The sequence below is a fragment of the Rhodobacter capsulatus genome (genome assembly GCF_005144475.1).
In the GTDB taxonomy this organism is placed as follows: Bacteria; Pseudomonadota; Alphaproteobacteria; order Rhodobacterales; family Rhodobacteraceae; genus Rhodobacter; species Rhodobacter capsulatus_C.
In genome coordinates, this window is sequence record NZ_SWJZ01000008.1 from 1 (window position 1) to 54,743 (window position 54,743).

Genomic DNA, 54,743 nt, shown 5'->3' on the forward strand with positions numbered 1-54,743 from the left:
ACCACCGTCGCTTCGGTGAGGGGTCTTCTACGGATACTCGCATACCTCCGCAACCCCCTTTTTCAAAAATATACAAACTTTCTGCCGCCAGCACGCAAAACACCAGGAAATGCTCGGCCGGGACGCTGGCAGATCGCGCCGGAAACTCCGGGTCCGCCCCGCACCTTCCGCTTGTCGCGGCGCAAATCCCCCAACCGAGGGCCGAATCCCGCGTGGAGGCCCGAATCCCGCACAAGGGACGGCACGGTGACGGGCGTGTTGCGCAGGATTGGCACGCGCGCGGGAATCTCTATGCTTGAAATCGGAGGCAGGGTCAGTCGGACCCGCCCCAAGGGAGATAGAAGATGATGAGACGCGGTTTGCGCGGCCTGATGGTGGCTGCCCTGTGCATGGTGCCTGCGGCCGGGATGGCGCAGGATCTGGTGACGGTCGGAACGGTGGGCGTCTGGGATGTGCTGGTCGATCCGACCATCGGCAACGGCTGCCTGATCAATGCCGAATTCGAGGATGGCTCGGATGTGCGGATCGGCTTCGACCCGGAAAAGGGCAATGGCTATCTGATGGCGATGAACGCCGACTGGGGCGATATCGAGGATGACAAGATCTATCCGATCTCCTTCGATGTCGATGGTCAGGTCTATCAGGGCGAAGGCAAGGGCCTGCATCTGGACGGGCTGCCCGGGCTCGACATCGGGTTCGACAGCGCCGACTTCCTGATGGACATCGCACAAAGACAGACGCTGAGCCTGTCGAACGCGGAAGGCGAGGTGATGTCGATCGACCTGACCGACAGCTATGCCGCGCTGGAAGCCGCCGTCGCCTGTCAGCAGAATCAGTGACCGACCCGGGGCAGCGCCTGCGCTGCCCCAAGCGCATTCGGCAGGGCGGCGCGCTGGCGCCGCCCCAAGCCGCACTGGACAGGCCGCCCGCCCTCGCCTATCTCAGGACGATCATGGCGCAGAAATCCGACCCCAATTCCAAGCTTATCGCCGAGAACCGGCAGGCCCGGTTCCATTATGCCATCGAGAGCGATCTCGAGGCCGGGATCATGCTGCTCGGCTCCGAGGTGAAATCGCTGCGCACCGGCCAGTCGAACATCGCCGAGAGCTATGCCAGCATCGAGAATGGCGAGCTGTGGCTGATCAACTCCTATATCGCCGCCTATCAGCAGGCGAGCGTCTTCGGCCATGAGGAGCGGCGGCACCGCAAGCTTCTGGTCTCGAAGAAGGAGCTGGCGCGGCTTTGGACCGCGGTCGGCCGCGAGGGGATGACCCTGGTGCCGCTGGCGCTTTATTTCAATGATCGCGGCAAGGTGAAGTTGAAGCTGGGCGTCGCCAAGGGCAAGAAACTGGCCGACAAACGCGAAACCGAGGCCAAGCGCGACTGGAACCGGCAAAAACAGCGCCTTTTGAAGCAGAACGCATAAGCCCTCTGCCCTTGCCCCGCTGCGCGCCTGAGTCTAAGCACGAAGCGATGACGGGAGGGTGCGCAATGGCTTTGGACGATCCGAAAACACTGGTTTCCACCGACTGGCTCGAGGCGCATCTGCGCGACCCCGATTTGCGGGTGCTCGATGCCTCGTGGTTCCTGCCTTCGATGGAGCGCGATGCGAAGGCGGGCTATGCGAGCGCCCATATTCCGGGGGCGCGGTTCTTCGATATCGACGAGATTTCCGACACAAGGTCCGAGCTGCCGCACATGGCGCCGCCGGTCGAGAAATTCATGAGCAGGATGCGGGCGATGGGCGTGGGCGACGGCCATCAGGTGGTGGTCTATGACCAGCTGGGCATCTTTTCCGCGCCGCGGGTCTGGTGGCTGTTCCGGCTGATGGGCAAGACCGATGTCGCCGTGCTGGATGGCGGTCTGCCGAAATGGCTGGCCGAGGGCCGCGAGACCGAGGACATGGCGCCGATCCCGCGCGACCGGCACATGACGGTGCAGCGGCAGGCCGCGCTGATCAAGGACGTGACGCAGGTGGCGCATGCCTCGAAGCTCGGGGATCACGAGATCATCGACGCCCGGCCGCGCGGCCGCTTCCTTGGCACCGATCCCGAGCCGCGGCCCGGCCTGCGCTCGGGTCACATTCCCGGCTCGAAGAACGTGCCGTGGAACAGCGTGCTGACCGACGCGAACACGATGAAATCGCCCGAAGACCTGCGCGCGGTCTTCACGGCGGCGGGCGTGGACCTTGCGAAACCCGCCATTGCCACCTGCGGCTCGGGCGTTTCCGCCGCCGTGCTGGTGCTGGCGCTGGAACGCATCGGCCACCGCAATCACGCCCTTTATGACGGCTCCTGGGCCGAATGGGGCATGTTCAACGACCTGCGCGTCGCAACCGGAGAAGCATGATGTTCAATTCCCTCAAAGCTCAGGCGCCTGACAAGATCTTGGCGCTGATGGGCCAGTTCCGCACCGATCCGCGGACGGACAAGATCGATCTGGGCGTCGGTGTCTACAAGGACGCCGAAGGCCGGACCCCGGTGATGCGGGCGATCAAATCGGCCGAAAAGCAGCTTTGGGAAACGGAAACCAGCAAGACCTACACCGCGCTGGCGGGCGAGCCTGCCTTCCACGCCGCGATGGCGGAAATGGTGCTGGGCGCGGAGTATCCGGCCGATCGTCTGTCCTGCCTTGCGACCGTGGGCGGCACCGGCGCCTGCCGCCAGGCCTTCGAACTCGCCCGCCTGGCCAATCCGGGCTGCACCGTCTGGGTGTCGGACCCGACCTGGCCGAACCACCTGTCGATCCTCGCCTTCATGAAGCAGGACACCAAACTCTATCGCTATTTCGACAGCGCCGCCCGGGCGGTGGCTTTCGAGGCGATGATGGAAGATCTGCAGGCGATCAAGGCGGGCGATGTCGTGTTGCTGCACGGCTGCTGCCACAACCCGACCGGCGCCAACCTGACGCTGGAACAATGGGCCGCCGTCGCTGACCTGCTGGAAGCCAAGGGCGCCGTGCCGATGATCGACCTGGCCTATCAGGGCTTCGGCGATGGTCTTGAGGAAGACGCCGCGGGCACCCGGCTGATCGCCTCGCGTCTGCCCGAGGTGATGATTGCCGCCTCCTGCTCGAAGAACTTCGGCATCTACCGCGAACGCACCGGCTGCCTGCTGGTGCTGTCGGATGCGGCCTCGAAAGAAGTCACGCAGGGCACCCTCGCCTATCTGAACCGTCAGAATTACTCGTTCTCGCCCGATCACGGCGCGCGGCTGGTGACGATGGTGCTGACCGACCCGACCCTGCGGGCGGAATGGATGACGGAACTGGAAGAGGTCCGCAAAGGCATGCTGGGCCTGCGCGAGCAGCTGGCGGCGGAACTGCGGCAGCTGTCGAACTCGGACCGGTTCGATTTCGTCGCCCGTCACCGCGGCATGTTCTCGCGTCTGGGCGCAAGCGCCGAGCAAGTCGAAAAGATGCGCCTCGACAATGCGATCTACATGGTCGGCGATTCGCGGCTGAACATCGCCGGGCTGAACGCGAAGACCGTGCCGATCCTCGCCCGCGCGATCATCGCCGCCGGGGTGTGATTTCGCACGCATGCTGTGCAAGGGCGGCCCCCCGGGGTCGCCCTTTTGCATGTTCTGTCACTTGATATCATAAGCACGCTTATAATATATCTGCTCATCTCCACAGGAGGGATGATGAGCGAGTGTGAAATTCCCCACGAAAGCCTTGGCTTTCTGATGCAGGACGCGGCGCGGCTGTTGCGCAAGCGCTTCGAGATGCGGGCCTCCGAGCTGGGCCTGACCTCGGCGCAATGGCGTCTGCTGGTGAACCTGTTCAAACGCGGGCCGCTGCCGCAGGCGCGGCTGGCGGAACTGCTGGAAATCGAGCCGATTTCGCTCTCGCGTCTGGTCGACCGGATGGCCGAGGCGGGCTGGGTGGAACGCCGCCCCGACCCGAACGACCGGCGCATCCGCATCGTCCATGCCACCGACAAGACCCGTTCGACGATCAGCGCCGCGCGCCACATCGCCGACAGCATCTACGCCGAGGCGCTGGCGGGCCTGCCCCCCGGCGCCACCGAGACGATGACGGCGATGCTGCGCCAGATCATCTGCAACCTTTCGCAACCGACCGAGACCGATCATGACCGCTGAGACGCAAGCCCCGAAGAAATCGCCGAAAAAACTGCTGATGGCCACGCTGCCGGTCGCGCTGGTGCTGGCGGGCGGCTGGGTCTGGCTGGATTCGGGCCGCTACGAATCGACCGAGAACGCCGCCGTGCAACAGGCGCGAATCTCCGTCGCCTCGGACATCTCGGGCCGGGTGACCGAGGTTTTCGTGCGCGACAACGACCGGGTGACGGCGGGGCAACAGCTGTTCCGCGTCGATCCCGAGCCCTACCGGATCGCCCTGTCGCAGGCCGATGCGGCGCTGGCCCAGGCGCGGCTGCAGGTCGCCCAGCTGCGCGCGGCCTATAATCTGGCGCAGGCGCAGGAACAGGTGGCGCAGGACACCGCCGATTACCTGGCGTCCGAGCTGAAGCGGCAGGAGGCGATCACCGGCCGCGGCGCGGGCACGGAATCGGCGCTGGATGCGGCCCGGCATGATGCCAGCTCGGCGCTGGAAAGCCTGGCGGCGGCAAAGCAGGGCGTGGCCGCCGCACTGGCCGCGCTGGGCGGCGATCCGCAGGTGGCGACCGATGCCCATCCGATGGTGATGGCGGCGCTGACCGCGCGCGAAAAGGCCGCCTACAATCTGGGCCTGACCACGGTCACCGCCCCCGCCGATGGCGTGGTCTACAAGGCCGACAGCTTCAAGCCCGGCCAGTTCGTCGCCGCGGGCTCGGCGCTGTTTTCGCTGGTGGAAACCGGCGACACCTGGATCGAGGCGAATTTCAAGGAAACCCAGATCGGCAAGATGGCCCCGGGGCAAAGGGCCGAAATCGAGTTCGACACCTTCCCGGGCAAGGAGTTCGAGGCGGTGGTCGCGGCTGTCGGCGCGGGCACCGGGGCGGAATTCTCGCTGCTTCCGGCGCAGAACGCCACCGGCAACTGGGTCAAGGTCACCCAGCGCGTGCCGGTCATGCTGCGTCTGACCGAGACGACCGAGCTGCCCGCCCTGCGCACCGGGCTTTCGGCCGCCGTGACCGTCGACACCAAGGCGAAGACCAACCTGGACGCGCTGGTGATGCGCGTCGAGGGTCAGCCCGCGACGCGCGGAAACTGAGCCATGCAGGGCCCCGTTCCGGTCAAGCATCACGGGCTGATCACCGCCTCGCTGATGCTGGCCACGATCATGCAGGTGCTCGACACCACCATCGCCAATGTCGCCCTGCCCTCGATGCGGGCCGACCTTGGCGCGTCTTCGGACACGATCAACTGGGTGCTGACGTCTTACATCGTCGCCTCGGCGATCGTCACGCCGCTGTCGGGCTGGATGTCCGAACGCTTCGGCCGCAAAGAGGTCTTCATCGCCTCGGTGGCCGGGTTCGTGCTGACCTCGATGCTGTGCGGCATCGCCTGGAGCCTTGAATCCATGGTGTTCTTTCGCATGGCGCAGGGGGTCTTCGGCGCCGCCATCGTGCCCTTGTCGCAGACCTTCCTGCTCGACATCAACCCGCGCGAAAAGCACGGTCAGGCGATGGCGATCTGGGGCGCGGGGATCATGGTCGGGCCGATCATCGGGCCGACCTTGGGCGGCTACCTGACCGAGACGCTGAACTGGCGCTGGGTGTTTTTCATCAACCTGCCCTTGGGCATCATCGCGCTGGCGGGGCTGGCCGCCTATCTGCCGCAGATGCCGCGGCGGATCCGGCTCTTTGATTTCGTCGGCTTTGCCGCCTTGGGGCTGGGCGTCGGCGCGCTTCAACTGATGCTCGACCGCGGCGGCGAGGTGGACTGGTTCAACGCCGTCGAGATCTGGATCGAGCTGGCGATCTCGGTTTGCGGCTTCTGGGTCTTCGTGATCTGGATCATGGGAGTGGAACACCCGTTCCTTGACCCGAAGATGTTCGCCGACCGCAATTTCGCCACCGGGCTGGTGCTGATCTTCATCGTCGGCATCGTGCTTCTGGCCTCGCTGGCGCTGTTGCCGCCGATGCTCTCGGCGCTGTTCGGCTATCCCGTCATCACCACCGGCATGGTGATGGCGCCGCGCGGCGTCGGAACGATGATCATGATGATCGCGGCGGGCAAACTGCTGCGCGTCGTCGATGCGCGCAAGCTGGTGATCACCGGGCTTCTGTTCACCTCGTGGTCGCTTTACATCATGACCGGCTTTGGCCCGCAGATGAACGCGACGCCGATCATCGTCTCGGGCTTCGTGCAGGGGCTGGGGCTGGGGCTGGTCTTCGTGCCGCTCTCGACCGTGGCTTTCGCCACCATCGCGCCGCAGTTCCGCGGCGATGCGACGGCGCTGTTCAGTCTGGTGCGCAACATCGGCTCCTCGATCGGGATTTCCATCGTCACCCTGCTTTTGACCCGCAACACCCAGATCAGCCACACCGAGCTGGTCGCCAACATCTCGCTTTACGATCCGAATTTCAGCGGGATGATGAGCGGCGCCGGGGGGGCGATGATGCAGTCGATGACGGCGCAATATGGCGAGGGCGCGTTCTGGACCGTGGTGAACCAGATCGTCACCGCCCAGGCGGCGATGGTGGCCTATGTCGATGATTTCGAGGCGCTGATGTGGATCACGCTGGCGGCGCTGCCGCTGGCCTTCCTGCTGCGCCGCCCGGTCGCGGCGCCGCCCGGGGTCAGTGCGCCCCCCGCCGCGCATGCGGATTGAGATGTGAAAAGGCCCGGGGGAAGCCCCGGGCCTTTCGCGTCGATCCTTGCGGGATCACATGTTGTAGGCGCTTTCGCCATGCGAGGTCTGGTCAAGGCCCTGACGTTCGTCATCGGCGGTCGGACGCAGGCCGAAGACCATCGAGATCACCTTGAACAGCACAAGCGACACGCCACCCGACCACACCAGCGTGACCGTCACGGCTTTCAGCTGGGTGATGAACTGGGCCACCATGTCGTAGCTGCCCGGAACCGCCGGGAAGACGGTGTAATCGACCCAGCCCTGACCGCCCAGCGCCGGATCGGCGACGATGGCGGTGCCCAGCGCGCCGACGATCCCGCCGATGCCATGCACGCCGAAAACGTCGAGGCTGTCGTCATATTTCAGCTTCGATTTCACCACCGAGACGAAGAAGAAGCAGATCGGCGACACGACAAGACCCAGCATCAGCGAGCCCATCGGCGAGGCGAAGCCCGAAGCCGGGGTGACCGCGACAAGACCCGCGACGGCGCCGGTGACGGCCCCCAGCAGCGACGACCGGCCATGCAGGACCTGCTCGACAAGGCTCCAGGACAGCGCGGCGGCGGCGGTGGCAACGAAGGTGTTCAGGAAGGCCAGCGCGGCCAGGCCGTTCGATTCGAGGTTCGAGCCGGCGTTGAAGCCAAACCAGCCGATCCACAGCAGCGAGGCGCCGATCATCGTCATCGTCAGCGAATGCGGCGGCATCGGTTCCTTGTTGTAGCCGATGCGCTTGCCGATCACGAGGCAGCCCATGAGACCGGCGATGCCCGCATTGATGTGCACGACCGTGCCACCGGCGAAGTCAAGACCGCCCCAGCCCCAGATCAGGCCGTAATCGGTCGGCGCGTCGACGAGGAAGTCGGGGCCCGCCCAATACCAGACCATGTGGGCCATCGGGAAATAGACGATGGTCAACCAGACCACCATGAAGATCATCAGCGGCCAGAATTTGACCCGCTCGGCAAAGGCGCCGACGATCAGCGCCGGGGTGATGCAGGCGAAGGTCATCTGGAACACGACGAAGGCATATTCCGGGATGTAGACGTTGTTCGAGAAGGTCGCGGCATAGGTGCCGGTGTTGACGCCCGCCAGGAACATCTTCGACAGGCCGCCGACAAAGGCGTTGCCGCTCGTGAAGGCCAGCGAATAGCCGTAAAGCACCCAGATCACCGCGGCGATCGAGACGACCATGAACACCTGCATCAAGAGCGACAGCATGTTCTTGGTCCGCACGAGACCGCCATAGAACAGCGCCAGCGCCGGGATCGACATCAAGAGCACCAGCGCCGAGGAGATCAGCATCCAGGAGGTGTCGCCCTTGTTCACCATGCCCGCCATCGCGGCGGCATCGGGGGCCTTGATCGGGCCCGCGGCGACGGCTTCGGCGACCGGAGCGGCCGCCTCCTGCGCGAACGCAGGCAGGGCCGCCACGGCAAGCGCCGTCGCAAGACCCGCATATTTGGTAAGGTTGTTCATTGTCCCTGTTTCCCCTGTGGTTCTTACAGCGCGTCGTCGCCAGCTTCGCCGGTGCGGACCCGCACGGCCTGATTGACGTCAAGCACGAAGATCTTGCCGTCGCCGATCTTGTCGGTCTTCGCCGCTTTCAGGATCGTCTCGACCACCTCGTCGGCCAGATTGTCGGCGACGACGATTTCAAGCTTCACCTTCGGCACGAAATTGACCGCATATTCGGCGCCACGATAAATTTCCGTATGCCCCGACTGCGCGCCGAAGCCCTTGATTTCCGTCACCATCATCCCGCGCACGCCGATCGCGGTCAGCGCCTCGCGGACCTCCTCCAGCTTGAACGGTTTGATCGCTGCAATGATGAGTTTCACGTGATGTCCCTTCCTATTGTCAGCCGCTCCGATGCCCGGGGGCACCGTTATGAGCGTATCAAGGCGCGGGCAAAGCGCTTCGCACAAGAAAAGCTGCTTAAACCGGCGGCAGTCAAAAACCGAATCCGGCCCGAAAACGCACAAACTGTGCGCAGAGCCTTATATTTAAGCTTTCGAAAAACCGAATCGTGACGCGAGGCGTCTCCACATCCCGTTTCCGGCGGTGTAAGTTGCGCGGCAGAGCAGGCACCGGGGCGGAAATGGCAGGAACAGGCGGGCGGCAAAGGCCGCTGGTGGCGGACAGGCGCTACGCATCACGGCAGGCGACGCAGTCCGGGGCAAAATCCGCGCCGCCCGGCAAGACGAAGACGCCGCGCAAGCCCCGCAGCCCACGACCGCCACGGCGGGGCGGCGGCTTTTCCGGGCTGGTGCTGGGGCTGTTCAGCTTCCTTTTCGCGGTGATCTGGGGCGCGGTCTGGCGCACGGTGGCCGTGGTCGGCATCATCCTCGGCCTTGCGACGTTCTATTTCTACAGCCAGCTGCCCGATTACACCGCGCTGCTGGATGGCCGCAACCGCGGCTCGGTCACGCTGATCGACAATGCGGGCCAGGTCTTCGCCTGGCGCGGCGAGACCTTCGGCGGCCAGACCACCGCGGAAAATGTCTCGCCCTTCCTCAAGAACGCGATCATCGCCACCGAGGACAAGCGCTTCTACCGCCATTTCGGCGTCAGCCCGCGCGGCATCGCCTCGGCGATCGCGATCAACCTCTCCGAGGGCCGCGGCCCGCTGGAAGGCAACGGCGGCTCGACGATCACCCAGCAGGTGGCGAAGCTGCTGTGCCTTGGCACCGCCTATGATCCGAAACGCTGGAAGACCGAGGCGGACTACGAGACCGACTGCCGCTCTGGCGGGATCAAGCGCAAGATCAAGGAAATTCCCTATGCGCTGGCGATGGAGGTCAAATATTCGAAGGACGAGATCCTGACGATCTATTTCAACCGCGCCTATCTGGGCGCGGGGGCGCGCGGTTTCGAGGCCGCGGCGCAGCGGTATTTCGGGATTTCGGCGACGAATGTGAATCCGCAGCAGGCGGCGATGCTGGCCGGGCTGCTCAAGGCGCCCTCGACCTATGCGCCGACGACGAACCTGAAACGCTCGCAGGACCGGGCCGGGATGGTTCTGGCGCTGATGCATGATCAGGGCTATCTGACCGATGCGCAGTGGCAGGACGCCCGCGCCCATCCGGCGACACTCTCCGAGGCGGCGCAGGCCCGGGCGGGCGGCTATTTCGCCGATTGGGTGATGGACAGCATCCCCGATTACTTCGGCAAGAACGCCACCGCCGATGTGGTGATCCGCACGACGCTGGATCAGCGCATCCAGACCGCGGCGGAAGCGGCGCTGAAGTCGATCTTCGACACCAGGGTCAAGGACGGCTCCACCGCCGAGGCGGCGATCGTGGTGATGTCGGCCGATGGCGCGGTGCGGGCGATGGTCGGCGGGCGCAAGACCAAGGTCTCGGGGGCGTTCAACCGCGCGACCCAGGCGAAGCGGCAGACCGGCTCGACCTTCAAGCCCTTCGTCTATGCGGCGGCGCTGGATCTGGGCTGGACGCCGGATTCGATCGTCGAGGATGCGCCGCTGACGATCAACGTGCGCGGCTCGGGGCCGTGGTCGCCGAAGAACTACGACAAGGACTTTCTCGGGCCGATCCCGATCTGGCGGGCGCTGGCGAAATCGATCAACACCGCGACGGTGCGGGTCAGCCAGGCGGTCGGGCTGGATGCGGTGCGCAAGGTCGCCTCGGATTTCGGCTTCGCCTCGGATCTGGCCGAGGGGCCGGCGGTGGCGCTCGGCGTGTCGGAATCGACGCTGCTGGAAATGACCGGCGCCTATGCGGGCATCCTGAACGGCGGCTCCTCGGTGCGGCCCTACGGGCTGACCGACCTGCGGCTGAAGGGCGAGCAGGAGCCGCTGTTCGGCGCCGAGACCGGCATCGGCGAGCGGGTGATTTCCGAAAAGGCCGCGCGCGAATTGATGTGGATGATGCATCAGGGCGTCGAGCAGGGCACCGGGATGCGGGCGCGGCTGGACGGGCGGCAGGTGGCGGGCAAGACCGGCACCACCCAGGCCGCCCGCGATGCCTGGTTCATCGGCTTCACCGCCGATTACGTGGCGGGCGTCTGGATGGGCTATGACGACAACCGGCCGCTGACGGGCGTCACGGGGGGCGGTCTGCCCGCGCAGATCTGGCACGAGGTGATGGCCGGGGTCGAGGAAGGCCAGCCGGTGACGCCCCTGCCGATGGCCCTGCCCGAGGAGTGGCGCGGCCAGCCCGATCCGAACAATGTCTATCCCGGTCAGGCCTGGTCCTCGGGCGATCCGATCCCCGAGGGCGGCGTGCCGGTGGTGGATGGTCAGCTGGTGACCTCGGACCGGCCGGTGCCGCCCGCGCCGCAGCAACCGCCCGCGGCGCAGCCGCAGCGGCAGGGGCCGCAATCCTTTGGCGAGGCGATCGATTCGATGCTGCGCCAGCTTTATTGACAAAAAACGCGGCCACGGGGGGCCGCGTTTTTCTTTTCATTCTGCCGCCCGACGGTTTACTGGGCGGTTTTCAGATCCGCGATCAACTGATCCAGATTGCCGCGCCGGGCGTCGATCATCGCGCCGATTTCCGTGCGCTCGGCCGCCAGCATGTTGACGCCTTCGATGATCATGTTGAAGAACAGGTTCTTGCCCGACTTGTCCGAGACATGCCAGAGCACCTCGAAGGGCGCCTCGCCCGGCATGTAGGCAATCGACTTCACCTCGATGAAGGTCTTCACCTTGCGCGCGCCGACGACCTCGAAGCGGGTGGCGCTGAACTCGCGGAAGCGCTTGCCGTATTTGCGCGAGACATAGCCGCGGAAGGCGAGGGTGAAGGCCTGCATCTGCGCCGGGCTGGCGGTGCGTGCCGCCGTGCCCAGAACCGAGCGCGCGATCGTCGGCACATCGGCATATTGCATGTAGAGGTCTTCGAACATCGTATAGAGCGCCGGACCGGTCTTGCCCGAGGCGATGGCGGTGTTCACGTCGGTCACGGCCTTGCCGATCAGCGACTTCGCCTGATCCTCGGTCAGCGCCAGCGCGGCGCCCGGGCGCAGCACGACGGCCGCGACCAGGGCGGCAGCCCCGCCCAGCAGCAGATGGCGGCGATCACTGCGCATCGGGGTCTTCATAAGGGTCCCAGGCCTGTGCATCGTCATTCTCCTTGCCTGCAAGCTGGTGGCGGCGCATCTGCAGATAGAGCAGCCGCGATTGCGCATAGCTGTCCGCACTGTCGTAAAGCACCGATTCGATCATGCCCCCGAAGCGTTTGCGGTCGGCGACCTTGCCCGCGACCCGGGTGGCAGAGGCGGCCGTGGCATCGGCGCCTTCCAGCACCTGCCCGACCGGGTTCATCGCGATGTCGACGGCCCGCCCCAGCGCATCCCGCGCGGTCGAGGGACCGTAGACCGGCAGTTCCACATAGACCCCCTCGCCCATGCCCCAGACCGCCAGCGTCTCGCCGAAATCGGTATCCTGCTCGGGCAGGGCAAAGCTTGTGCCCGCCGGGTCGAAGAGCCCGGCCAGACCGATGGTCGAGTTGATGACGAAGCGGAACGTGTTCTTCACCGCGGGCTCGGGGCGGCCCTGCAGCAGCGAATTGACCACCTTGCCGGGCAGCGACAGGTTCGAGCCCGCATGCGACACCGCCCGGGTGAAACCGTTGTCGATGCTGCGCGGCCGACCCGGCCGGGCCTTGAACAGCAGCGTGTCGACGCCCTTGTTGAAGCCGTGCACCTGCCGGTTGACCCCTTCCATCGGGTCGTTGAGTCCCTCGGTCCCGGCCCTCTGCGGCCCTCCGGCGCAACCGGAAAGCGCAAGACCTGCGATCAGGACGAGGCCAAATCTCTTTTCCATCAACCCCTCGTGTCTTCTCGGGTGCGGCCGGGGCTCGTCTTCGGCGCGCTGCGTCAAGACAGGTGACATCCGTCTCGATTTCGGTAAAACCCCAAGAAGCAATAAGGAGACAGAGGCGCAGAAACAAGGCGCCGCACGCGATTTTGTGGTCTCGATGCGTTAACGTTTTTGCGTTCAGACAAGATTTGGGCAGAAGATCCTGCCCCGCGACAATGAGGGCGTGATGAAACGAGATGAACTTGCAGCCGGCAAGGCGGAATTGCGGGCCGCAAGGTCGGCCAGCGCCCGTCTGTTTCTGAGCGTCGGCGTGTTTTCGGCTTTCGTGAACCTTCTGATGCTGACCGGGCCGATCTTCATGCTGCAGGTCTATGACCGCGTGCTCGGCGCGCGCTCGGTCGAGACGCTGACGGCGCTGTTCCTGCTGGTCGTCTTCCTGTTTGCAGCGATGGGGTTGCTGGATCTGGCGCGGGCGCGGCTGATGGCGCGGGTGGGGGCGCGGTTTCAGGCCGATCTCGAATCGCGCGTCTTCGAGGCGGCGCTGCGCCGCAACGGCATGGTGCCGAACGATCCGGTGGCGATGGCCGGGCTGCGCGATCTCGATGCGGTCAACAAGCTGCTGGCCTCGCCGGTGTTTCTGGCGCTGTTCGACATTCCCTGGGTGCCGGTTTTCCTTTGCGCGATCTTCATCTTCCATCCCTATCTGGGCCTGCTGTCGATCGCGGGCGGGGCGCTTCTGATCGGGGTGACGCTGCTCAACCAGTCGATGACGGCGAAACCGCTGCAGACCGCGACCGGGGCGCAGATCGCCTCGGACCGGCTCGCCGACCAGCTGCGCGACGAGGCGGAGCTGGTGCAGGCGCTCGGCATGCGCGGGGCCTCGTTCCTGCGCTGGCGCAAGTCGCGCGAACGCGCGGTCGATGCGATGCTGAACGCCACCGATCTGGGCGGCAGCTTTTCCACCTTCACCAAGACCTTCCGCGCCTTCCTGCAATCGGCGATCCTCGCCATGGGCGCCTATGTCGTGCTCAAGGGCGAGATGACCGCCGGGGCGATGGTGGCGGGCTCGATCCTGATGGGACGGGCGCTCGCGCCGGTCGAGCAGGCGGTGGGCGGCTGGGCGCTGGTCGCCCGCGCCCGCGAGGGTTGGGGGCGGCTGTCGCTGCTGCTGACCTCGATCCCGCGCGAGACGCCGCGCACCCCCCTGCCGCGTCCGCGCGCGCTGCTCGAGGCGCAGGCGCTGACGGTGGTGCCGCCGGGCACGCAAAGCCCGACCCTGCGGGCGGTGTCCTTTCGCGTCGAACCCGGGCAGGCGCTGGGGATCATCGGCCCCTCGGGGGCGGGAAAATCGACGCTGGCGCGGGCGATCTGCGGCGTCTGGCGCCCGGCGAACGGCGCGATCCGGCTTGATGGCGCGGCGCTCGATCAATACGACCCCGACGTGCTGGGCGGGCTGATCGGCTATCTGCCGCAGCGGGTGACGCTGTTCGACGGCACGATCGCGGAAAACATCGCCCGGCTGTCGCCGACCCCCGACCCCGAGATGATCGTCGATGCCGCCAAGCGGGCGGCGGCACATCAGCTCATCCTCGATCTGCCCGAGGGCTATGACACCAAGGTTTCACAGGCGGGCGGGCGGCTTTCGGGCGGGCAGATCCAGCGCGTCGGGCTGGCCCGGGCGCTTTACGGCAACCCGGTGCTGCTGGTGCTCGACGAGCCGAACGCGAACCTCGACAACGAGGGCTCGCTGGCGCTCAATACCGCGGTGCGCGGGATGAAGGCGGCGGGCGGCGCGGTGCTGATCATGGCGCACCGGCCCGCGGCGATTGCCGAGTGCGACACGCTGCTGGTGCTGGAAGCGGGGATGCGGCGGGCCTTCGGTCCGCGGGAAGAGGTGTTGAAAGCGATGGTGCAGAATGCCGCCGATCTGAGCCGCGGCGCCGGACCGGGAGGCGTGGCATGACCCGAAAGCCGACTTCCGGCCCCGAGGCCGAAACTTCCGAGGCGACAGCGGCCTTGCGCCGGGCGATCCCGAGCAAGAAGACGCCCGCCCCCGTCGACGCCACCGCGCTGCAGGCGGCACCGACCAGCCTTCCCGCCCCGGCCCGCCGGATCGAGCCGGTCGGCGCCCCCCCGCCCGAGACGCGGATCTCGCCCCGGAGGGCGCTGCTGATCGGCTATGTGACGCTGGCGGTTCTGGTCGGGGGCTTCGGGCTCTGGTCGGTGGTCTCCTCGATCGCGGGGGCGGTCATCGCCTCGGGGCAGATCGAGGTCGATCAGCACCGGCAGGTGGTGCAGCATCCCGATGGCGGCGTGGTCGCCGAAATCCAGGTGCACGAGGGCGATACCGTCACCGCCGGGCAGCTCTTGATCCGGCTCGACGGCGATCTGGTGCGGTCGGAACGCGCCATCGTCGAGGGGCAGTTCTTCGAGCTTCTGGCCCGGCGCGGACGGCTGGAGGCCGAACGGGCGGATGCGCCCGAGGTCCGCTTCCATCCCGAACTTCTGGAGGCCGCAAAGACCCGGCCCGATGTGGCCGAACTGGTCGAGGGGCAGCGGCGGCTGTTCGAGGCGCGGGCGCAGACGCTGCGCAAATCGCTCGATCAGGTGACGAAGCGCGGCGACCAGACCCTGGCGCAGATCGGCGGCATCGAGGCGCAGCGCAGCGCCACCGAGCAACAGGAAGCGCTGATCGCGCGGGAACTGGCCGATCAGCAGCAATTGCTGGACAAGGGTCTGGCCCAGGCCAGCCGGGTGCTGGCGCTGCAGCGCGAGGCCGCCAATCTGGCCGGTCAGGTCGGCGAACTGGTGGCGCAAAAGGCCCAGGCCGAGGGCAAGGTGACCGAGCTGGAACTGGAAGCGCTGCGGCTGACCTCGCAGCGGCGCGAGGATGCCGAAACCGAGCTGCGCGACATCGGCTATCGGGAACTGGAACTGGCGGAACGGCGCCGGTCGCTGACCGAACAGATCGAGCGGCTCGACATGCGCGCGCCGGTGGCCGGGATCGTCTATGCGATGACGGTGACGACGCCGCGCGCGGTGATCCGCCCGGCCGAGCCCGTGCTTTACATCGTGCCGCAGGATCGGCCGCTGCTGGTGGCGGCGCGGATCTCGCCGATCAACATCGACGAGGTGCGGATCGGTCAGCCGGTGGCGCTGCGGTTTCCGGCCTTTGCCAGCCGCACCACGCCGGAACTGTTCGGCCAGGTGACGCAGATCTCGGCCGATGCTCTGGTCGATGAGGCCTCGCAGCTGTCCTATTTCCGCGCCGAGGTGATGCTGAACCCGGGCGAGGCCGAGAAGCTGGGCGCGCTGCAGCTGCTGCCCGGCATGCCCGCCGAGGTCTATATCCGCACCGGAGACCGCAGCCCGCTGGCCTATCTGACCAAGCCCTTCACCGATTACTTCATCCGCGCGTTCCGCGAGGATTGATCAGAGCCGGTCAAGCAGCGCGGGCGTGGGCCAGGCATCGGCGGGCAGGCCCAGACGGCCCTGTTCGAGCTGCACCGCCTCGCGGGTCTTTTCGCCGAGGATGCCGTCGATCGGCCCGACATCATGGCCGCGCGCCTGCAGCTGTGCCTGCAACGCCTTCATCTGCGCGGGCGACAACCCCGGTTCCGCCGCGCGCGGATCGACCCGGGGGGCGCCTTCCAGCCGGGTCGCGAAATAGGCGGCGGTGGTGACATAGACGAAGCTCTTGTTCCACTCAAACAGCACGCGGAAATTCGGATAGGCGAGGAAAGCCGGGCCCTTGCGCCCCATCGGCAGCAGCACCGAGCCCTGCCCGCCCGCAAACCGCCCCGAGCGCGGCACCACCCCCATCCGCGCCCAATCGGCGGTGGACAGGCTGCGGTCAAGCCCGGTCTGCGCCCAGTCCATGTCCTCGGGGACGATGATTTCCTGCAACCACGGCTCGCCCGGACGCCAGCCCATCGACGCGATCATCTTCGCCCCCGACATCAGAGCATCGGCGCTGGAGCCCTTGAGGTTCACATGCCCGTCGCCATCGCCATCGACACCGTTGCGCAGGATGTCAGCGGGCAGCATCTGCACCTGACCGATCTCGCCCGCCCAGGCGCCGATGGTCCGTTGCGGGTCGAAATCGCCGCGCGCGTATAGCTCGGCCGCGGCCAGAACCTGCGGCCGGAACAGGTCAGGGCGGCGGCAATCATGCGCCAGCGTCACCAGCGCATCGCGGGTGTTGAAATCGCCCTGCACCTTGCCGAAATCGGTCTCCAGCGCCCAGAACGCCAGAAGCACCCCGCGCGAGACGCCGTATTGGCGTTCCGCCGCATCGAAGATGCCCGCGTATTTCTGCGCCATCGCCGCCCCGGTCTGCAGCCGGTTCTTCGAGATCACCGAAGCCTGAAAATCCAGAAAGCTTTTCCGGAACACGCCCTGCGCCCGGTCGGCTTTCAGCACCCGGCCATCCTGCCGCACGCCCGCGAAAAACGAATCGGCCGTCGCGGCGGACAGGCCGTTGCGCTGCGCCTCGGCCTTCAGGCCCGCGACGAAGCCGGAAAAATTGCCGCCGCAGTCGGCATGGGCGGCAAGGGGCAGGCACAGGCTGAACATCAGGGGGGCAAAAGGGGACCGCATCGGCTTCTCCGGAAAGGATCTTGCCGCAGGGTAATCGGCGCCGGGGCGCGGGGCAACCGGGCGTTGCGTTTACGGCACGTCAGTGCGGCGTCATACGGTATTCACTTGATTTTTACACCTCACATCACACACTTGGCACGAGGGTTGCCCAGGGAGGGGTGACCCGCTGGAGGGTAAGATGGAGTTCTTGTCGAAGGAAATTCTGGCCGGCTTGCGCGAGGCGACCCGGCGCGAAAGCAAACGCCCGGCGCGGCTCAGCGTTCATGCCGGGGGCCGTGTCTGGCCGATCCTGAAACGCTGGTCGGGCGGCTTTTCGCTTGATGCGGCACAGGTCACCAATCTGCGCGGCCATGTCCAGATCTTCGACGGCGAACGCCCCATTGCCACCGCCCTGATCGTCGCCGCCGAGGTGGATGGTTTCGAGCTGATCTGCTCGACCAAGCGCGAAACCCCGGTGCGCCATGGCCCCGCGCTCGATTTCGAACGCGAAGACCGCACGCCGCCGCTGGGCTTCATGCCCCCGGCGTAACCGTCAAAGCCGCGCGGGCAGCACCAGACCTTTGAGAATATCGGCGGAGGGCATCGGCTTCTTGCCCTCCCGTTGCGCTTCCAGCACCCGAAGCGCCCCCGTGCCGCAGGCGATGTCGAAGCCCTGCAGCACCGTTCCCGGTTCGCCGGACCCGGCCACCAGATCGGCGCGCAGCAGTTTGACCCGCTCGCCCGCCACCTCGCACCAGGCGCCCGGGAAGGGCGAGAGCCCGTTCACCAGCCGCACCAGCTCCGCCGCAGGGCGGCTCCAGTCGATCTTCGCCTCGGCCTTGTCGATCTTTGCGGCATAGGTCACGCCCGCTTCGGGCTGCGGCTCGGGGGTCAGGCCGTCAAGCCGGTCGAGCGTGTCGCAGATCATCCGCGCGCCCAGCGCGCTCAGCCGGTCGTGCAATTCGCCCGTCGTTTCGGTCGCGCCGATGGTCAGGGCCTCGCGCAACAGCACCGGGCCGGTGTCCAGCCCCGCCTCCATCTGCATGATGCAGATCCCGGTTTCCGCATCGCCCGACAGGATCGCCCGGTGAATCGGCGCCGCCCCGCGCCAGCGCGGTAACAGCGAGGCATGGATGTTCAGACAGCCGCGCCGGGGCGCATCCAGAATCACTTGCGGCAGGATCAGCCCATAAGCGACGACGACAGCAATATCGGCGTTCAGATCGGCAAAGGCATCGCGATCCTCGGGCGCCTTGAAGTTCAACGGATGCCGGACCGGCAGGCCCAGGGCCTCGGCGCGCGCCTGCACCGGCGAGGGCCGCAACGCCTTGCCGCGTCCGGCGGGCCGGGGCGGCTGGCTGTAGACGGCGACAACCTGATGCCGGGCGGCAAGGGCCTCCAGCACAGGCACCGAAAAGGCGGGCGTTCCCATGAAGATGACGCGCATCAGGCTTTCTTCGCGAATTTGGCCGATTTCGCCACCAGCATCTTGCGCTTCAACATGCTGAGGTGATCGACATAGGTCTTGCCGTTCAGATGGTCGATCTGGTGCTGCACCGAAGTCGCCCAGAGATGGACGAAATCGCGCTCTTCGACCGCGCCCGCCGCATTCAGGAACCGCACCGTCACCGCACGCGGCCGCGAGATCGTCGCCCAGACGCCGGGCAGGTTCGGGCTGGCCTCGTCATGATCGCGCATCTGGCCAGAGGCATGCAGCACCTCGGGGTTCGCCATCAGGATCGCCTGCCCCCGCGCTTCCGAGGCATCGACCACGGCCAGCCGCAGCATCACGCCGATCTGCGGCGCGGCCAGACCGACCCCCTGCCCCGGCATCGCTTCCATCGTGTCGACCATGTCGGCCCAGATCGCGCGGATCTCGTCGGTGATCGCCTCGACCGGCGCGGCCACGCTGTGCAGCCGCTTGTCGTCAAAACGAATGAAGGGACGGACGGCCACCTAGCCCCGCCCCTCGCGGGCCCATTCCCGCTTCAGCTTTTCCAGCTTGCGGGTGACCATCTGCCGCTTCAGCGGGCCCAGATGATCGATGAAGAGCTTGCCGTTCAGGTGATCCAGCTCGTGCTGCGCGCAGGTCGCCCAAAGGCCGTCGAACTGTTCCTCGTGGGTCTGGCCGTCAAGGCCAAGCCAGCGCATCCGCACCTCTTTCGGGCGGGTCACGTCGGCATATTGCTCGGGCAGCGAGAGACAGCCTTCCTCGTGCACGTTCTTTTCCTCGGAGACCCAGGTGATTTCCGGATTGATCATCACCATGGCCTCGGGGAAGCCGGTCTTTTCCTTCGCGCAATCCATCACGAAGATGCGCGCCATGACGCCGATCTGCGGTGCGGCCAGGCCGACACCGGGGGCGTCATACATGGTTTCGAGCATGTCGTCGGCCAGTTGGCGAATTGTGTCGTCCAGCGCTGCGACGGGGTCGCAAAGCTTCTTGAGCCGGGGATCGGGATGGATCAGGATGGGTCGCGTTGTCATGGGCATTTTTTATTGGATGCGGGCCGGTCGTGCAATGGCGACCTTTGCGCGCAGGGTCGTTCTGCAAAACGGCAAAATTTCAGGAAGAAGTTCCAAATATTTCATCTTCACTGGAACATTGGACCGGAATATCAATCACATCAAGAACGATACCACTTAACCTGCGATATGCCCAGGAGCCTGCCATGACCGCCCTTCCCGACTTCGACGAAGTCATCGACCGCATCGGCACCCATTCGGTGAAATGGGACTGCATGGAGAGCCTTTATGGCGTTTCCCCGCAGGAGGGAATCGCGATGTGGGTGGCGGACATGGATTTCCGCCCGCCGCAGGCGGTGCAGGACGCACTTTCGACGCTGCTGCACCAGGGCGTCTACGGCTATTGGGGCGACGAGAGCGCCTATCAGGCCGCTGTTCAATGGTGGATGGCGAACCGGCACGGCTGGGCGATCGAGCCGGGCTGGATCTTCACCACGCATGGGCTGGTGAACGGCACGGCGCTGTGCCTGCAGGCCTTCACCGAACCGGGCGATGGCGTCGTGCTGATGACGCCGGTCTATCACGCCTTTGCCCGGGTCATCCGCGCCGCGGGGCGCAGGGTCGTCGAATGCCCGCTGGCGCAGGTCGGGGGCCGTTATGAAATGGATTTCGACGCCTGGGAGGCGCGGATGGACGGGACGGCGAAGATGCTGATCCTGTGTTCGCCGCACAATCCGGGCGGGCGGGTCTGGACCGAGGCCGAGCTGAAAGCCACCGCCGATTTTGCCAAGCGCCACAACCTGATCCTTGTGTCAGACGAGATCCACCATGATCTGGTGATGCCCGGGCACAGGCATATTCCGATGGCCGTCGCCGCGTCCGATCAGCCGGTGGTGATGATGACGGCGACGACCAAGACCTTCAACATCGCGGGCGGCCATTCCGGCAATGTGATCATCGCCGATCCGGCGCTGCGGGGGCGGTTTGCCGCGACCATGGCGGCGCTCGGGATCTCGGCAAACAGCTTCGGCATCGCCATGGCCACCGCCGCCTATTCCCCCGAGGGCGCGGCCTGGGTCGATGCGCTGAACACCTATCTTGAGGGCAACCGGCAGGCTTTCGACGCGATCGTGAACACGATCCCGGGCGTCAGATCCATGCCGCTGCAGGCCACCTATCTGGCCTGGGTCGATTTCTCGGGGACCGGCATGGGCACGGCCGAATTCATCGCGCGCGTCGAGAAGGCCGCGAAGATCGCCGCGAACCATGGCGCCACCTTTGGCCTTGGCGGCGACGGTTTCCTGCGCTTCAACCTCGCCACGCCGCGGGCGCGGGTGATCGAGGCGGCCACCCGGCTGAAACAGGCCTTCGCCGACCTGCAATAAGCCACGACACCATTCCTGACGGCGGGGGGCCTTTCCAACCCTCCCGCCTGCCCCCATATTCGGCAGGCGTGAACGGGAGGCCCCCATGCCCATCATCACCTTCCTGATCATCGGCACCGCCGCAGGCTACCTTGCGACGCGGCTGATGAAAGTGAACACCGACATTCCCACCACCATCGCGCTGGGCATCTTCGGCGCGCTGATCGGCGGCTTCGTGCTGCGGCTCCTGATCTCGGTCATGGGGCTGATGGCCGGGCTCGTCGGCGCCGTCCTGGGCGCCATGGCGCTGATCTGGGCCTGGCAGACCTGGGGCCGCCGCTAGATGTGGGGTCCCTTTCTCGGCTTTGCGGGCACCGCGTCCCTGCGCCTGATCTGGTCGGCTGCGGCGATCGGGATCTGGCTGATGAGCCGCCCGGGCGGCTGGGCCGTCGTCGTGGTCGCGATCCTCGTCGGGCTGAAACTGGTTCCCGAACCGTAACCCCTTCCGCCCCCCGCGAACTGCCCCCATATTGAGGGCAGTTTCACACGGGAGGTTCCCTTGGACCCGATCAATCCTGCTGATTTCATCGGCGGCAATGCGATCATGCTGGCCGTCGCCCTGTTCCTGATCCTTTGCGTTTTCCTTGGCGTGCGGATCGTGCCGCAATCCGAAAAGCATGTGGTCGAGCGTTTCGGCCGGTTGCGCGCCGTGCTTGGCCCCGGCATCAACTTCATCGTCCCCTTTCTTGACCGCGTCGCGCACAAGGTCTCGGTGCTGGAGCGGCAGCTGCCCACCACGCGACAGGATGCGATCACCGCCGACAACGTGCTGGTGCAGGTCGACACCTCGGTCTTTTACCGGGTGATCGAGCCGGAAAAGACCGTCTACCGGATCCGCGACATCGACGCCGCCATCGCCACCACTGTCGCCGGGATCGTGCGCTCGCAGATCGGGCAGATGGAGCTGGACACGGTGCAGTCGAACCGCTCGCAGCTGATCACCCATATCCGCGACAACGTTTCGAACGTCGTCGACGACTGGGGGATTGAAGTCACCCGGACCGAGATTCTGGACGTGAATCTGGACGAGGCCACCCGCGCCGCGATGCTGCAGCAGCTGAACGCCGAACGGGCGCGGCGCGCGCAGGTGATGGAGGCCGAGGGCCGCAAGCGGGCGGTGGAGCTGGCGGCGGATGCCGATCTTTATGCCGCCGAACAGGCCGCCAAGGCGATCCGCGTCACCGCCGAGGCCGAGGCCTTCGCGACCTCGGTGATCGCCGAGGCGATCGCCAAGAACGGCATCGAGGCGGCGCAATATCAGGTGGCGTTGAAACAGGTCGACGCCGTGGCCAAGGTGGCGGCGGGCGCGGGCAAGCAGACGGTGCTGCTGCCCACCTCGGCGCTTGAAGCCTTTGGCGAGGCCTTCAAGATGTGGAAGAAGTGATCATGTGGTGGCAAGAACCCTGGGTCTGGGTGGTGGCGGCGGCGGTGATGGGCGGCGCCGAAATGCTGCTGCCCGGCTTTGTCCTGCTCGGCTTTGCGGCCGGGGCGCTTCTGGTGGCCGGGTTGCTGTGGCTCGGCTGGCTCGGCGGCAGCTTGCCCGCGCTGATCCTGGTGATGACGGTGGCGGCGATCGCGGTCTGGCTGATCGCGCGCAAACTGGCCGGGGTCCGGGCGGGGCAGACCCGGATCTGGGATCACGACATCAACGAAAACTGAAAAATCGTCACATTCAGGAACTGGAATTGATCTAGGTTCTGGACGACTCGATTGCTGCGGCGTAGAGACGCAGGTGGCAAATCAGGAGAGAAGACATGTACGATGATTTCCCGAAAGAAGCGAAAAGCTTCAAGTACTTCCTTGTTAGCGTAACCGTTTGTCTGGTCGGTCTTGTGGCCTGGCTCTCCTTTGCCCAGCCGATGGGTCTTGGACACGGGGCCGGGGCGGCGGAAGCCTCCACCCATCAGTGACGCCCGTCACATCATGCACGAAAACGGCGGCCCGGTCGGAGCCGCCGTTTTCGTTTTCAAAACCCGGTTTTCAGGCCCCGGCCATCTCGCGCAGGATCGCCTGCGCCGCGGCTTGCGGATCCTCGGCCTGCCAGATCGGGCGGCCGACGACCAGATGATCGGCCCCGGCCTGCAACGCCGAAGCGGGCGTCTCGACCCGTTTCTGATCGCCCAAGGCCGCCCCCGCGGGCCGCACGCCCGGGGTGACGATCAGCTTGCCCGCCGCCTCGGGAAGGGCCCGGATCAGCGCCGCTTCCCGGGGCGAGGCGATCACGCCATCGGCCCCGGCCAGAAAGGCCCGCCCGGCCCGTTCGACCACCAGATCGGCCACGGCCCCGTCGCGGAGCAGCGCGGCATCCAGATCCGCCCGGTCCAGCGAGGTCAGGATGGTCACGGCAAGGATCTTCAGATCCTTGCCCGCCGCCCCCTGTTTCGCCGCCGTCACCACATGGGGGTCGCCATGCACGGTCAGGAAATCCAGATCAAAGCGGGACAGACCGCGCACCGCCGCCTCGACCGTGGCGCCGATGTCGAAAAGCTTCATGTCGAGGAAGATCTTCTTGCCCTGCTCGCCCTTCAGCTCGTTCGCGAGCGCCAGCCCGCCGCCGGTCAGCATGCCAAGGCCGATCTTGTAGAAACTGACGCTGTCGCCCAGCTTTTTCGCCAGCTCCAGCCCCGCAAGGGCATTCGGCACGTCCATCGCGACGATCAGGCGATCATCGGCGGGAAGAAGATCAGTCATGGCAACCCTCCAGCGGTGCAAACGCCCGGGTTTTGCCCCTGATGCCGGAAGCGGTCAAGCGAATTGGGTCAATAGATCCCGCCGCGCCGCCGGGCTTCGTGGGTCAGCGCGCGCACCAGCCGACGATGCCCCATGTCGGGGGCCGCGTGAACCCGCACCGGCACCCGCATCGGCGCAGGCAGGCCGGGAGAGAAGAACTCCACCACCGCTTCGAACCGGCGAAGCGCGGCGTTGTAGATCAGGTGCGCAATGCGAACGGCAACATGGTGCATCGGGAGACCTCGCGTTTGGAACCCTCAGGATGGACGTGAAGTCTTGGCGAATGGTTTCCAAGACCGCCTTCGCGAAATTTTTTTCACCGCCCCGCCGCCTTCGGGCCTGCCCCCCCTCTTGAACGGGGAAATCCGCCCAACCACTTTTGCAGCAAGACCCGGGTCCGGCGTGCCATGGTGGGCGCCAAGACCGCGGGGGCTTTACCAAGGAGAGACCCGATGAACATGGAAAAGTTCACGGAACGGTCGCGCGGCTTTCTGCAGGCGGCGCAGACGATCGCGATGCGCGAGGGCCATCAACGCGTGGTGCCCGAACATCTTTTGAAGGCGCTGATGGATGACGATCAGGGGCTGTCGGCCAATCTGATCAAACGCGCCGGGGGCGAGCCCGCCCGGGTGCAGGAAAGCGTCGATCTGTTCGTCTCGAAACTGCCGAAGGTTTCGGGCGGCGACGGGCAGGTCTATGTCGAACAGGCGCTGGTGCGGGTTCTGGACGAGGCCGAAAAACTGGCGAAGAAAGCCGGCGACAGCTTCGTGCCGGTGGAGCGGATGCTGATGGCTTTGGCGATGGTGAACACCCGGGCCAAGGATGCGCTCGATGCCGGGGCGGTGACGGCGCAAAAGCTGAACTCTGCCATCAACGACATCCGCAAGGGCCGCACCGCCGACAGCGCCAATGCCGAGCAAGGCTATGACGCGCTGAAGAAATATGCCCGCGACCTGACGGCGGCGGCGGAAGAAGGCAAGATCGACCCGATCATCGGCCGCGACGATGAAATCCGCCGCACCATGCAGGTGCTGTCGCGCCGCACCAAGAACAACCCGGTGCTGATCGGCGAACCCGGCGTGGGGAAAACCGCCATCGCCGAGGGGCTCGCGCTGCGCATCATCAACGGCGACGTGCCGGAAAGCTTGCGCAACAAGAAGCTTCTGGCGCTCGACATGGGCGCGCTGATTGCAGGGGCGAAATACCGCGGCGAATTCGAGGAACGGCTGAAGGCGATCCTGAAGGAGATCGAGGCGGCGGCGGGGGAAATCATCCTCTTCATCGACGAGATGCACACGCTTGTCGGCGCGGGCAAATCCGAAGGCGCGATGGATGCGGCGAACCTGATCAAACCGGCGCTGGCGCGGGGCGAGCTGCATTGCATCGGTGCCACCACGCTCGATGAATACCGCAAATACGTGGAGAAAGACGCGGCCCTGGCGCGGCGGTTCCAGCCGGTGATGGTGAATGAGCCGACGGTCGAGGACACGATTTCCATCCTGCGCGGCATCAAGGAGAAATACGAGCTTCACCACGGGGTGCGGATCTCCGATTCGGCACTGGTGGCGGCGGCGACGCTGTCGCATCGCTACATCACCGACCGCTTCCTGCCCGACAAGGCGATCGACCTTGTCGACGAGGCCGCCAGCCGTCTGCGCATGGAAGTGGACAGCAAGCCCGAGGAACTCGATGCGCTCGACCGGCAGATCCTGCAGATGCAGATCGAGGCCGAGGCGCTGAAACGCGAGGATGACACCGCCTCGAAGGATCGTCTCGAGAAACTCGAGAAGGATCTGGCCGACGTGCAGCAGCGCTCCGCCGAGATGACGGCGAAATGGCAGGCCGAGCGCGACATGCTCGAGGCGTCGCGCAACGTCAAGGAGCAGCTCGATCAGGCCCGGGCGCAGCTGGAACAGGCCAAGCGCGAAGGCAATTTCGCCAAGGCCGGGGAGCTGCAATACGGCCGCATCCCGGAGCTGGAACGGGTGCTGGCCGAGGCCGAGACGGTGGCCGAAGGCAAGATGGTCGAAGAGGCCGTCCGCCCCGAGCAGATCGCCGAGGTGGTGGAACGCTGGACCGGCATCCCGACCTCGAAGATGCTCGAAGGCGAGCGGGAAAAGCTGCTGAAGATGGAAGAGGAGCTGCACAAGCGGGTGATCGGGCAGGAAACCGCCATTGCCGCGGTGTCCCATGCCGTCCGCCGCGCCCGCGCCGGGCTGAACGACGAGGGGCGGCCCTTGGGCTCGTTCCTGTTCCTCGGCCCGACCGGGGTGGGGAAAACCGAACTGACGAAGGCGGTCGCGAATTACCTGTTCGACGACGATGCCGCGATGGTGCGGATCGACATGTCGGAATTCATGGAGAAACATTCCGTGTCCCGGCTGATCGGCGCGCCCCCCGGCTATGTCGGCTATGACGAAGGCGGCGTGCTGACCGAAGCCGTGCGGCGCCGCCCCTATCAGGTCGTGCTCTTCGACGAGGTGGAAAAGGCGCATCCCGATGTCTTCAACGTGCTCTTGCAGGTGCTCGACGACGGCATGCTGACCGATGGCCAGGGCCGCACCGTCGATTTCAAGCAGACGCTGATCGTGCTGACCTCGAACCTTGGCAGCCAGGCGCTCAGCCGTCTGCCCGAGGGCGCGGATGGGTCCGAGGCCAAGGCCGAGGTGATGGAGGCGGTGCGGATGCATTTCCGCCCCGAATTCCTGAACCGGCTGGACGAGATGGTGATCTTCGACCGGCTGACGCGCGACGACATGGACGGGATCGTGACGATCCAGCTCAAGCGTCTGGAGGCACGGCTGGCGCAGCGCAAGATCACGTTGGCGCTGGACGCGGCGGCGTTGAAATGGCTGGCCGACGAGGGCTACGACCCGGTCTTTGGCGCCCGTCCGCTGAAACGGGTGATCCAGCGCGCGCTGCAGGATCCGCTGGCCGAACTGATCCTGGCCGGAACGGTGAAGGACGGCGAAACGCTTCCGGTGACCGCCGGTCCCGACGGGCTGGTGGTCGGCGGCAAGGTCTCGGCCAGCCAGCGCGTCCAGACCGAGCCGCGCGTGCTGAACTGATCCGGAAAGGGGGGGCGCTGCCCCCTCTTTTGCCTGCGGCAAAATTCACCCCCGGGATATTTGCACCAAGGTGAAACACGCCCCCTTTGCCCATTCACCTTGGGACAAATATCCCGGGGGGGACCGCTTGCGGGCGGGGGGCAGAGCCCCCCTCCCCCGCCGGGACACTTGGCGCTAGACTGGGGCATCATGCCTGCGCTTTGCCGTGATTGCCTTGCCACGTTCGACACTCCCCCCGCGCGCTGCCCGTGCTGCGGGCGGCCGCGCCTGCTGCGCCATCCCGAGCTGTTCCGCCTTTCCGTCGCGCATATCGACTGCGACAGCTTCTACGCCTCGGTCGAGAAGCTCGATGACCCGAGCCTGACCGACAAGCCGCTGATCGTCGGCGGCGGCAGCCGCGGCGTCGTCACCACCTGCTGCTACATCGCCCGCATCGCCGGGGTCCGCTCGGCCATGCCGATGTTTCAGGCGATGAAGCTCTGCCCCGAGGCGGTCGTGCTGCGCCCGCGCAAGGACCGTTACGCCGAGGTCTCGGCGCTGATCCGGGCGAAATTCGCCAGCCTGACGCCGCTGGTCGAACCGCTCTCGCTCGACGAGGCGTTTCTGGATCTGACCGGCACCGCCCGGCTGCACCATGCGGCCCCCGCCGTCAGCCTCGCCCGGGTGATTCGCGAGATCGAGACCGAGATCGGCGTCACCGCCTCGGTCGGGCTGTCGCACAACAAGTTTCTGGCGAAGATCGCCTCGGATCTCGACAAGCCGCGCGGCTTTTCGGTGATCGGCCAGGCCGAGACGGAAGCGTTCCTGCGCGACAAGCCCGCCTCGATCCTCTGGGGCGTGGGCGAGGCGACGCGGGCGGCGCTGGCGCGCGCGGGGCTGCGCAGCCTGGCCGAGATCCGCCGCGCCGGTCCGGAAGCCCTGCAAAGCCGGTTCGGCGCCACCGGGTTGCGGCTTTACGATCTGGCGCAGGGGATCGACCGCCGCCGGGTCATCCCCGATGCCGAAATCAAGTCGGTCTCGCACGAGACCACCTTCGAAAGCGACATTTCCGACCGCGACCGGCTCGCCGACATCCTGTGGACGATGTGCGAAAAGGCCGCCGCGCGGATGAAGGCGAAGGGGCTTGAAGGCCGCACCGCGACGCTGAAACTGCGGCGGGCGGATTTTTCCGCGCTCAGCCGTCAGGTGAAGCTCGAGGAACCCTCGCAGCTGGCCGACACGCTGTTTCGCGCGACCGAGGCGTTGCTGCGGACCTTGCCCGAGCCGGGGCCGTTCCGGCTGATCGGCGCGGGCTATTCCGACCTGTCCCCGTCGGGCGGCCAGGATCCGGTGGGCGATCTGCTCGATCCGCAGGCGACGGCGCGGGCGGCGGCGGAACGGGCGGCGGATGCGATCCGCGCGAAATTCGGCGCCGAGGCGATCCGGCTGGGCCGCGGCCTGACCAAAGGCTGATCACTCCGCCGCCAGGCGGGCCTCGCCGCGGATCAGATCGGCCAGTTCGACGAAGACCGCCCCGATGGCTTGCGCGAAACGGTCGAACCCGGGCAGCGGTTCGATCCGCTCCTCATCCATGTAAAGCGCGCGGGCGATCTCGATCTGCAGCACCTCGACCCCCTCGGCGGGGCGGCCGTAACGCTGCGCCACATAGGCCCCGGCAAAGGGGCTGTTGCGCGCCACCCGCAGACCGACGCGGCGAAAGGCCTGTTCGACGGCCAGACTGGTCTCGGCCCGGGCCGAGGCGCCGAAGCGGTCGCCCAGCACGATCTCGGGCCCGGGGCTGCCGCCGCTGGCGGCCTCGCTTGGCATGGAATGGACATCGAACAGCAGCGCCCGGCCGAATCGGGCGCGTCGATCCTGCAACAGCGCCGCAAGCTGGCCGTGATAGGGGCGCCAGATTCGGGCCAGCCGGTCCTCGGCCTCGGCGCGCGGGATCTTGCCGCGGAAAATCTCGCGGCCCCCGGCGACGACGCGCGGAATCACCCCCAGCCCGGTCAGCACCCTTGCCCCGCCCGAGCCCCGGGCCACCCCCTCGATCAGCGCCGGGTCCAGCTCGTCCTCGGCGCGGTTGAGATCGACGAAAGCGCGCGGATAGACCGCCTCGATCAGCGTCGCCCCCGCCTGCGGCACCTGCGTCAGAAGCCTGTCCACAAAGGCATCTTCCGAGGAGCGCAGCCGCAAAAGGTCCAGCTGGGCGCGACGGGTGAAGTCGGCCGGATAGAAACGGCCCGAATGCGGCGACGCGAAGACGACCCCGGAACTCAGCGTCTGGGGCAGGTGCAGCCGATAGGGCTGGATCGATGCGGAAACCTCGGCCATGGGGACTCCTTCGCAAGAAAGACTACACCGAATTCTTTTCCTGCCAAAAGGCCCTTGAAAGCCGCAACGACTCCTTTTATAGACCCCCAGACCGACGCGGTTGCGGCCAGGTTCTTTGCTTCGGGAAAGAACGCGGTGGCAAACGGCGAAAGTTTCCGGGCGGTTAGCTCAGCGGTAGAGCACTACGTTGACATCGTAGGGGTCACTGGTTCGATCCCAGTACCGCCCACCATTCACCGCCCCTTCGGGGGCATTCGTTTTCAAGGCGCACGTCGCCGCGAACAGGAGAAGACCGATGAAGGTCCGCAACTCGCTCCGCTCGCTCAAGCAGCGTCATCGCGATTGCCAGATCGTGCGCCGTAAAGGCCGCGTCTACGTGATCAACAAGACGCAGAAGCGCTTCAAGGCCCGTCAGGGCTGAGGCCGCCTTCGAGCAGTTAGAAAGGCCGCTGAGGAAACTCGGCGGTCTTTTTCTTTGCGCGGTCGCGATTCCCTTGCGCGGTCGCGACCGGCCTCAGGCAAGGCCGATGCGTTCCGGAATCTGGCGCAGATCGGTGATGATCTCGGCCCCCGCCGCAATCAGGGCCTCGGCCCCGCCGTGGGGCGCATAGCCAAGGCAGCGCATCCCGGCCGCTTGCGCCGCCATCGCCCCGGGGCCGCTGTCCTCGATCACGACGCAGTCTGCGGGCGCGACGCCCAGAAAGGCCGCCGCCGTCAGATAAAGATCGGGGGCCGGTTTCGGGCAGCCCAGATCCTGCCCGGAAAACAGCCGATCTTGCAGCCGCGCCCAAAGCGCCGGATGACGGCCAAGGCTCGCCGCCATCTTCGCGCCCCGCCCGTTCGAGCCGACGGCATAGGCGATCCCCGCCGCATCCAGCCGGTCAAGCAGCGCTTCGACCCCCGGCATCAGCTCCGCCCGGTCGCGCAGCATCGCGTAAAGCCGGGCGTAAAACTCCTCGCACCAGCCGGGGCCCAGCCCGGCGCCCATGTCGTTCGCCACCCGCTGCACCCGCTCCAACGTGCCGCCAAGGAACAGCCGTTCCATCTGCGGGATCGTCAGATCCAGCCCATGCGTCGCCAGATCTTCCTGCAGCGCCAGAAAGGTCATCGGCTCGCTGTCGACCAGCACGCCGTCGCAGTCGAACAAAACGGCTTTCACGGTCATGCGGGCATCCGGGCCAGGGTGACGATGGTGTCGCCATAGCGGCGCTGGTCGATCTGGCTCAGCGGTTCCGGCACGACGGGGGCGGTGTTTTCCTCCCAGACCACCATCGCGCCGGGGGCGATCCAGCCATGCGCCAGACAGGACGCAAGCGCCTTTTCCCCCAGCCCCAAGCCATAGGGCGGATCGAGGAAGACCAGCCCGTAACCGGCGCCGCGGCAGGGCCCCATGTTCGTCGCGTCGCGCCGCCAGATGTCGGTCACACCCATCGCTCGCATCAGCTCGACATTCTTGCGCAACAGCACCCGCGCCGCCGTGCCGTCATCGACAAAGGCCACCCGGGCGGCGCCGCGGGACAATGCCTCCAGCCCCAGGGCCCCGGTGCCCGCGAACAGATCCAGCACCCGCGCCCCCGGGATCGGATTGCCGTGGGTGCCGTTGATCAGAAGGTTGAAGATGCTCTCGCGCACCCGGTCGGTGGTCGGGCGCAGATGCGCGCCCAGGTCGCCCTCGCCCACCTCGGCCAGTTTCAGGCCCCGCTTCTCGCCGCCGATGATTCTCATGCCATCAGCGCCTTGAGATCGCTGGCCGTTTCGACCTGGTCGGGCGTCACCGCCTTGGCCCCCTCGATCAGCCGCTTGCCGATCATGTAGGCGCGCGGCGCATCCAGCGCGTCGACGGCAATCAGCCGCCCGTCGCGGAAATACCAGAACGATTGCCCCTCGGTCGTGCGGGTCACCACCCGGTCATGGCCGGTGCACAGCCCCGCGATCTGCAGCTTCGAGGCAAACTGATCCGACCAGAACCAGGGTTTCGGCAGATAGGCCTTGCCCGCGCCCAGCATGTTTTCCGCCACGAGTTCGCCCATGTCGATGGCATTGCCGACCGATTCGATCCGCATCCGCCCCTCCGGCCCCGGCAGCGCGGCGCAATCGCCCGCCGCCCAGATGCAGGGGTCGCTGGTGCGGCCGAACGCATCGACCGCGATGCCTTCGTCGATCAAAAGCCCCGCCGCTTCGGCCAGATCGGTGCGCGGATCGACCCCAATGCCCACGACGATGAAATCGGCGGGCAGGATGCGGCCATCGGCCAGTTCGACGCCGCTCACCCGGCCCTCGCCCAGCACCCGGGTGATGCCGATGTCTTCGAGAATTTCCACCCCATGCGCGCGGTGCATCGCGCGGATCGCATTCGCGGTCTCGACGCCCGCCACCCGGCGCAGGATGCGGGCGCGGGTGTGCACAAGCTTCGCGGTCAGCCCGCGCTTGCAGGCGACCGCCGCGGCTTCCAGCCCGATGTAGCCGCCGCCCACCACCACCAGATTGCGCCCGGGCACGAATTCACCCGCCATCGCCTGCGTGTCGGCCAGATCGCGCAGGGTGTAGATGCCGGAAAGCCCCTCGACGCCCATCTCGGGGGGAAGCCGCCGCGGCACCGCCCCGGTGCACAGCGCCAGATGATCGTAAGGCACCCGCGCATCGCCGATCAGCACCGCTTTCGCGGCGCGGTCGATGCCGGTGACCTGCGTGCCCACCCGCAGCGTCACCCTGTTCGCCGCATACCAGTCGTCACCGCGCAGCGTCAGCCGCTCCAGCGGCATCTCGCCCAGAAGATAGGCTTTCGAGAGCGGCGGGCGCTGATAGGGCGCCACCGGCTCCTCGCCCAGAATCGTCACCTCGCCCGCGTAGCCCAGCGCCCGCGCCCTCGCCGCCAGAGACGCCGCCGCCTGCCCGCCGCCTACAATCACGATGCCGCTCATGGTCTTCCTCTGGTCATGTCCGTCCCCGCCCCTATATCCCTGATGCACAGCCCGTGCCAAGCGAAGGGAGAACGCAATGACACTGACGGTTGGGGAGAAACTTCCCGCGGCAACGCTTTTGAAGATCGGCGCCAATGGCCCCGAGGCAGTCGATCTGGCGGCACTGACCGCGGGCCGCAAGGTGGTGATCTTTGCCGTGCCGGGCGCCTATACCGGGGTCTGCACCACCGCCCATGTGCCCAGCTTCATCCGCACGAAACCGCAATTCGACGCCAAGGGCGTGGACGAGGTCCTCTGCATCTCGGTCAACGACCCCTTCGTGATGGCCGCCTGGGGCGAGGCGACGGGGGCCACCGCCGCCGGGATCACCCTGCTCGCCGATGCCGAGGCCGCCTTCACCAAGGCGATCGGCATGGCGTTTTCGGCGCCGCCGGTCGGGCTGATCGACCGCTCGGCCCGCTATGCGATGCTGGTGGAAGATGGCGTGGTGAAAGTGCTGAACCGCGAGGAAAGCCCGGGCGTCTGCGAACTCTCGGCGGGCGAAGGCCTGCTCGCGGCGCTCTGACACCAAAGGGCGCAAGGGCGTATTTGGACCAAGAAGAAACCCTGGTCTTCTTCTTGGACTAAATACGCTCTTCTTCCCGATAGGGGCCAAGCGCCGCGAGTGCGTCGGCCTCCTCGGCCACGGCGGCGCGTTCCTGTTCCAGATACTCCGCAACGGCGCGACGAAACCCGGGATGCGGGATGTGATGCACCGAATGTGTCACCACGGGCAGGTAGCCGCGCGCCAGCTTGTGGTCGCCCTGCGCGCCCGCCTCGACCCGTGCGAAGCCCTGCGCAATCGCCCAGTCGACCGCCTGATGGTAACACAGCTCGAAATGCAGGAAGGCGTGATCCTCTAGGCAACCCCAATAGCGGCCATAGAGGGTCTCCCGCCCGATGAAATTGAGCGCCCCGGCCACGGCACGGCCGTCCTGTTCCGCGACGACCAGAAGCACGTCGTCGCGCATGTCGTGAAGCACGTCGAAGAAGGCGCGGGTCAGATAGGGGCGGCCCCATTTCCGCGCCCCGGTATCCAGATAAAAGGCCCAGATCGCGTCCCAGTGGCGCTCTTCGATCGCCGCGCCGGTCAGGGCCCGGATCGTGCCGCCAAAACCCTGCGCCTTCTCGCGTTCCTTGCGCAGCGCCTTGCGCTTGCGCGAGGCGAGGGTGGCGAGGAAATCCTCGTATCCCCCGTAGCCGCGGTTCTGCCAATGGAACTGCACGCCGGTGCGGTGCAGCCAGCCCTCGGTCTTTGCCGCTTCGGCCTCGGCCTCGGTGCAGAAGGTCAGATGCGCCGAGGAATGGCCGCCCCGCCGCGTCAGTTCCGCCATCGCCTGCAACAGCGCCGCCTGCCCGATGTCCTCCTGCCCCGGGCGGCACAGAAGCCGCCGCCCGGTGACGGGGGTGAAGGGCACGGCGCCCTGCAGTTTCGGGTAATAGCTGCCGCCCGCCCGATGCCAGGCCTCGGCCCAGGCATGATCGAAGACATATTCGCCCTGCGAATGGCTTTTTCGGTAAAAGGGCGCGACGGCGATCACCGCGCCCGCGTGCCGGGCCACCAGATGATGCGGCGTCCAGCCCGTGCCCGGCCCGACCGAGTCGGAAGCCTCCAGCGCGGCGAGGAACCGATGCGTGGTGAACGGGTCGAGGGGGCGGCCGCCATCCGCGGTTTCGGGGCAGGCGCAGGCGTCCCACTCCGCCGCCGGAACCGAGGAAATCCCTGCCAGAACGTTGACTTCGACGCTGTCCAAGATACCCCCCGCACCTTTTCCCAAAGGTGGGGCGCGAGGGGCAAGGGTCAAGCCGCGTAGCCCTCGAAGGTGATGTTTTGCGCGATCTTCCGCGCCTCCGCTTCGGCTTCGGGCGAACGGATCGTCCAGCACAGGATCGCCGCGCCCTGCGCCTTCAGCGCGGCGACCCGGGGCGCGCCCAGATCTGCCGCCTCATGCGAGAGGAACGACGCCCCCACCCGGTCGTAATCCGGAATCCCCGCCAGATGCACGCGCATCTTCGCGGGCAACAGCGGCCAATCCGCCGCCGTATAGGCCGAGGTCGTCAGCCCCACCGGCACTGCGGGCAGGTGCCGGTGAAAGGCCGCCACCGCATGCGGGTTGAAGGACATCACGGCAACGGGCCCGGCATAGCCCGCCAGAACCTGCGCGGTGGCAGCTTCCAGCGGGCCGACATCGGGCCCCATCGCCCCATCCTGATCCTTGATCTCGATCAGCAGCGGCACCCGGCCCGCGACGATCTGCAAGACCTCGGCCAGGGTCGGAATGCCCTCGTCCCCGCCCGAAAGCGGGATCTCGGCCAGCGCCGCCGCGGTCAGCCCGCGCAGCCGGCCCGGAACCCCGGTCAGACGGCGCAGGTCGTAATCGTGAAACACCATCGGCACGCCATCGGCCGAGGGCTGCAGGTCGATCTCGATGCCGTAGCCCGCAGCCACCGCCGCCCGCACCGCGGCGCGGCTGTTTTCCGGCCGCCCCTGCGCACGGTCATGCAGCGCGCGATGCGCGATCGGACGGGTCAGGAAGGCCGCGGGCAGGGGCTGCATCATTCGACCTCGAAGATCGCCTCGATCTCGACCGCGACGCCGAAGGGCAGCGAGGCCGCCGAGACAGCGGAACGGGCGTGACGACCGGCCTCGCCGAAGACCTCGACCATGAGATCCGAGCAACCGTTCACCACCTTGGGCTGGTCGGTGAAATCGACGGTGGAATTGACGAAGCCCACCAGCTTCACCACCCGCTTCACCCGGTCCAGATCGCCCACCGCCGCGCGCGCCTGCGCGATCAGCGCCAGACCGCAACGACGGGCGGCGGCGGCGCCCTCTTCCACGCTCATGTCGGCGCCGAGCTTGCCCTTGATGAAGCCGTCGGGGCCCGAGGAGACCTGCCCCGAGACGAAGATCTGATTGCCGGTGCGGACAAAGGGCACGTAATTCGCGGCGGGCGCGGGGGCGTCGGGAAGCGTGATGTTGAGCGCGCTCAGACGCGCTTCGATTGCGGATGCCATGGGGTCCTCTTACCAGTTGATGTGTTTGCGGAAGTCATCCAGCAAGCTGCGCCAGATGTCGATGGTGTCGGTGAAATTCTTGCCCCCCACCCCATCCTTGTCGAGGTTGACATCATATTCGATCACCGCATTGCCCTCGCCATCCAGATAGGCGCGACCAAAGCGGGCCTTCTGGTTCCAGCTGTTCAAAGTGGCATATTTCAGCGGTTCCGGGGTCAGGAACGCCGCCGAGAACGCGACCGAGGAACAGTCCTGCGCCTTGGTGCAGCCATAGAAATAGACGTCGAATTTCGTGTCATCAACCGAGCTGGACAGCATCGGATCGCCCTGATCATCGATGCCCGGCTGCGGTTTCAGACCATAATCCTGCAGGAAGGCGGCCACCACATCCGGGTCGGCCATGACCTGCGCCTGCGCGGGCAGCGCGGCCCAAAGGGCAACGAAAGCGGGAAGAAGCGGACGGATCATCGGGGCCTCCTTTCGACAAGGATTGTCCGATTGTCCGTCCCGCATCAAGCCCCGTCAGGCTACCAGCTGCTCGGCCTTCTTCAGATCGACGGACACCAGCTGGCTGACGCCCTGTTCCTGCATCGTTACGCCGAACAGCCGGTCCATCCGGCTCATCGTCACCGCATGGTGGGTGATGATCAGGAAGCGGGTGTCGGTGCGGCGCGTCATTTCATCCAGAAGATCGCAGAACCGGGTGACGTTCGCATCATCCAAGGGCGCGTCGACTTCGTCGAGCACGCAGATCGGCGCCGGATTGGCAAGGAAGACGGCAAAGATCAGCGCCATCGCGGTCAGGGTCTGTTCGCCCCCCGACAGCAGGCTGAGCGTCGAGAGCTTCTTGCCCGGCGGCTGGCACATGATCTCAAGGCCAGCCTCCAGCGGATCATCGCTTTCGACCAGCTGCAGGCTGGCCGAGCCACCGCCGAAAAGGTGCGTGAACAGCGTGCGGAAGCTTTCGTTGACCTGTTCGAAGGCGGTCAGCAACCGCTCGCGCCCCTCGCGGTTCAGCCCGGCGATGCCCGAACGCAGCTTGCGGATCGCCTCCTCCAGATCGGTCTTTTCCTTGGCCAGCCCGTCATGTTCGCCCTGCACCTCGCGCAGGTCCTCCTCGGCGCGCAGGTTCACCGCGCCCAAGGCCTCGCGGGCGCGCTTGAGCCGCGCGACCTCGATTTCCAGCGCTTCGGCAGGGGGCATCTTGTCCGGGTCGGCGTCGAGCGTGTCGAACAGGGCCTGCGGCGTCAAATCGGTCGCCTCCGCGATGCGTTCCGCGGCATGGGCCTGGGTTTCGCGGGCGGCATCAAGCCGCGCCTCGGCCCGGGCCTTGCCCTCGCGCGCCTCGCCGGCGGCACGTTCGGCATCGCGCTCGGCCATCTGCGCCTGCCGCAGGGCGTCCTCGGCCTCGGCCAGACGATCCGAGGCCCTGGCGCGGCGGTCCTCGGCGGTTTCGATCGCGGCATTCAATTCGTCGCGCTTCGCCGCCAGCTCCTCGGGCGCGGCGGCGGCATCTTCCAGCTCGCCCACCGCCTCCTCGCGCCGCGAGGCCAGTTCGGCCGATCGCTTCTCGGCCGTCTCCAGCCGGTGCCGCCAGCCCGAGATTTCCTTGGTGATCTCCTGCCGCCGCCGCAGCCGGGCCTCGCCCTCGCGGCGGATTTCGTCATGCGCGGCGCGGCGGGTGAGCATCGTCACCCGCGCGGCTTCCACCGTCAGCTTGATCGCCTCAATCTCGCCACGCGCGGCGTCCAGATCGGGCAGCGCCGCCAGCTGCGCCTCGGCCTCGGCCAGCGCCAGCCGCGCCGATCCGGCCTCGTCGCCATGGCGCTTCACCGCCATCCGCGCCGCTTCCAGCTTGCCCGCGGAAATCGACCGATCCGCTTCGGCGCGCGACAGCGCCCGCCCGGCCTCGGCCAGCCGCGTATCCGCCGCGCGGCGGGCATCGCGGGCGCGGGCATCGGCGGCGCTGGCCTCGGCAAGCGTCCGGCTCAGTGCCTCATGCGCCTGCCGCGCACCATCGGCCCGGGCCGCGACCTCTTCAAGATCGCGCTTCAGTTCCACCAGGCGGTTGAGCTGGCGCAGCCGCAGCGCCGCCGCCGTCGGCGCATCCTCGGCCCCGGCGCGGAACCCGTCCCAGCGCCACAGATCGCCCGCAAGCGACACCAGCCGCTGCCCGGGCAACAGCGCCGGTTGCCGCCGCGCGCCCTCGATCGCATCGGCGACAAGCCCGATCTGCGCGATGCGACGGCGCAGCACGGCGGGCACCTCGACATGATCCGAAAGCGGCTCGACACCCGCGGGCAGCGGCTGCACCGCCTCGTAATCGGGCAACACGCCCCAGCCGGACCGCGCCACCGCCGCCACCTCCGGCGCGCGCAGATCATCGGCCAAGGCCGCGCCCAAGGCCGCCTCAAAGCCGCTTTTCACCCGCACGCGATCCAGCAGCTGATGCCCGCTCGCCGCTTCGCGTTCCACAAGCCGCGCCAAGGCCGCCACCTCGGCCCGCAGCGCACCCGCCTCGCCCTCGGCTTCCGACCGCGCCGCCCGGGCGGTGCTTTCGCGGGCCTGCACCACGCCGCGGGCTTCATCCGCCGCGATCAGCGCTTCCTCGGCGGCTTCGGCCTGATCCTGCGCCTCTTCCTGCGCGGTCTGCGCGGTTTCGAACGCCTCCTCGGCCCGCTCCAGCGCCTCGGCCGCCGTTTCGGCCGCCGCCTGCGCGCGATCCGCCTCGGCCTCGGCCTTGGCCACCGTCGCGCGGTTGTCCGACACCAGCCGCGTCACCGAGCCATGCCGCGCCGCCAGCCGCGCCACATCCTCGGTGCCCTCGCTCAAAAGCGCCTCGCGCTCGGCCAGAACCGCCGCCGCCTCGGCCGAGGCCTCGGAAGCCGCTTCCAGCTTGTCCTCCTGCCCCTCGGTCGCTTTCAGCAACTGGCCCATTTCCCAGTCGAGCCGGGCAATCGTCTCGCCCGCATCGCGGTTCAGCCCGGCCTCGCGCTCCATGTCGCGGTCAAGCTGCGCGATGCGCGATTTCAGACTGTCGATCCGCGCCGCCGCCTGCGCCTCGGAATCCGAAAGCGCATCACGTTGCAGCACCAGCCGTTGCAGGATCGCCCCGGCAATCGATTCTTCCTCGCGCAAGGGCGGCAGGGCGTCTTCCTGCGCCGCCCGCGCCTTCGCCGCCGCGCGCGAGGCGAGTTCCGCCTGCGCCGCCCCCATCATCGCCGAGCGCAGCGCGTTTTCCGCCTCGGCCCGGGCCAGATCGGCCTCGCGCCAGCGGCGATACAAAAGCATCCCCTCGGCCCGGCGCAGGTCATTGCCGATCTCGCGATAGCGCACCGCCTGCCGCACCTGCCGCGACAGCGAAGCGAGCTGCGTGCCCAGTTGCTCCAGCACGTCATCGACCCGGGCCAGGTTCTGTTCGGCGCCCGAGAGTTTCAGCTCCGCCTCGTGCCGCCGCTGATAAAGCCCCGAGATCCCGGCGGCTTCCTCAAGGATCCGCCGCCGCGCCTTCGGCTTGGCGTTGATCAGTTCCGAAATCTGCCCCTGCCGCACCAGCGCCGGGCTGTGCGCCCCGGTCGAGGCATCGGCAAACAGCATCTGCACGTCGCGGGCGCGCACGTCGCGCGTGTTGACCTTGTAGGCGGATCCGGCGTCGCGGGTGATCCGGCGCACGATTTCCAGCACGTCGGCGTCGTTGAAGCCCGAGGGCGCCAGCCGTTCGCTGTTGTCGATGGACAGCGAGACCTCGGCGAAATGCCGCGCGCCGCGGGTGGCGGCGCCCGCAAAGATCACGTCTTCCATCCCGCCGCCGCGCATCGCGCTGGCGCGGGTCTCGCCCATCACCCAGCGCAGGGCTTCGAGCAGGTTCGACTTGCCGCAGCCGTTCGGGCCCACGACGCCGGTCAGGCCGTCGTGGATCACAAGGTCGGTCGGGTCGACAAAGCTCTTGAAGCCGTTCAGTCGCAGGCGGGTAAAACGCAAGGGGGCACCGATTCCAGATCGAGGGTCCGCCAGTTTCGGTTTTGGCACCGGCCAAGTCAACGTCACCCCCCTCACCTTCGGGCGAGGTCTGCGGCTTATCCACAGGAACGGAGGCTTTTCGCTTGCACGGCCGGGCGAGCAGCTTAAACTGGTTCTAAATTCTGACCAATATCAAGGAAACATCGCATGGTTCCGGCTCTGGCGATCATTCTGGCGTTCCAATTGGCGGGCGAGGTGCTTTCGCGCGCGGGGCATCTGCCGCTTCCGGGGCCGGTTCTGGGGATGCTGGCCATGGTGGCGGCGCTTGCGGCCAGCGCGCGGCTGCGCGCGATGATCCGCCCCGTGGCGCAGGGGTTGCTTGGCCATCTGTCCCTGCTCTTCGTGCCTGCCGGTGTCGGGGTGGTGGCGCATCTGCCCACCCTTGCCGCACATGGTCCGGCGCTGGCGGTGGCGCTGGTGGCCTCGACACTGCTCGCCATCGTCGTCGGCGCGGTGACCTTTACCCTTGTCGCGAAGCTGGTGGGGAGCACCCCCGATGAATGACGCGGTGCTGATCTGGTCCTATCTCGCCTCGCAGCCGCTTCTGTGGCTGACGGCGACGCTCTTTGCCTATTGGGCGGGCGACAGTCTGTATCGGCTGGCGCGGCGCAATCCGGCCGCCAATCCGGTGATGCTGGCGGTGATTTTTCTGGCCGTGCTGCTGGGGATCACCGGCACGCCCTACCGGGATTATTTCGAGGGGGCGCAATTCGTCCATTTCATGCTGGGTCCGGCCACGGTCTGCCTTGCGGTGCCGCTGCAGGCGAATCTGAAGGCGATCCGCAAGGCCTTGATCCCGATTGCCGCGGCGCTGCTGGCGGGGTCGTTCACCGCGATCGTCTCGGCTTTGGCGATTGCGAAGATGTTCGGCGCCGAGGCCGGTCTGCTGGCGACGCTGGCGCCGAAATCGGCGACGGCGCCGGTGGCGATCGGGATTTCCGAGGCGCTCGGCGGGCAGCCGACGCTGACCGCGGTTCTGGTGCTGCTGACCGGGATGATCGGGGCGATTTTCGTGACGCCGATGCTGAACGGGCTGGGGCTGACCGACTGGCGCGCGCGCGGTTTTGCGACCGGCGTCGCGGCGCATGGGATCGGCACGGCGCGGGCCTTTCAGGTGCATGACACGGCGGGGGCTTTCGCCTCGATCGGGATGGGGCTGAATGCGGTGCTGACGGCGTTTCTGGCGCCCCTGGTGCTGCCGTGGTTTCTGTGACCTGATGCCGTCGGGCGGACCAGGAAACGCGATCCGCGTTTCCCCGCCCGCTGCGCAGCGCCTGTCGCGAGACCGTTTCCGCAAGCCTGACAGAGGCCTGCGCTCCGCCCCGGCGGCGCGAATGCGCCCGCCAGTGGCGCGGGGCGGGCGCAGGCCGAGGGCCTTTGGGCCCTCGGCGGTCACGGGGCCACTGTCGCGCGTGACCTCGGCGATGGCCTCGGTCAGGATCGGGCCTCAGCCCTTTGCGGGTTTGTAAGGCGCCATGCCCGCCCGGGCCAGCTCATCGGCGCGTTCGTTTTCCGCATGCCCGGCATGGCCCTTGATCCATTTCCAGACCACCTTGTGCCGCGCCTGCGCCGCATCCAGCCGCTGCCACAGATCGACGTTCTTCACCGGCTTCTTGTCGGCGGTCTTCCAGCCGTTGCGCTTCCATCCGTGCATCCAGCTTTCGATGCCGTTCTTCACATAGGCCGAGTCGGTGGTGATCGTCAGCGCGGTGGGCCGGGTCAGGGCCTCCAGCGCGGAAATCGCCGCCATCAGCTCCATGCGGTTGTTGGTCGTATCCGCCTCGCCGCCGGAAAGCTCCTTTTGCTTCAGGATCTTGCCATCCGCCATCGCGCGCATGAGCACGCCCCAGCCCCCGGGCCCCGGGTTGCCGCTGCAGGCCCCGTCCGTCCATGCGTAAAGATCCGACATCAGGCGCGCTCGAAGGCCAGCCGGACGCCCAGCGCGGCAAAGGAGGCCGCGAAGGCCCGGCGCATCCAGGCCATCACCGCGGGACGGCTCAGAATGGCCTGACGACCGGACGCCGCCAGCGCGGTATAGCCGATGAAGGTCAGGAAGGTGAGAACGGCAAAGACCACGCCCAGTTCCGCCATCACGTAAGGTCCGTCATTCACCGCCATGAACTGCGGCAGGAAGGCCACGAAGAACAAGGGCAGCTTCGGATTGAGCAGGTTCAAGACGATCCCGCGCCACACCAGCTGCGCCACCGACTGCGGCGCGGCAGCCTCAAGCGCAAGCCCGCCCGTGCCCCTCAGCGTGCCCCAAGCCATGTAAAGCAGATAGGCCACGCCCGCATATTTGATCGTCTGAAACAGCAGCGCCGAGGTGTGCAGAACCGCCGCCAGACCGCCCAGCGCGACGGCCAGATGCACCAGCGTCGCGATGGTGCAGCCAAGCGAGGCCCAGACCCCCGCGCGGAACCCCTGCCCCAGCGTCGACGACAAGGTGTAGACGACCCCGATTCCCGGAACCAGACAGACGATGAAAGCCGTGAACAGGAACTCGGGGGACATGGTACCTCAATTGTCGTGGCGGAAGATCCGCGGCGTCTTGAACTCTATCCGCTCTTTCGCGGTCTCGACAAGCTCCACTGTCAGATCATAGCGTTCCCGGAAGGCCGCGATCACCTCGTCGACCAGCACTTCGGGGGCCGAGGCCCCGGCGGTCAGGCCCACTTTCGTCAGCCCTTCCAGCGCCTGCCATTGGATTTCCGAGGCGCGTTCCACCAGATGCGACACCGCGCAACCGGCGTTGCGACCGACTTCCACCAGACGCTTGGAGTTCGACGAATTCGGCGCGCCGATGACCAGCAGCGCTTCGATCTTTTCGGCCAGAACCTTCACCGCCGCCTGACGATTCGTGGTGGCGTAGCAGATGTCATCCTTGCCCGGACCGACGAGCGCGGGGAACCGCGCCTGCAGCGCCGCCACCACCTCGGCCGTGTCATCGACCGAAAGCGTCGTCTGGGTGATCCAGGCGAGTTTTTCCGGGTCGCGGACCTCAAGCCTGGCCACATCGGCGGCGGTCTCGATCAGCAGCACCTCGCCCTCGGGCAATTGCCCCATCGTGCCGATCACCTCGGGGTGGCCGCGGTGGCCGATCATCACGATCTGCAGACCGTCCTCGGCGTGGCGTTCGGCCTCCAGATGCACCTTGGAGACCAGCGGACAGGTCGCATCGACATAGATCATGTTGCGCCGCTCGGCCTCGGCGGGGACCGTCTTCGGCACGCCATGCGCCGAAAAGATCACCGGCCGATCGACCGGGCATTCGTCCAGCTCCTCGACAAAAACCGCGCCCTTGGCCGCGAGCGTATTGACCACGAATTTGTTGTGCACGATCTCGTGGCGCACATAGACCGGCGCCCCCCATTTCTCGAGCGACATCTCGACGATCTTCACGGCCCGGTCGACGCCCGCGCAAAAGCCACGGGGGGCGGCAAGGTAAAGGGTAAGGGCAGGTTTCATGATGCGCTCCGTATTCACGGGTCCAGAGGTAATGCCGCGCAGCCCCGCCGTAAAGTGCGACCCGTTTACGCCCAGCGCACCTCGCCCAGAAAGATGTAGCCCGCGCCATAGATCGTCTTGATCAGGCGGGGGTTCTTCGGGTCCTCGCCCAGCTTCGTGCGCAGCCGCGAGATCCGCACATCCATCGCCCGGTCGAAACTTTCCCCCGCCGCGCCGCCCAGGCTTTCCTGCATTTGCGCCCGCGAAATCAGCCGGTTCGGGCTTTCGAGGAAAAGCCGCAGCACCTCTCCCTCGGCATGGGAAAACGGCGTCTCGGCGCCGGTGTCGTCGATCAGCACGTAGCGGTCGAAGGCGGCCTTCCAGCCCGCAAAGACCGCCACCTGCGCCGCCGGGGCGGCCTCGGAGCGCGGACGGCGCAGACGGGCGCGGATGCGCGCCACCACCTCGGCCGGATCGAAGGGCTTGATGATGTAATCATCGGCGCCCAGTTCCAGCCCCGTCACCCGGTCCTGCACCTGTGCGCGGCCCGAAATGATGATGATCGCCGCCCCCGATTCGAGCGCCAGCCGATGCACCAGCGCCAGACCGTCGCGATCGGGCAGGCCCAGATCGACCAGACAGACATCAGGCTGGCTGCGCTTCAGCCCGGCCTCGAATTCCGTGGCGCGGGCATAGGCGTTCGTGCGAAACCCGGCCTCCTCCAGCGCATCGACCAGCATGCGGCGGATTTCGGGTTCGTCGTCCAGAACGGCGACAAGCGGGGCTTGCGAAACGGTCATCGGCGCACTCCGGCGATCAGCGCGGCCAGTTCCGCCGCGACGAAGGGTTTTTGCAACACCGGACAGGGCGCGGCGGCGCGCAGCCGACTGCCCGGCGGCAGCGAGGTCATCAGCAGCATCGGCACCCGGCCCGACAGATGATGTGCAAGGTCGACCCCGGTGCCCTCGCCCGCCAGCTGGATGTCGGACAGGATCAGGCCGATTTCCGGCAGGGTGGAGAGCGCCTCGGCCTCCTCGACCGAACCCGCCTCCAGCACCGAATGACCGAGGCCGCGCAGCATCTCGCGCACCGAAAGCCGGATGTCCGGGTCATCCTCGACCAGAAGGACCAGCATCGGCGTCGCATCGGTTTCCGCCAGACGCAGCGGCAGGCGCAGGGTCACGCAGGCCCCCGGTTCGCAATTCTCGATCCGCACCGTGCCGCCCGCCAGCTTCGTCTGGTCATAGACCATCGACAGCCCAAGGCCCGAGCCCTGCCCGCCCTTCGTCGTGAAGAACGGATCAAGCGCATGGGCCAGGGCCTCGGTCGAAAACCCCGGGCCGGTGTCGGAGACATGGATCTCGACCCAGGTGTCCTGCACCGGATGCGCGGCAATGCGGATCGCCCCGCCGCGCGGCCCCATCGCGTCGCGGGCATTCAAAAGCAGGTTGAGCAGGCTGTCCTGCAACGGCCCGGGATCCAGCACGATCGGCGCCTGCAGACCGTCGATATCAAGATCGACCAGCACCGCGGCGCCCAGCGTCGGCGCCGCCATCGTCACCAGATCGGCGATCAGCGCGGGCAGGTTCACCGCCTGCGGCCGCAACTCGCGCTTGCCGGAAATCGCCGCGATCCGGTCGAGCAGCGTGCCCCCCCGCCGCGCCGCCGACAGCGTCGCCCGCACCGCATCGCGGCCCTCGGGCGGCAGGCCGTCGACCCGCATCATCCGCCCCTGCAGGCCAAGGATGATCGTCAGCAGATTGGCGAAATCATGCGCCATCCCCGAGGTGATCTGCGCCGCCAGTTCGCGCTTGCTGGCCTGCGCCAGCGCCGCCCGGGCCTGGGTTTCCGCGGTCACGTCGGTGGACAGGATATAGACCCCCTGCACCCCGTTGCCGGGCCCCCGATCCGGCGTCAGCGCGATGCGGATCCGCCGCCCCGAGGGTTCATGGGTGATCTCGATCACATTCGCCTCGCCCGCGAAGGCGCGTTCGAACCCGGGCAGGATGCGGCGGAACGTGTCCTCGCCCAGCACCTCGGCGGCGGTATGGCCGACCGGATCATCAAGCGAGCCGGGCATCACCGAGGTCACGCGCCGGTTCGAGAACGTATAGACGAAATCCGCCCCCATATGCGCGATATGGGCGGGCATCATTTCGGTGACCTGCCGGATCCGCGCGGCGGTGCGGCGCAATTCGCGCTGCGCCTCCTCCAGCGCGGCATTCGTCGCCGCCAGTTCCCGGTTCGCCGCCGCCAGCTGCGCGGCATGGGTCAGAACCTGTTCCGACAATTCCTCGGACCGGGCATGCAGCAGGGCCTCCTGCCGCTTCGTCTCGGTGATGTCGGTGTAAACGGTGATCCAGCCGCCCTCGGCCAGCGGCGCGCCCTCGACCGCGATGGTCCGGCCATTGGCGCGCTGCCGCTCCATGTAATGCGGGGTGAAGGTCCGCGCCTGCTCGACCCTTGTCGCCACCCAGGTGTCGATGTCGCCCACGGCGCCGTAATCGCCGCGCTCGGCCAGCCAGCGGATCGTGTTGGCGAAGCTGGTGCCCGGTTCGGTCAGGTGTTCGGGCAGGTCGAACATCAGCTGATACTGCCGGTTCGACACCGCCAGCCGCAGATCGCTGTCAAAGATCGACAGCGCCTGCCCGATCAGGTTCAGCCCCGCCTGCGTCAGCCGTGCCCGTGCATCCTCGGTCATCCACGCTCTCCCCGCCCCATCGCTAGCACCTTCTGCGCGCTTCGCAAGCACCGGATTCAACCGGAAAGGATTCGCAAGATTTGGGCAAAAGTCCGGCAACTATTAACCGCAAGTTTCCAACCAGACGCCGCGCAGGGAGAGAGTCGCGGCTTCCGACGTCGGAAAGCCGGCGCAGGGGAGGAAGAATGGCAGATCAGGATCAGGGGGCGACGGCGCAGTCGATCCCGGCGCTTCTGGCGCTGAACGTCGAAAGGTATGGCACCCGCCCCGCCTATCGCGAAAAGGAATTCGGCATCTGGCAGGTCTGGACCTGGGCCGAGGCGGCGGTGGAAATCCGCGCCATGGCGATGGGGTTTCTCAGCCTTGGTGTCGAGCGGGGCGATCACGTGGCGATCATCGGCCGCAACCGTCCGTCGCATTACTGGGCGATGGTGGCGGCGCAGATGGTGGGCGCGGTGCCGGTGCCGCTTTACCAGGACGCCGTGGCCGAGGAGATGGCCTATGTGCTGGATCATTGCGGCGCCCGCTTCGTGGTCTGCGGCGATCAGGAACAGGTCGACAAGGTCGTCGAGATCGAGGATCGCATCCAGCACATCCAGCATGTCATGTATACCGACAAGCGCGGCATGCGGAAATACGACCATTCCCGGATGAACCATCTGGCCGATATCGTGGCCGAGGGGAAAGCCGGGCATTTCCGCTATGAAGGCGAGCTGGACAAGCGCATCGCCGAGCTGACCGCGGACAGCACCTGCGTGATGCTGTACACCTCGGGCACGACGGGCAAGCCGAAGGGCGTGGTGCTGTCGAACCGCAACATCATCGAGACCGCCCGCGCCTCGGTCGCCTTTGACCATCTGGGCTGCGACGAGGACGTGCTGGCCTATCTGCCGATGGCCTGGGTCGGCGATTTCATCTTTTCCATCGGTCAGGCGATGGTGGCGGGCTTCTGCGTGAACTGCCCCGAAAGCCCGGCGACGATGATGACCGACCTGCGCGAGATCGGCCCGACCTATTTCTTTGCGCCGCCGCGGATCTTTGAGACCATGCTGACGAACGTGATGATCCGGATGGAGGACGCGGGCGATCTGAAGCACGGGATGTTCAAGCATTTCATGGAGTTCGCCAAGACCACCGGGGAAACCTACGGGATGCCGCGGTATCGGGTGAAACGCTCGAAACCGACGCTGCGGCGGCGCTGGCGCTGGGCCTGGCGCTATGCGATGGGGATCGGCTTTTCGGTCGAGACGATGGTGGAAAACGCGCTGCGGCTGGCGGTGGTGCGGCTGCGCCACCCGCTGGAACACCGCAAGCATTTCCACGCCCGCGGGCCGCTGCTGAACCTTTATCCGCAGCCGCTGCGCGATTACTTCGACTATCGCACCGGCGAGGTGACGATCTTTTCGCCCTTGAAGAACACGCTCGGCCTGAGCCGCGTCCGTGTCGCCTATACCGCGGGCGAGGCGATCGGCCCCGAGATCTTCGAGTTCTACCGCTCGATGGGCATCAACCTGAAACAGCTTTACGGCCAGACCGAGGCCTCGGTCTTCATCACCCAGCAGCCCGACGGACAGGTGCGGGCGGATACGGTGGGCGTGCCCAGCCCGGGCGTCGAGGTGAAGATCGGCGAGACGGGCGAGGTCTTCTACCGCTCGCCCGGAACCTTTGTCGAATATTTCAGAAATCCCGAAAGCACAGCTTCGACCAAGGATGCCGAGGGCTGGGTGGCCACCGGCGACGCCGGTTTCTTTGAACCGGGCACCGGACATCTGCGCATCATCGACCGCGCGAAAGACGTGGGGAAAATGGCGGACGGGCGGCTTTTCGCGCCGAAATACGTTGAAAACAAGCTGAAATTCTACCCCTCGATCCTGGAGGCCGTGGTCTTCGGCAAGGATCGCGACCGCTGCACCGCTTTCATCAACATCGACCTGACCGCGGTGGGCAACTGGGCGGAACGCAACAACATCGCCTATGCTTCCTATCAGGAACTGGCCGGTCACCCGCAGGTCTACGGCATGATCCGCGAGCACATCGACGCGGTGAACCGCTCGGTCGCGCAGGATCCGATGCTCTCGGGCTGCCAGATCCACCGCTTCCTGATCCTGCACAAGGAACTGGATGCCGATGATGGCGAGATGACCCGCACCCGCAAGGTCCGCCGCAATGTCGTCGCCGAGAAATACGCCGATCTGATCGCCGCGCTCTATGACGGGCGGGACACGATCACCACCGAAACCGAAGTGACCTACGAAGACGGACGCAAGGGGGCGATCAAGGCCACGCTCCGCCTTGAGGACGCCACCCTCGCGCCCGAGGCGCATCTGCAGAAAGAGGCCGCGGAATGAAGGACATGGGCGAAGGCTATACCACCCCCGACGGCCGCCGGATCGGCCCGGTGCTGATGGAGCTACGCAACATCACCCTGCGCTTCGGCGGCGTGGTGGCGATCAAGGACATCAGCTTCGACATCCGCGAAGGCGAGATCCGCGCCATCATCGGCCCGAACGGCGCGGGCAAAAGCTCGATGCTGAACGTGATCTCGGGGTTTTATGTGCCGACCGAGGGCGAGGTCTGGTTCCGCGGCGAAAGGCGCGGCCCGATGAAACCCTATCAGGTGGCGCGATTGGGCATTGCCCGCACCTTCCAGAACATCGCGCTGTTCGATGGCATGTCGGTTCTGGACAACATCATGACCGGACGGCTGACGCTGATGCATGCGGGACTGTTCAGCCAGGCCCTGTGGTGGGGCAAGGCCGCCGCCGAGGAAGACGAGCATCGCGAAAAAGTCGAAAAGATCATCGACTTCCTTGAAATCCAGAATATTCGGAAAACTCCGGTCGGGCGCCTGCCCTATGGATTGAAGAAGCGCGTGGAACTGGCACGGGCCTTGGCGGCAGAGCCGAAGATCCTGCTTCTGGATGAGCCGATGGCCGGGATGAACGTCGAGGAAAAAGAGGACATGTGCCGCTTCATCCTCGATGTGAACGACGAATTCGGCACGACGACGGTCTTGATCGAACATGACATGGGCGTGGTGATGGATCTGTCCGACCGGGTGGTGGTGATGGATTACGGCCGCAAGATCGGCGACGGCCCGCCCGAGGAAGTCCGCAACAACCAAGACGTCATCGACGCCTATCTGGGGGTGGCCCATGCTTGACCAGTTGACCTATGCCTCGGAGGCCGCGCTGAACGGGCTGATGGCCGGGGTGATGTATTCGCTTGTCGCGCTGGGCTTCGTCCTGATCTACAAATCCTCGGGCGTGTTCAACTACGCCCAGGGGGTGATGGCGCTCTTCGCGGCGCTGACGCTGGTCGGCATCCAGAACGGCCAGGTGCCCTTCGCGCATCTGATCAACGCCGTCACCGGCGGCCATCTGGAAAGCTTCGGCTGGCAGGTGCCCGCGGTGCTGGCGATCCTTCTGACCATCGGCGTGATGGTCGGCATGGCGATCGCGATCGAGAAACTGGTGCTCAAGCATCTGGTCAATCAGGCGCCGATCATCCTGTTCATGGCGACGATTGGCCTCGCCTATTTCCTCGAAGGCTTTGGCGATGTGATGTGGGGCGCCGATATCAAGACGCTCGATGTCGGCCTGCCGCAGGGGATCAACGAGACGGTGGAAAGCCTGACCGGCGCCTGGTTCGGCTATGGCTTCTTCATCGACAATCTCGACATCGTCGCCGCCGTCGTCTCGGTGGCGCTGGTGGCGGCGCTGACCGTGTTCAGCCAGTATTCGAAACAGGGCCGCGCCCTGCGCGCCGTCGCCGACGACCATCAGGCGGCGCTTTCGGTGGGCATCTCGCTGCGCTTCATCTGGATCCTCGTCTGGTCGATCGCGGGCTTCGTGGCGCTGGTCGCCGGGATCATGTGGGGCTCGAAATCCGGGGTGCAGTTCTCGCTCTCGCTGATCGCGCTGAAAGCCCTGCCGGTGCTGATGCTCGGCGGCTTCACCTCGATCCCCGGCGCCATCGTCGGCGGGCTGATCATCGGCATGGGCGAGAAGCTGTTCGAGTTCTTCATCGGTCCGATGATCGGCGGCGCCACCGAAAACTGGTTCGCCTATGTGCTGGCGCTGATCTTCCTCGTGTTCCGGCCGCAGGGCCTGTTCGGCGAGCGGATCATCGAGAGGGTGTAAACTAAAATGGACACTTTGACGCAGTTTAGGGTTGAATGGAGGGGCAAGGTGCGACATTCTGTCAGCGATCCGGCGCGCTGGGATGATTCCTGCCGGGGACACGCACTGCATCACGCGCCCCTTGCGGTTGAGGAGGCGCCCGGGGACGGGAGGCCCCATATCGATGACCAGAAAAGCCTGTTCCGTCGCCTTCACCATCGGCTGGGCCTCTGCCCTGACCTTCGGCTGGATCGCGCTGGCCGCACCGCCGGACGAGCCTGCCTCCACCCGCACCATCAACATGATCCTTGCGGCCTTCGGGGCCGGGGCCGGCCTCTGGTCCTGGATGCGCGTGCGCCGCGACATCTGACGGGGGCGGACAGCAGCCTTCCCCGTGCCATCACCGGGGGGAGGCTCTGATGTTCTACCGCGAAGCAGGCGATTTCAAGACAAGCTACCGCGCCGACAGCCAGACGTTTCCGATCCGTCTGGACCGGATGGGCTATTTCGCGGCCCTGGCCGTGGCTTACGGCGTGGTGCCCTTCTTCATCGACGATTACTGGGCGAATGCGGTCTTCGTGCCGTTCCTGATCTATGCGATCGCGGCGATCGGGCTGAATATCCTGGTCGGCTATGCCGGGCAGGTCAGCCTTGGCACCGGCGGTTTCATGGCCGTCGGCGCCTATGCGGTCTACAAGCTGATGACCGCCTTCCCCGAGGTGCCGATCTTCCTGCATGTCATCCTGGCGGGCGGCATCACCGCCTGCGTCGGCGTGCTGTTCGGCCTGCCGTCCCTGCGGATCAAGGGCTTTTACCTCGCCGTCGCGACGCTGGCCGCGCAGTTCTTTCTGGTCTGGCTCTTCAACAAGGTGCCGTGGTTTTACAACTATTCCGCGTCCGGCCAGATCACCGCGCCCGACCGGACCATGTTCGGCATCTTCATCACCGGGGCACAGACGACGGCGGCGGCGAAATACCTGTTCTGTCTCGTCATCCTGACACTTGTCGCGCTGATGGCACGCAACCTGACGCGCGGCACGGTCGGGCGCAAATGGATGGCCATTCGCGACATGGACATCGCCGCCGAGATCATCGGGGTCAACCCGCTTTCCGCCAAGGTCACCGCCTTTGCCGCCTCGTCCTTCTTCATCGGCATCGCCGGGGCGCTGCTGTTCTCGGTCTACCTTGGCGCGGCCGAGGTGGGCGAGGCCTTCGGGATCAACAAATCGTTCCTCGTGCTGTTCATGGTGATCATCGGCGGGCTGGGTTCGATCTTCGGCTCCTTTGCCGGGGCGGCGTTTCTGGTGCTGCTGCCGGTGTTCCTGAAAAACGTGCTGGTCGGCGGTTTCGGCTGGCCCACCGATGTCGCGGCACATCTGGAGCTGATGATCGTCGGCGCGCTGATCGTGGTCTTCCTGATCGTCGAGCCGCACGGGCTGGCGCAGCTCTGGCGCATCGCCAAGGAAAAACTGAGACTTTGGCCCTTCCCGCATTGAGGGGCCGGGAAAGACCCGGGCAACCGGTTGAAAACAATCAATACGTTACTGGGAGGATACACGTATGAAAAAGAGCTTTGCAGCCCTTGCGGCGGCGGCCATGCTGGCCACGACCGTCCCCGCGCTGGCCGATCTGACGGTGCCGAACCTGAGCTATCGCACCGGCTCCTATGCCGCGAACGGCATTCCCTATGCCGATGGCTTCGCCGATTACTTCACGCTTCTGAATGAACGTGACGGCGGCATCGGCGGCGAAAAGGTCGCCGTGCCGGAATGCGAGACCGCCTACAACACCGAAAAGGGCGTCGAGTGCTATGAAAGCACCAAGGGCCAGGCGGCTCTGGCCTACAACCCGCTCTCGACCGGGATCACCTATCAGCTGATCCCGAAGGTCACGGCGGATCACCATGTGCTGTATACCCCGGGCTATGGCCGCACCTCCGCGGCGAATGGCGCGGTGTTCGAATGGGTGTTCAACTACCCGGCCAACTACTGGGACGGCGCCTCCGTCGCGGTGAAATACATGCTGGCGGAAAACGGCGGCGATCTGACCGGGAAAAAGATCACGCTGGTCTATCACAACTCGGCCTATGGCAAGGAGCCGATCCGCACGCTGGAAGAACTGGCGAAGAAGCACGGTTTCACCCTGTCGCTGCTGCCGGTCGATCCGCCCGGGCAGGAGCAGAAATCGCAATGGCTGCAGATCCGCCGCGACAAGCCCGATTACGTGATCATGTATGGCTGGGGCGTGATGAACCAGGTCGCGATCCAGGAGGCGGTGAACATCAAGTTCCCGATGGATCACATGATGGGGATCTGGTGGTCCGGCTCTGAAAACGACGTCGGCCCGGCGGGCAATGGCGCGAACGGCTACAAGTCGATCAGCTTCCACGGCGTCGGCGCCGACTATCCGATCTATGCCGATCTGAAGAAATATGTCTTCGACGCGGGCAAGGCGGCGGGGGCGGGCGATCAGCTCGGCACCGTGCTTTACTCGCGCGGGATGTATGCGGCGATGATCATCTCCGAGGCGATCCGCACCGCGCAGGAAAAGACCGGCAAGGCGGCGGTGACGCCCGAGGACGTGCGTGACGGCTTCGAGAGCCTGAACCTGACCGAGGCGCGTCTGACCGATCTTGGCCTGCCGGGCTTTGCCCAGCCGATCGCCGCCAGCTGTGCCGATCACGGCGGCCCGGGCACGGCGATGATCCTGCAATGGGATGCGGGCGCGAAGAAATGGTCCGCCGTTTCGGACTGGATCGAGGCCGATGCCGACGTGCTCGATCCGCTGATCGCCGAAGACTCGGCCGCTTTCGCCAAAGAGTCCGGCATCGCCGAGCGCTGCAAGTAAGCCCCTGCCCCCGGCCTTCGGGCCGGGGGATTTCGCCCCGGAGGATGACCATGTTCGATGCAGCCAAGACCGAGACGCTCCTTGAAGTGAACAACATCGAGGTGATCTACAACCACGTCATCCTTGTGCTGAAGGGCGTCAGCCTGTCGGTGCCCAAGGGCGGGATCACCGCGCTTCTGGGCGGCAATGGCGCGGGCAAGACGACGACGCTGAAGGCGATCTCGAACCTGCTGCACTCCGAACGCGGCGAGGTGACGAAGGGTTCGATCCTTTATCGCGGCGAGCGGGTGCAGGACATGTCCCCCGCCGATTTGGTGCGCAAGGGCGTCATTCAGGTGATGGAGGGGCGGCATTGCTTCGAACACCTGACGGTCGAGGAAAACCTGCTCACCGGCGCCTATACCCGCAAGGACGGCCGGGCGGCGATCGCGCGCGATCTGGACATGGTCTATGCCTATTTCCCGCGCCTGAAGGAACGCCGCAAATCGCAGGCCGGCTACACCTCGGGCGGCGAGCAGCAGATGGTGGCGATGGGCCGGGCGCTGATGTCGCGGCCGGAAACGATCCTGCTCGATGAACCCTCGATGGGTCTGGCGCCGCAGCTGGTCGAGCAGATCTTTGAAATCGTCAAGGCGGTGAACGAGGGCGAGGGCGTGACCTTCCTTCTGGCCGAGCAGAACACCAACGTCGCGCTGCGCTATGCCCATTACGGCTATATCCTCGAAAGCGGCCGCGTGGTGATGGATGGCCCGGCGGCGCAATTGCGCGAAAACCCGGATGTGAAGGAGTTCTATCTGGGCATGTCGGACGATGGCCGCAAAAGCTTCCGCGACGTGCGGTCCTATCGCCGCCGCAAGCGCTGGCTGGCCTGACAAGCCACTGATTTGAAACATTTGCTGCGCAGCATTCTGCACTGCAGCATTCCTCGGACAAGCCGCAGAAAGGCGCCGCGATGAGCCGCTATTACGACGTTCTGGAAACCCGTTCCGCCGACGAACGCGCGGCCGCGCTGGGGCGGGATCTGCCGCAGGCGGTGGCGCGCGCGCTGATGGCGCCGGGGCTTGCGGCGCATCTGGGCGAGGTCGAGGCCGCGGCGATCACCTCGCGCGCGGCGCTGGCAAAACTGCCGGTGCTGCGCAAATCCGACCTGAGCAGCGCGCAGAAGAAATCCCCCCCTTTCGGCGGCATGACGCCCCGCACCGCGCGCGGCTTCGCGCATATCTTCCAAAGCCCCGGCCCGATCTATGAACCCGGGGAAACCTCGGCCGACTGGTGGCGGATGGGGCGTTTCCTGCATGCGGCGGGCGTCGGCCCGGGCGACATCGTGCAGAACTGTTTCGGCTATCACCTGACCCCCGCCGGGATGATCTTTGACTCCGGCGCGCGGGCCGTGGGCGCCGCCGTCCTGCCCGCGGGCACCGGCCAGACCGAGCTGCAGGTCCGCGCCGCCGTCGATATCGGCACGACGGTTTACGCAGGCACCCCCGATTTCCTCAAGGTGATCCTCGACAAGGCGGCCGACATGGGCGAACCGCTGACGATCAGCCGCGCCGTCGTCGGCGGCGGGGCGCTGTTCCCCTCCCTGCGCAAGGAATATGCCGAGCGCGGCATCGCCTGCCTGCAATGCTACGCCACCGCCGATCTGGGCAACATCGCCTATGAAAGCCCGGCGCTGGAGGGGATGATCGTCGATGAAGGCGTGATCGTCGAAATCGTCCGCCCCGGCACCGGCGATCCGGTCCCCGACGGCGAGGTGGGCGAGGTCGTCGTCACCACGCTCAACCCCGATTACCCGCTGATCCGCTTTGCGACGGGCGATCTCAGCGCCGTCCTGCCCGGGATCTCGCCTTGCGGGCGCAGCAACCTGCGCATCAAGGGCTGGATGGGCCGCGCCGATCAGACGACGAAGATCAAGGGCATGTTCGTGCGCCCCGAACAGGTCGCGGCCTTCGTCGCGGCCTATCCCGAGGTGAAACGCGCCCGCGTCATCGCCACCCGCGAAGGCGAGATGGACGCGATGACGGTGCGGATCGAAACCGAGGCCTGCGACCCCGAGCACTACGCCGCGGGCGTGGTCGCGGCGCTGAAACTCAAGGCCACGATCGAGCTTGTCGCCCCGGGCAGCCTGCCCAATGATGGCAAGGTGATCGAGGATCTGCGCAAATACGACTGACCCGCTGATTTCACCTTGGTGCAAATATCCCGGGGGGCTGCGCAGCAGCGGGGGCAGCGCCCCCTCCCCGGCCCGTCACAGGCGCAGGTTCAGCCCCAGGTCGGGTGGAACCGGTTCGCCGGGCTGAGGGTGAAGATCTCGCAGCCATCGGCGGTGACACCCACCGAATGTTCGAACTGCGCCGACAGCGACTTGTCGCGGGTGACCGCGGTCCAGTCGTCCGACAGCACCTTGGTTTCCGGGCGGCCCAGGTTCACCATCGGCTCGATGGTGAAGAGCATGCCTTCCTCCAGCACCGCGCCCGCGCCCTTGCGGCCATAGTGCAGCACGTTCGGCGGC

56 protein-coding genes and 1 tRNA gene (1 of these 57 running past the window's edge) are annotated in these 54,743 nt (G+C 66.4%); 32 read left to right on the forward strand and 25 right to left on the reverse strand.

Features of this window, described 5'->3' with window-relative positions:
- The first annotated feature begins 344 nt into the window (after positions 1 to 344).
- From FBT96_RS01215 to FBT96_RS01245, 7 genes are all read left to right on the forward strand, one after another.
- Positions 345 to 839: a hypothetical protein gene (locus FBT96_RS01215; RefSeq protein WP_136904584.1), complete on the forward strand. Its 495-nt coding sequence runs from the start codon at positions 345 to 347 to the stop codon at positions 837 to 839.
- A gap of 113 nt (positions 840 to 952) precedes the next feature.
- Positions 953 to 1,426 (forward strand): SsrA-binding protein SmpB, encoded by a 474-nt coding sequence (gene smpB, locus FBT96_RS01220; RefSeq protein WP_136904836.1) that lies wholly within the window; start codon positions 953 to 955, stop codon positions 1,424 to 1,426.
- A 65-nt stretch (positions 1,427 to 1,491) separates the two neighbouring features.
- On the forward strand, positions 1,492 to 2,349 hold the full coding sequence (gene sseA / locus FBT96_RS01225) for a 3-mercaptopyruvate sulfurtransferase (RefSeq protein WP_136904585.1): 858 nt from the start codon (positions 1,492 to 1,494) through the stop codon (positions 2,347 to 2,349).
- A complete protein-coding gene (locus tag FBT96_RS01230; RefSeq protein ID WP_136904586.1) occupies positions 2,349 to 3,530 on the forward strand; it encodes an amino acid aminotransferase in 1,182 nt (393 codons plus the stop codon). Before sseA ends, FBT96_RS01230 begins: the two co-directional genes overlap by 1 nt.
- Before the next feature lie 114 nt (positions 3,531 to 3,644).
- Positions 3,645 to 4,103 carry a MarR family winged helix-turn-helix transcriptional regulator gene (locus FBT96_RS01235; RefSeq protein WP_136904587.1) on the forward strand — a complete coding sequence of 153 codons (459 nt, stop codon included), beginning with the start codon at positions 3,645 to 3,647 and terminating at the stop codon, positions 4,101 to 4,103.
- The gene (locus FBT96_RS01240) at positions 4,093 to 5,175 is read left to right on the forward strand and encodes an HlyD family secretion protein (protein ID WP_136904588.1); all 1,083 of its coding nucleotides are present in this window, start codon (positions 4,093 to 4,095) and stop codon (positions 5,173 to 5,175) included. The genes FBT96_RS01235 and FBT96_RS01240 overlap by 11 nt, the downstream gene beginning before the upstream one ends.
- A 3-nt stretch (positions 5,176 to 5,178) precedes the next feature.
- Complete coding sequence (locus FBT96_RS01245; RefSeq protein WP_136904589.1) at positions 5,179 to 6,738, forward strand: DHA2 family efflux MFS transporter permease subunit; 1,560 nt, start codon at positions 5,179 to 5,181, stop codon at positions 6,736 to 6,738.
- A 54-nt stretch (positions 6,739 to 6,792) separates the two neighbouring features.
- Here the strand turns inward: FBT96_RS01245 and FBT96_RS01250 are convergent, their stop codons facing one another.
- Positions 6,793 to 8,235, reverse strand: a complete 1,443-nt coding sequence (locus FBT96_RS01250) for an ammonium transporter (RefSeq protein ID WP_136904590.1) — start codon at positions 8,233 to 8,235, stop codon at positions 6,793 to 6,795.
- A gap of 23 nt (positions 8,236 to 8,258) precedes the next feature.
- Positions 8,259 to 8,597: a P-II family nitrogen regulator gene (locus FBT96_RS01255; protein WP_110804686.1), complete on the reverse strand. Its 339-nt coding sequence runs from the start codon at positions 8,595 to 8,597 to the stop codon at positions 8,259 to 8,261.
- Positions 8,598 to 8,857: 260 nt separating this feature from the next.
- Between FBT96_RS01255 and FBT96_RS01260 the strand changes: the two genes are divergently transcribed.
- Positions 8,858 to 11,143 (forward strand): transglycosylase domain-containing protein, encoded by a 2,286-nt coding sequence (locus tag FBT96_RS01260; protein ID WP_136904591.1) that lies wholly within the window; start codon positions 8,858 to 8,860, stop codon positions 11,141 to 11,143.
- A 56-nt stretch (positions 11,144 to 11,199) separates the two neighbouring features.
- On the opposite strand, the gene FBT96_RS01265 is transcribed toward FBT96_RS01260, so the two are convergent.
- Both FBT96_RS01265 and FBT96_RS01270 read right to left on the reverse strand, forming a co-directional pair.
- Positions 11,200 to 11,805, reverse strand: a complete 606-nt coding sequence (locus FBT96_RS01265) for an MlaC/ttg2D family ABC transporter substrate-binding protein (protein WP_249306194.1) — start codon at positions 11,803 to 11,805, stop codon at positions 11,200 to 11,202.
- Positions 11,795 to 12,541, reverse strand: a complete 747-nt coding sequence (locus FBT96_RS01270) for an MlaA family lipoprotein (protein WP_136904593.1) — start codon at positions 12,539 to 12,541, stop codon at positions 11,795 to 11,797. The genes FBT96_RS01265 and FBT96_RS01270 overlap by 11 nt, the downstream gene beginning before the upstream one ends.
- Before the next feature lie 223 nt (positions 12,542 to 12,764).
- Between FBT96_RS01270 and FBT96_RS01275 the strand changes: the two genes are divergently transcribed.
- Positions 12,765 to 14,501: a type I secretion system permease/ATPase gene (locus tag FBT96_RS01275; RefSeq protein WP_136904594.1), complete on the forward strand. Its 1,737-nt coding sequence runs from the start codon at positions 12,765 to 12,767 to the stop codon at positions 14,499 to 14,501.
- Positions 14,498 to 15,970, forward strand: a complete 1,473-nt coding sequence (locus FBT96_RS01280) for an HlyD family type I secretion periplasmic adaptor subunit (RefSeq protein ID WP_136904595.1) — start codon at positions 14,498 to 14,500, stop codon at positions 15,968 to 15,970. The genes FBT96_RS01275 and FBT96_RS01280 overlap by 4 nt, the downstream gene beginning before the upstream one ends.
- Here FBT96_RS01280 and FBT96_RS01285 read toward each other — a convergent pair whose 3' ends face one another.
- Positions 15,971 to 17,137 (reverse strand): lytic murein transglycosylase, encoded by a 1,167-nt coding sequence (locus FBT96_RS01285; protein WP_136904596.1) that lies wholly within the window; start codon positions 17,135 to 17,137, stop codon positions 15,971 to 15,973.
- 178 nt (positions 17,138 to 17,315) lie between these two features.
- Here FBT96_RS01285 and FBT96_RS01290 point away from each other — a divergent pair, with 178 nt between their 5' ends.
- Positions 17,316 to 17,666 (forward strand): hypothetical protein, encoded by a 351-nt coding sequence (locus FBT96_RS01290; RefSeq protein ID WP_136904597.1) that lies wholly within the window; start codon positions 17,316 to 17,318, stop codon positions 17,664 to 17,666.
- Between the two features lie 3 nt (positions 17,667 to 17,669).
- On the opposite strand, the gene fmt is transcribed toward FBT96_RS01290, so the two are convergent.
- From fmt to def (FBT96_RS01305), 3 genes are read right to left on the reverse strand one after another with little or no spacing between them, the layout of a single operon-like run.
- Positions 17,670 to 18,563 carry a methionyl-tRNA formyltransferase gene (fmt, locus tag FBT96_RS01295; protein ID WP_136904598.1) on the reverse strand — a complete coding sequence of 298 codons (894 nt, stop codon included), beginning with the start codon at positions 18,561 to 18,563 and terminating at the stop codon, positions 17,670 to 17,672.
- Complete coding sequence (def, locus tag FBT96_RS01300; protein ID WP_136904599.1) at positions 18,563 to 19,072, reverse strand: peptide deformylase; 510 nt, start codon at positions 19,070 to 19,072, stop codon at positions 18,563 to 18,565. The genes fmt and def (FBT96_RS01300) overlap by 1 nt, the downstream gene beginning before the upstream one ends.
- On the reverse strand, positions 19,073 to 19,603 hold the full coding sequence (def, locus tag FBT96_RS01305; protein ID WP_136904600.1) for a peptide deformylase: 531 nt from the start codon (positions 19,601 to 19,603) through the stop codon (positions 19,073 to 19,075).
- A gap of 185 nt (positions 19,604 to 19,788) precedes the next feature.
- On the opposite strand from def (FBT96_RS01305), the gene FBT96_RS01310 reads away from it, so the two are divergent.
- From FBT96_RS01310 to FBT96_RS20515, 6 genes are all read left to right on the forward strand, one after another.
- Positions 19,789 to 20,967: a MalY/PatB family protein gene (locus FBT96_RS01310; protein ID WP_136904601.1), complete on the forward strand. Its 1,179-nt coding sequence runs from the start codon at positions 19,789 to 19,791 to the stop codon at positions 20,965 to 20,967.
- Positions 20,968 to 21,052: 85 nt separating this feature from the next.
- Entirely contained in the window at positions 21,053 to 21,289 is a 237-nt protein-coding gene (locus tag FBT96_RS01315; protein WP_136904602.1) for a GlsB/YeaQ/YmgE family stress response membrane protein, read from the forward strand.
- Positions 21,290 to 21,445 (forward strand): hypothetical protein, encoded by a 156-nt coding sequence (locus tag FBT96_RS20510; protein ID WP_169583113.1) that lies wholly within the window; start codon positions 21,290 to 21,292, stop codon positions 21,443 to 21,445.
- Between the two features lie 69 nt (positions 21,446 to 21,514).
- On the forward strand, positions 21,515 to 22,390 hold the full coding sequence (locus FBT96_RS01320; RefSeq protein ID WP_136904837.1) for an SPFH domain-containing protein: 876 nt from the start codon (positions 21,515 to 21,517) through the stop codon (positions 22,388 to 22,390).
- Positions 22,391 to 22,392: 2 nt separating this feature from the next.
- A complete protein-coding gene (locus tag FBT96_RS01325; RefSeq protein ID WP_136904603.1) occupies positions 22,393 to 22,665 on the forward strand; it encodes an NfeD family protein in 273 nt (90 codons plus the stop codon).
- Between the two features lie 95 nt (positions 22,666 to 22,760).
- Entirely contained in the window at positions 22,761 to 22,916 is a 156-nt protein-coding gene (locus FBT96_RS20515) for a hypothetical protein (RefSeq protein WP_013069099.1), read from the forward strand.
- A gap of 70 nt (positions 22,917 to 22,986) precedes the next feature.
- Here the strand turns inward: FBT96_RS20515 and pyrF are convergent, their stop codons facing one another.
- Positions 22,987 to 23,697, reverse strand: a complete 711-nt coding sequence (gene pyrF / locus FBT96_RS01330; RefSeq protein WP_136904604.1) for an orotidine-5'-phosphate decarboxylase — start codon at positions 23,695 to 23,697, stop codon at positions 22,987 to 22,989.
- A gap of 68 nt (positions 23,698 to 23,765) precedes the next feature.
- Positions 23,766 to 23,969: a hypothetical protein gene (locus FBT96_RS01335; protein WP_136904605.1), complete on the reverse strand. Its 204-nt coding sequence runs from the start codon at positions 23,967 to 23,969 to the stop codon at positions 23,766 to 23,768.
- A 219-nt stretch (positions 23,970 to 24,188) separates the two neighbouring features.
- On the opposite strand from FBT96_RS01335, the gene clpB reads away from it, so the two are divergent.
- Both clpB and FBT96_RS01345 read left to right on the forward strand, forming a co-directional pair.
- Positions 24,189 to 26,804, forward strand: coding sequence for an ATP-dependent chaperone ClpB (gene clpB / locus FBT96_RS01340; RefSeq protein ID WP_136904606.1), 2,616 nt, complete (start codon positions 24,189 to 24,191; stop codon positions 26,802 to 26,804).
- A 189-nt stretch (positions 26,805 to 26,993) separates the two neighbouring features.
- Positions 26,994 to 28,256 (forward strand): DNA polymerase IV, encoded by a 1,263-nt coding sequence (locus FBT96_RS01345; RefSeq protein WP_136904607.1) that lies wholly within the window; start codon positions 26,994 to 26,996, stop codon positions 28,254 to 28,256.
- On the opposite strand, the gene FBT96_RS01350 is transcribed toward FBT96_RS01345, so the two are convergent.
- Complete coding sequence (locus tag FBT96_RS01350; RefSeq protein WP_136904608.1) at positions 28,257 to 29,120, reverse strand: N-formylglutamate amidohydrolase; 864 nt, start codon at positions 29,118 to 29,120, stop codon at positions 28,257 to 28,259.
- Positions 29,121 to 29,277: 157 nt separating this feature from the next.
- Here FBT96_RS01350 and FBT96_RS01355 point away from each other — a divergent pair.
- Positions 29,278 to 29,352 (forward strand) — tRNA-Val (locus FBT96_RS01355).
- 63 nt (positions 29,353 to 29,415) lie between these two features.
- On the forward strand, positions 29,416 to 29,541 hold the full coding sequence (gene ykgO, locus FBT96_RS01360; RefSeq protein WP_013069105.1) for a type B 50S ribosomal protein L36: 126 nt from the start codon (positions 29,416 to 29,418) through the stop codon (positions 29,539 to 29,541).
- A gap of 93 nt (positions 29,542 to 29,634) precedes the next feature.
- Here the strand turns inward: ykgO and FBT96_RS01365 are convergent, their stop codons facing one another.
- The 3 genes from FBT96_RS01365 to FBT96_RS01375 are packed head-to-tail and all read right to left on the reverse strand — an operon-like array spanning position 29,635 to position 32,041.
- Complete coding sequence (locus FBT96_RS01365) at positions 29,635 to 30,285, reverse strand: HAD family hydrolase (RefSeq protein ID WP_136904609.1); 651 nt, start codon at positions 30,283 to 30,285, stop codon at positions 29,635 to 29,637.
- The gene (gene rsmD, locus FBT96_RS01370; RefSeq protein ID WP_136904610.1) at positions 30,282 to 30,845 is read right to left on the reverse strand and encodes a 16S rRNA (guanine(966)-N(2))-methyltransferase RsmD; all 564 of its coding nucleotides are present in this window, start codon (positions 30,843 to 30,845) and stop codon (positions 30,282 to 30,284) included. The genes FBT96_RS01365 and rsmD overlap by 4 nt, the downstream gene beginning before the upstream one ends.
- Positions 30,842 to 32,041, reverse strand: a complete 1,200-nt coding sequence (locus FBT96_RS01375; protein WP_136904611.1) for an NAD(P)/FAD-dependent oxidoreductase — start codon at positions 32,039 to 32,041, stop codon at positions 30,842 to 30,844. Before FBT96_RS01375 ends, rsmD begins: the two co-directional genes overlap by 4 nt.
- 76 nt (positions 32,042 to 32,117) lie before the next feature.
- Between FBT96_RS01375 and FBT96_RS01380 the strand changes: the two genes are divergently transcribed.
- Positions 32,118 to 32,606, forward strand: a complete 489-nt coding sequence (locus FBT96_RS01380; protein WP_136904612.1) for a peroxiredoxin — start codon at positions 32,118 to 32,120, stop codon at positions 32,604 to 32,606.
- 58 nt (positions 32,607 to 32,664) lie between these two features.
- Here the strand turns inward: FBT96_RS01380 and FBT96_RS01385 are convergent, their stop codons facing one another.
- Genes FBT96_RS01385 through smc form a run of 5 tightly spaced genes read right to left on the reverse strand, consistent with a single transcriptional unit; the run spans position 32,665 to position 39,079 of the window.
- Positions 32,665 to 33,834, reverse strand: coding sequence for a GNAT family N-acetyltransferase (locus FBT96_RS01385; protein WP_136904613.1), 1,170 nt, complete (start codon positions 33,832 to 33,834; stop codon positions 32,665 to 32,667).
- Between the two features lie 47 nt (positions 33,835 to 33,881).
- Entirely contained in the window at positions 33,882 to 34,640 is a 759-nt protein-coding gene (locus FBT96_RS01390; RefSeq protein WP_169583114.1) for a glycerophosphodiester phosphodiesterase family protein, read from the reverse strand.
- Entirely contained in the window at positions 34,637 to 35,098 is a 462-nt protein-coding gene (locus FBT96_RS01395) for a RidA family protein (protein WP_136904614.1), read from the reverse strand. Before FBT96_RS01395 ends, FBT96_RS01390 begins: the two co-directional genes overlap by 4 nt.
- A 9-nt stretch (positions 35,099 to 35,107) precedes the next feature.
- Positions 35,108 to 35,566: a YbjN domain-containing protein gene (locus FBT96_RS01400; protein WP_169583115.1), complete on the reverse strand. Its 459-nt coding sequence runs from the start codon at positions 35,564 to 35,566 to the stop codon at positions 35,108 to 35,110.
- A gap of 54 nt (positions 35,567 to 35,620) precedes the next feature.
- Positions 35,621 to 39,079 carry a chromosome segregation protein SMC gene (gene smc / locus FBT96_RS01405; protein ID WP_136904616.1) on the reverse strand — a complete coding sequence of 1,153 codons (3,459 nt, stop codon included), beginning with the start codon at positions 39,077 to 39,079 and terminating at the stop codon, positions 35,621 to 35,623.
- A gap of 186 nt (positions 39,080 to 39,265) precedes the next feature.
- On the opposite strand from smc, the gene FBT96_RS01410 reads away from it, so the two are divergent.
- Both FBT96_RS01410 and FBT96_RS01415 read left to right on the forward strand, forming a co-directional pair.
- Complete coding sequence (locus tag FBT96_RS01410) at positions 39,266 to 39,622, forward strand: CidA/LrgA family protein (RefSeq protein ID WP_136904617.1); 357 nt, start codon at positions 39,266 to 39,268, stop codon at positions 39,620 to 39,622.
- Positions 39,615 to 40,331 (forward strand): LrgB family protein, encoded by a 717-nt coding sequence (locus FBT96_RS01415; protein ID WP_136904618.1) that lies wholly within the window; start codon positions 39,615 to 39,617, stop codon positions 40,329 to 40,331. Before FBT96_RS01410 ends, FBT96_RS01415 begins: the two co-directional genes overlap by 8 nt.
- 234 nt (positions 40,332 to 40,565) lie before the next feature.
- Here FBT96_RS01415 and rnhA read toward each other — a convergent pair whose 3' ends face one another.
- The 5 genes from rnhA to FBT96_RS01440 form a co-directional block, all read right to left on the reverse strand.
- Entirely contained in the window at positions 40,566 to 41,027 is a 462-nt protein-coding gene (gene rnhA / locus FBT96_RS01420; RefSeq protein ID WP_023919347.1) for a ribonuclease HI, read from the reverse strand.
- The gene (locus tag FBT96_RS01425; RefSeq protein WP_136904619.1) at positions 41,027 to 41,629 is read right to left on the reverse strand and encodes a LysE family translocator; all 603 of its coding nucleotides are present in this window, start codon (positions 41,627 to 41,629) and stop codon (positions 41,027 to 41,029) included. Before FBT96_RS01425 ends, rnhA begins: the two co-directional genes overlap by 1 nt.
- Before the next feature lie 6 nt (positions 41,630 to 41,635).
- Entirely contained in the window at positions 41,636 to 42,586 is a 951-nt protein-coding gene (gene ispH, locus FBT96_RS01430) for a 4-hydroxy-3-methylbut-2-enyl diphosphate reductase (protein ID WP_136904839.1), read from the reverse strand.
- A 62-nt stretch (positions 42,587 to 42,648) separates the two neighbouring features.
- A complete protein-coding gene (locus FBT96_RS01435) occupies positions 42,649 to 43,362 on the reverse strand; it encodes a response regulator transcription factor (RefSeq protein ID WP_136904620.1) in 714 nt (237 codons plus the stop codon).
- Positions 43,359 to 45,263, reverse strand: a complete 1,905-nt coding sequence (locus tag FBT96_RS01440; RefSeq protein ID WP_136904621.1) for a PAS-domain containing protein — start codon at positions 45,261 to 45,263, stop codon at positions 43,359 to 43,361. The genes FBT96_RS01435 and FBT96_RS01440 overlap by 4 nt, the downstream gene beginning before the upstream one ends.
- Positions 45,264 to 45,448: 185 nt before the next feature.
- Between FBT96_RS01440 and FBT96_RS01445 the strand changes: the two genes are divergently transcribed.
- From FBT96_RS01445 to FBT96_RS01480, 8 genes are all read left to right on the forward strand, one after another.
- On the forward strand, positions 45,449 to 47,611 hold the full coding sequence (locus FBT96_RS01445; protein ID WP_136904622.1) for an AMP-binding protein: 2,163 nt from the start codon (positions 45,449 to 45,451) through the stop codon (positions 47,609 to 47,611).
- Positions 47,608 to 48,426 carry an ABC transporter ATP-binding protein gene (locus FBT96_RS01450; RefSeq protein ID WP_136904623.1) on the forward strand — a complete coding sequence of 273 codons (819 nt, stop codon included), beginning with the start codon at positions 47,608 to 47,610 and terminating at the stop codon, positions 48,424 to 48,426. The genes FBT96_RS01445 and FBT96_RS01450 overlap by 4 nt, the downstream gene beginning before the upstream one ends.
- Positions 48,419 to 49,405 carry a branched-chain amino acid ABC transporter permease gene (locus FBT96_RS01455; RefSeq protein WP_136904624.1) on the forward strand — a complete coding sequence of 329 codons (987 nt, stop codon included), beginning with the start codon at positions 48,419 to 48,421 and terminating at the stop codon, positions 49,403 to 49,405. The genes FBT96_RS01450 and FBT96_RS01455 overlap by 8 nt, the downstream gene beginning before the upstream one ends.
- Positions 49,406 to 49,568: 163 nt before the next feature.
- The gene (locus FBT96_RS01460; protein ID WP_013069125.1) at positions 49,569 to 49,754 is read left to right on the forward strand and encodes a hypothetical protein; all 186 of its coding nucleotides are present in this window, start codon (positions 49,569 to 49,571) and stop codon (positions 49,752 to 49,754) included.
- 49 nt (positions 49,755 to 49,803) lie between these two features.
- Positions 49,804 to 50,880, forward strand: a complete 1,077-nt coding sequence (locus tag FBT96_RS01465; protein WP_136904625.1) for a branched-chain amino acid ABC transporter permease — start codon at positions 49,804 to 49,806, stop codon at positions 50,878 to 50,880.
- Positions 50,881 to 50,944: 64 nt separating this feature from the next.
- Positions 50,945 to 52,231, forward strand: coding sequence for an ABC transporter substrate-binding protein (locus tag FBT96_RS01470; RefSeq protein WP_136904626.1), 1,287 nt, complete (start codon positions 50,945 to 50,947; stop codon positions 52,229 to 52,231).
- Between the two features lie 50 nt (positions 52,232 to 52,281).
- Positions 52,282 to 53,103 carry an ABC transporter ATP-binding protein gene (locus FBT96_RS01475; RefSeq protein ID WP_136904627.1) on the forward strand — a complete coding sequence of 274 codons (822 nt, stop codon included), beginning with the start codon at positions 52,282 to 52,284 and terminating at the stop codon, positions 53,101 to 53,103.
- An 80-nt stretch (positions 53,104 to 53,183) separates the two neighbouring features.
- The gene (locus tag FBT96_RS01480) at positions 53,184 to 54,404 is read left to right on the forward strand and encodes a phenylacetate--CoA ligase family protein (RefSeq protein WP_136904628.1); all 1,221 of its coding nucleotides are present in this window, start codon (positions 53,184 to 53,186) and stop codon (positions 54,402 to 54,404) included.
- A gap of 89 nt (positions 54,405 to 54,493) precedes the next feature.
- On the opposite strand, the gene map is transcribed toward FBT96_RS01480, so the two are convergent.
- Positions 54,494 to 54,743, reverse strand: the 3' portion of a protein-coding gene (gene map / locus FBT96_RS01485; RefSeq protein ID WP_169583116.1) for a type I methionyl aminopeptidase. It continues 560 nt past the right edge of the window; only the last 250 of its 810 coding nucleotides appear in the window; its start codon lies off the right edge, out of view — the gene reads right to left on this strand; its stop codon occupies positions 54,494 to 54,496.

What these genes read in the sequence shown, in the direction of transcription:
- FBT96_RS01470 (WP_136904626.1), top strand. Translation starts at nt 50,945, where the DNA reads ATGAAAAAGAGCTTTGCAGCCCTTGCGGCGGCGGCCATGCTGGCCACG.
- FBT96_RS01395 (WP_136904614.1), bottom strand. Translation starts at nt 35,098, where the DNA reads ATGGCATCCGCAATCGAAGCGCGTCTGAGCGCGCTCAACATCACGCTT.
- FBT96_RS01390 (WP_169583114.1), bottom strand. Translation starts at nt 34,640, where the DNA reads ATGATGCAGCCCCTGCCCGCGGCCTTCCTGACCCGTCCGATCGCGCAT.
- FBT96_RS01325 (WP_136904603.1), top strand. Translation starts at nt 22,393, where the DNA reads ATGTGGTGGCAAGAACCCTGGGTCTGGGTGGTGGCGGCGGCGGTGATG.
- FBT96_RS01410 (WP_136904617.1), top strand. Translation starts at nt 39,266, where the DNA reads ATGGTTCCGGCTCTGGCGATCATTCTGGCGTTCCAATTGGCGGGCGAG.
- clpB (WP_136904606.1), top strand. Translation starts at nt 24,189, where the DNA reads ATGAACATGGAAAAGTTCACGGAACGGTCGCGCGGCTTTCTGCAGGCG.
- FBT96_RS01350 (WP_136904608.1), bottom strand. Translation starts at nt 29,120, where the DNA reads ATGGCCGAGGTTTCCGCATCGATCCAGCCCTATCGGCTGCACCTGCCC.
- FBT96_RS01415 (WP_136904618.1), top strand. Translation starts at nt 39,615, where the DNA reads ATGAATGACGCGGTGCTGATCTGGTCCTATCTCGCCTCGCAGCCGCTT.
- rnhA (WP_023919347.1), bottom strand. Translation starts at nt 41,027, where the DNA reads ATGTCGGATCTTTACGCATGGACGGACGGGGCCTGCAGCGGCAACCCG.
- FBT96_RS01315 (WP_136904602.1), top strand. Translation starts at nt 21,053, where the DNA reads ATGCCCATCATCACCTTCCTGATCATCGGCACCGCCGCAGGCTACCTT.
- ykgO (WP_013069105.1), top strand. Translation starts at nt 29,416, where the DNA reads ATGAAGGTCCGCAACTCGCTCCGCTCGCTCAAGCAGCGTCATCGCGAT.
- FBT96_RS01215 (WP_136904584.1), top strand. Translation starts at nt 345, where the DNA reads ATGATGAGACGCGGTTTGCGCGGCCTGATGGTGGCTGCCCTGTGCATG.
- FBT96_RS01310 (WP_136904601.1), top strand. Translation starts at nt 19,789, where the DNA reads ATGACCGCCCTTCCCGACTTCGACGAAGTCATCGACCGCATCGGCACC.
- FBT96_RS01345 (WP_136904607.1), top strand. Translation starts at nt 26,994, where the DNA reads ATGCCTGCGCTTTGCCGTGATTGCCTTGCCACGTTCGACACTCCCCCC.
- FBT96_RS01285 (WP_136904596.1), bottom strand. Translation starts at nt 17,137, where the DNA reads ATGCGGTCCCCTTTTGCCCCCCTGATGTTCAGCCTGTGCCTGCCCCTT.
- FBT96_RS01375 (WP_136904611.1), bottom strand. Translation starts at nt 32,041, where the DNA reads ATGAGCGGCATCGTGATTGTAGGCGGCGGGCAGGCGGCGGCGTCTCTG.
- FBT96_RS01380 (WP_136904612.1), top strand. Translation starts at nt 32,118, where the DNA reads ATGACACTGACGGTTGGGGAGAAACTTCCCGCGGCAACGCTTTTGAAG.
- FBT96_RS01275 (WP_136904594.1), top strand. Translation starts at nt 12,765, where the DNA reads ATGAAACGAGATGAACTTGCAGCCGGCAAGGCGGAATTGCGGGCCGCA.
- FBT96_RS01445 (WP_136904622.1), top strand. Translation starts at nt 45,449, where the DNA reads ATGGCAGATCAGGATCAGGGGGCGACGGCGCAGTCGATCCCGGCGCTT.
- rsmD (WP_136904610.1), bottom strand. Translation starts at nt 30,845, where the DNA reads ATGAGAATCATCGGCGGCGAGAAGCGGGGCCTGAAACTGGCCGAGGTG.
- FBT96_RS01465 (WP_136904625.1), top strand. Translation starts at nt 49,804, where the DNA reads ATGTTCTACCGCGAAGCAGGCGATTTCAAGACAAGCTACCGCGCCGAC.
- FBT96_RS01335 (WP_136904605.1), bottom strand. Translation starts at nt 23,969, where the DNA reads ATGCACCATGTTGCCGTTCGCATTGCGCACCTGATCTACAACGCCGCG.
- FBT96_RS01425 (WP_136904619.1), bottom strand. Translation starts at nt 41,629, where the DNA reads ATGTCCCCCGAGTTCCTGTTCACGGCTTTCATCGTCTGTCTGGTTCCG.
- FBT96_RS01455 (WP_136904624.1), top strand. Translation starts at nt 48,419, where the DNA reads ATGCTTGACCAGTTGACCTATGCCTCGGAGGCCGCGCTGAACGGGCTG.
- FBT96_RS01250 (WP_136904590.1), bottom strand. Translation starts at nt 8,235, where the DNA reads ATGAACAACCTTACCAAATATGCGGGTCTTGCGACGGCGCTTGCCGTG.
- FBT96_RS01365 (WP_136904609.1), bottom strand. Translation starts at nt 30,285, where the DNA reads ATGACCGTGAAAGCCGTTTTGTTCGACTGCGACGGCGTGCTGGTCGAC.
- FBT96_RS01440 (WP_136904621.1), bottom strand. Translation starts at nt 45,263, where the DNA reads ATGACCGAGGATGCACGGGCACGGCTGACGCAGGCGGGGCTGAACCTG.
- FBT96_RS20510 (WP_169583113.1), top strand. Translation starts at nt 21,290, where the DNA reads ATGTGGGGTCCCTTTCTCGGCTTTGCGGGCACCGCGTCCCTGCGCCTG.
- FBT96_RS01290 (WP_136904597.1), top strand. Translation starts at nt 17,316, where the DNA reads ATGGAGTTCTTGTCGAAGGAAATTCTGGCCGGCTTGCGCGAGGCGACC.
- FBT96_RS20515 (WP_013069099.1), top strand. Translation starts at nt 22,761, where the DNA reads ATGTACGATGATTTCCCGAAAGAAGCGAAAAGCTTCAAGTACTTCCTT.
- pyrF (WP_136904604.1), bottom strand. Translation starts at nt 23,697, where the DNA reads ATGACTGATCTTCTTCCCGCCGATGATCGCCTGATCGTCGCGATGGAC.
- smpB (WP_136904836.1), top strand. Translation starts at nt 953, where the DNA reads ATGGCGCAGAAATCCGACCCCAATTCCAAGCTTATCGCCGAGAACCGG.
- fmt (WP_136904598.1), bottom strand. Translation starts at nt 18,563, where the DNA reads ATGCGCGTCATCTTCATGGGAACGCCCGCCTTTTCGGTGCCTGTGCTG.
- FBT96_RS01230 (WP_136904586.1), top strand. Translation starts at nt 2,349, where the DNA reads ATGTTCAATTCCCTCAAAGCTCAGGCGCCTGACAAGATCTTGGCGCTG.
- FBT96_RS01435 (WP_136904620.1), bottom strand. Translation starts at nt 43,362, where the DNA reads ATGACCGTTTCGCAAGCCCCGCTTGTCGCCGTTCTGGACGACGAACCC.
- FBT96_RS01235 (WP_136904587.1), top strand. Translation starts at nt 3,645, where the DNA reads ATGAGCGAGTGTGAAATTCCCCACGAAAGCCTTGGCTTTCTGATGCAG.
- FBT96_RS01480 (WP_136904628.1), top strand. Translation starts at nt 53,184, where the DNA reads ATGAGCCGCTATTACGACGTTCTGGAAACCCGTTCCGCCGACGAACGC.
- FBT96_RS01280 (WP_136904595.1), top strand. Translation starts at nt 14,498, where the DNA reads ATGACCCGAAAGCCGACTTCCGGCCCCGAGGCCGAAACTTCCGAGGCG.
- FBT96_RS01475 (WP_136904627.1), top strand. Translation starts at nt 52,282, where the DNA reads ATGTTCGATGCAGCCAAGACCGAGACGCTCCTTGAAGTGAACAACATC.
- FBT96_RS01260 (WP_136904591.1), top strand. Translation starts at nt 8,858, where the DNA reads ATGGCAGGAACAGGCGGGCGGCAAAGGCCGCTGGTGGCGGACAGGCGC.
- FBT96_RS01265 (WP_249306194.1), bottom strand. Translation starts at nt 11,805, where the DNA reads ATGCGCAGTGATCGCCGCCATCTGCTGCTGGGCGGGGCTGCCGCCCTG.
- FBT96_RS01270 (WP_136904593.1), bottom strand. Translation starts at nt 12,541, where the DNA reads ATGGAAAAGAGATTTGGCCTCGTCCTGATCGCAGGTCTTGCGCTTTCC.
- FBT96_RS01240 (WP_136904588.1), top strand. Translation starts at nt 4,093, where the DNA reads ATGACCGCTGAGACGCAAGCCCCGAAGAAATCGCCGAAAAAACTGCTG.
- def (WP_136904600.1), bottom strand. Translation starts at nt 19,603, where the DNA reads ATGACAACGCGACCCATCCTGATCCATCCCGATCCCCGGCTCAAGAAG.
- sseA (WP_136904585.1), top strand. Translation starts at nt 1,492, where the DNA reads ATGGCTTTGGACGATCCGAAAACACTGGTTTCCACCGACTGGCTCGAG.
- FBT96_RS01450 (WP_136904623.1), top strand. Translation starts at nt 47,608, where the DNA reads ATGAAGGACATGGGCGAAGGCTATACCACCCCCGACGGCCGCCGGATC.
- FBT96_RS01245 (WP_136904589.1), top strand. Translation starts at nt 5,179, where the DNA reads ATGCAGGGCCCCGTTCCGGTCAAGCATCACGGGCTGATCACCGCCTCG.
- FBT96_RS01400 (WP_169583115.1), bottom strand. Translation starts at nt 35,566, where the DNA reads ATGATCCGTCCGCTTCTTCCCGCTTTCGTTGCCCTTTGGGCCGCGCTG.
- FBT96_RS01460 (WP_013069125.1), top strand. Translation starts at nt 49,569, where the DNA reads ATGACCAGAAAAGCCTGTTCCGTCGCCTTCACCATCGGCTGGGCCTCT.